This is a genomic window from Pseudoalteromonas sp. SG44-1 (genome assembly GCF_014164315.1).
GTDB lineage: Bacteria > Pseudomonadota > Gammaproteobacteria > Enterobacterales > Alteromonadaceae > Pseudoalteromonas > Pseudoalteromonas rhizosphaerae.
This window is the reverse complement of record NZ_JACJEW010000018.1, coordinates 1-57671: the sequence shown is the minus strand read 5'-3', so window position 1 is coordinate 57671 and position 57671 is coordinate 1. Positions and strand designations below refer to the sequence as shown.

Sequence of the window (57671 nt, the reverse complement as noted above, 5' to 3'; positions counted from 1 at the left end):
AGCATTGGGGTGAACAGAGACAAAGGTTTCGCAAACACGCGATAGTTCTTCTACATATTGGCGCAATAAATCTGGACCTAGCGCGCAGTTCAAGCCAATTGAAATTGGCTTTATATGACGAATAGAATTATAAAATGCTTCGGTGGTTTGCCCTGACAGCGTACGGCCCGAGGCATCGGTTATGGTGCCAGAGATCATCACAGGCAACTTGCGCCCTGCTTGTTCAAACGCTTCTTCAACCGCGAATGAAGCCGCTTTTGCATTAAGCGTATCAAAAATTGTTTCTATCAAAATTAAATCAACACCACCTTCCATTAAAGCAAGGGTTGATTCAACATACGCGGTGACTAACTTATCAAACGTGACATTGCGATAACCGGGGTCGTTCACATCCGGTGAGATTGAACAGGTTTTTGAGGTTGGCCCTAAAACACCCGCAACATAGCGTGGTTTTGCTGGATTTTTAGCAGTAAACTCATCACAAATACTGCGTGCTAATTTAGCTGACTCTAAGTTTACTTCACGGCTGATGCTGGCCATATCGTAATCTTCCATCGAAATTGTAGTCGAATTAAAGGTGTTGGTTTCGATAATATCGGCACCTGCACTTAAAAAGCCACGATGAATATCAGCAATAATTTTTGGTTGTGTGATGCTTAATAAATCATTATTACCTTTAATTAGCACATGCCAGTCTTTAAAGCGCTCGCCACGGTAATCGTGTTCTTCTAATTTGTGTTCTTGGATCATGGTACCCATAGCACCATCAAGAATTAAAATACGCTGTTTTAACGCTTCAATTAACACGGCGCTTTTGTTTTCTAAATTATTCGGCATAGTTGTTAGTCCTTACGGCTTGGCTAACTAAATTAATATCATAGGGTGTGGTTTGGTACACATAATAATTTAACCAATTCGAAAACAGTAAAAAGGCATGGCTTTGCCAAGTTTTCGACGGTTCGTTATCTGGGTTGTTCTCTGGAAAGTAATTTTCAGGCAATGGCGCATCAGGGCCTTTTTCTAAATCGCGCTGATATTCGCCTTTTAAAGTGTCTGCATCATACTCAGGATGCCCGGTAATATACACTTGGCTGCCGGATTTATTTTTTATTAAGTAAGCGCCTACTTGCTCTGAACCTGCCAGCACCACTAAGTCATCACAAGCGTTAATTTTTTCAATATCAATATGACCATACCGCGAGTGAGGCACTACAAAGGTATCGTCAAAACCACGCGTTAAGGCTCCATGTTCAAAGTAACACTTATGGGTAAACACGCCACAGAGCTTATTTTCTTTTAGTTCACGCTTTAGATTATAATGATGAAATAAACCCGCGTGAGCCGCCCAACACGAAAATAATGTTGAGGTTACATGCTGCTCCGCCCAATCTAAAATTACTTTTAGTTCATCCCAGTAGGCTACATCGTCATATTCTAAATGTGCCAATGGTGCGCCGGTAATGAGTAATGCATCGTAATTGTTGTCTTTCACTTCAGAGAAATAACGGTAAAAAGTGTCTAAATGCTGCTCTGAATTGCTACTGCTGCGATGAGTGTCTAAACGTAGTAGCTCTACATTCACTTGTAAGGGTGAATTAGCGAGCAAACGAATAAATTGCACCTCGGTTTCTACCTTATTAGGCATTAAGTTTAAAATCGCCAAGCGCATCGGACGGATCTCTTGGGTTTTAGCGCGGCTTTTTGGCATTACGAATACGTTTTCTTGACGTAACTTCGCAATTGCGGGCAATTCATCTTTAACGGTAATAGGCATACTCATCTCCAAGGCATAATTAACCAATGGCTAATTATGAACGGATAGCTGGAAATTTCAACCTCTAGATGTTTAGATGTCCAAATGAATTTATTTTAGCTATTCTTTTGCATTCTAAAAACCGCTCGCCATAATGCGCCTGTTGATTTTATTTTAAGGTGGTAAACGTGATTGATTGGCTAGGCTTTGGAGAACTTTTTGCTATATTAGCAGCTATTGTTTGGGCGCTTTCGACCATTTTATATAAAGGTTTTAGCCATCACTTAACGCCTATGCAGCTAAACATCAGTAAAGGCGTGTTAGCAAGTGCCATGATGTTAGCTACTATTGCGATTACTCAAGACGCTGCACTACCACATCATCTGACAAGCTGGCTTTGGCTAATTGCTGGCGGGGTGATTGGGATTGCGATTGGCGATAGCGCCTATTTTACTGCGCTGCGAAATATTGGCCCTGCTCGCACGTTAGTTATTGAGTCCCTTGCTCCAGCCCTTGTGGGGGTTTTTAATATCCTGCTATTAAATCATTATTTATCGCCATTTGCATGGTGCGGTATTGTACTTACAACCATTGGCGTAGTAATAGCAATCAAGCCTGAAAAAACATTGCCACAGGTTGATCATCAACATTATCGCAAAGGTGTTTTATGTGCCCTTGCAGCTGCTATCTGCCAAGCGCTCGGTATGGTGATGTCTAAAGGCGCACTCAATAATGAGCATATGAGTAGCTTATGGGCGGCATTAATTAGATTAGCAGCCGGTACGATGACTGTGGCCTTAGTTGTTGCAGTGTTTAAAAGCAGTGAATTTAAACAAGCACTAACTCTAAGGGGAATTAGCGGCAAACAATGGTTTTTTGCGGCTGTGTTTTTAGGCACTTTCCTTGGTTTATGGCTTCAACTTGGCGCAGTTAAATATACCGATCCAGCCATTGCACAAACGATTTTCGCAACCGCGCCATTAATTGTAATGAGCATTGGTTTTATAAAGCGCGAGCCCGTTACCAATAAAATGTTAATAGGCGGCTTGCTTGCTTTAATCGGTGTAGGAGTATTGCTCGCGAATTAGCACATTGTTATTTGGTTGATTCGTTGACTGTTTCACCTGTGAGCCACTACAATACAACATTGAAATTTTTATTATTATTTGAAGGCTCCTTCCATGGTTTTACCTGATAAGTTTATTTTCTCGATGAGTCGAGTATCTAAGGTTGTGCCACCTAAGCGCACTATCTTAAAAGATATTTCTTTGCATTTTTTCCCGGGCGCAAAAATTGGTGTCCTTGGTTTAAACGGTTCTGGTAAATCAACGTTGCTACGTATTATGGCCGGCCTTGATCAAGAGTTTGAAGGTGAGGCATATCCTCAACCGGGCACTAAAATTGGTTACTTACCGCAAGAGCCTATTCTAGATGAAAGCAAAACGGTTCGTGAAACTGTGGAAGAAGCAGTCAGCGAAGTTAAAAACGCGCTTAACCGTCTTGATGAAGTATATAACGAATACGCGATGGAAGATGCTGACTTTGACGCACTAGCCAAAGAGCAAGGTGAGCTTGAAGCAATTATTCAAGCCCACGATGGTCATAACATCGACAACGTATTAGAGCGCGCCGCAGATGCCCTGCGCTTACCTGAGTGGGATGCTAAAATTGAATTCTTGTCAGGTGGTGAGCGTCGCCGAGTGGCTATCTGCCGCTTATTGCTTGAAAAACCAGATATGCTTATCCTCGATGAGCCGACTAACCACTTAGATGCAGAATCTGTAGCATGGCTTGAGCGCTTCTTGCATGATTACGAAGGCACTGTTGTGGCGGTAACCCATGACCGTTACTTCCTCGATAATGTAGCTGGCTGGATCTTAGAGCTTGACCGTGGTGAAGGTATTCCATGGGAAGGTAATTATTCTTCTTGGCTTGAGCAAAAAGATGCGCGCCTGCAGCAAGAGCAAAAGTCTGAAAAAGCCCGTCAAAAATCAATTGCACAAGAACTTGAGTGGGTACGTTCAAACCAAAAAGGTCGTCAAGCTAAGTCAAAAGCGCGTATGTCGCAATTTACTGAAATGCAGCAGTCTGATTACCAAAAACGTAATGAAACCAACGAGCTATTTATTCCACCTGGACCACGTTTAGGTGATCAAGTTATTGAAGTTAAAAACTTGAAGAAAAGCTTTGGCGATCGCGTGTTAATTGATGATCTAAGCTTTACTGTGCCTAAAGGCGCAATTGTTGGCATTATCGGTGCCAATGGCGCAGGTAAATCAACGCTGTTTAAAATGCTCAGCGGTGAAGACAAACAAGACAGCGGTGAAATTAACCTAGGTGAAACGGTTGAACTGGCAACCGTTGATCAGTTCCGTGGCAATATGGATGACAGCAATACTGTTTTCCAAGAAATTTCAAACGGCCAAGACGTACTAAAAATTGGTAACTTTGAATTCCAAAGCCGTGCCTATGTTAGTCGCTTTAACTTCAAAGGTAACGATCAGCAAAAATTTGTTAAGGACTTGTCAGGTGGTGAACGCAACCGCTTACACTTAGCTAAGTTATTAAAAGCCGGTGGCAACGTTATCCTGCTGGATGAGCCAACCAATGATTTGGACGTTGAAACATTACGTGCCCTTGAGAACGCTATTTTAGAATTCCCAGGCTGCGTTATGTGTATCTCGCATGACCGTTGGTTCTTAGACCGTATCGCAACACATATTCTTGATTACCGTGACGAAGGCCAAATTAACTTCTTCGATGGTAACTACACTGAATATGAAGAATGGCTTAAAAAGACCTTAGGCACTGCGGCTACGCAACCTAAGCGTATTAAGTACAAAAAGATAGGTTAAGTTCTAGGTTCTAAACATTTTTTAAGCCCCACATTTATGTGGGGCTTTTTTTATTAACCTGGAATATAGATCAGAGATTCACGATCCAGAGTTCAGCTTATACCAATCGTGTTAAGTTACTGACCATTTATAGCGACAGATAAATGGAGTGATAACAAGACATAAATTTTTACATGTAGTTGTTCTACATGAAAAATTTATAACGCAGTTAGCGCTTTATTTAGCTCGCTAGAATGGTTAAATATTTAAGTCGATTGGTATTAATTACACATACTGACTAAAAAACAGGCTACACTTAATCCTAATACTCCTAATACTCCTAATACTCCTAATACTCCTAAAAGGAATAGTGATGGAAAACCGCCGACATTACACGCGCATTTTATTTTCAACTCCCGCGCATTTAACCAATAATACCCATAGTTACCCCTGCCAGTTGCTCGATATATCATTAAATGGCGCTCTGGTTAGTCGCAATAATGACTTTAACTTTACAAAAAACAGTAGTGCTATTCTTGCCTTTAAACTCCCGCAAAGTGAAGTAATCATCGCGATGACTGTCACTATTTGCCATATCGAACAACAACATATAGGTTTAAAATGTACCCATATTGATATAGATAGTATTACCCATTTAAAGCGTTTAATTGAGTTAAACCTCGCTGACGATACACTACTGCACCGTGAACTTGAGAGTTTGATCCACAGTGCGTAAAGCAAGTAACTGGATTGAAATTGCCCTGTAGGTTACCCTAGAGAAAATTCGCAACGCAATCTGACTATGGCTCTTAATCAACACTTACCGCTGGTTTATCACCCTAACTATTCGTTTAACTTTGACCCTAACCATCGTTTTGTAATGAGTAAATTTGCCCATTTATACCAACAAGTAAAAGCACTTGGTTTGGCGAATAGCAACCTAATCACACCTCAACTTGGCAGCCCTGAGGCGCTTGAATTGGTACATTGTGATAATTACATTCAAGATTTATGGCATAACCGCTTAGATGATAAAGCGATGCGTCGTATTGGGCTACCTTGGTCAGAACAATTAATGGCACGAACTTTTACCGCACCTCAAGGCACGTTGCAAACTGCGCGCTTAGCTCTTGAGCACGGCATTGCATGCCATTTAGCCGGCGGTACACACCACGCTCACAGCGATTTTGGCTCTGGCTATTGTATGGTCAACGACTTAGCCTTTACCGCACAAACGCTTATTCAGTCAGGCGAATTGACTAATGTATTAATTTTTGACTTAGACGTACATCAAGGCGATGGTACTGCGGCGATGTTACAACACCAACCTTATGCATATACCTGCTCAATTCATTGTGAAAAAAATTTTCCATTTCGCAAATCAGCCAGCGATCTCGACATTGGTTTAGCTAATAATATGCAAGATGATGAATATTTAGGGGTTGTTGATGATACCTTGCGCTTTTTACTCAGAGAACTTAACCCTGATTTAGTGCTGTATGATGCCGGAGTTGATATTTGGCAACAAGATGGCTTAGGTAAGCTTGATGTTAGCTGGCAAGGCATTGAAAAACGTGATCACTTAGTGTTTAAGCGCTGTATTGAGCACAATACGCCAGTGGCAAGCGTGATTGGCGGAGGTTATGACAGAGATCACTTGCGCCTTGCAAAACGCCACGCAATTGTTATAGAGCAAGCTGCGCTGTTTTAAAAGCAGAGTATAAAACTGCTAAAACAGTATTTTTGACTACACTTTAAATTCATACCTTTATTGAGTTCATTATGCGACTGTTGTTTATTTTGTTACTTGCATTTATGTCGAGTATTGCCAACGCCGAAGAAGAAGCTGTAAAAGAAGAGCTTCCGCCGATTAACCCAGCTTACAATGCAGAGCATGCTATGGTGCTCGTTAATCAAGGCTCGCGTATTTTTGCAGTTAACTTACCAACTTATAAATTACCTCACGATGTGCAAGTTGTTTATCAAATTGAAAACCCAGATGTCGCTTTTTTAAGCCTGGTACGTGATGCAGAGCTTATTACTATCAAACCACAACCGTTTAATATTCAACGCCTAATGCGCGGCGAAGAACTAACAATTACGGCAGATGTGTATGCCGGACACTACCAGCGCGATGGCAGTTTGGTTTATCAACATAGACCTATTGTAATGAGTAAATTACTTTATGCGCGGGAATTAACTGATTTGAACGAATCATCGCAGTGGCAAGAATACGACATGATCACCCTCAAAAATAATGAGCGAATTTATATCCATAAAATAACCCAAGCACCGAGTTTTAATCACCTTATTTATGCAGATTTAACCAATGCCTGTTTACAAAAATTTCGCACATCAAAACGCGTCCCAAATGCTAGCGAATTAACCTATAAATTTGCCAACTGTGGTACCTTAAAGCCGCTCTATTTTGATGTTGAAGGTTTGCAGTAAAAAATTATTTACTCGAAAATAGTTGCATAGTTATAAACTTTAACCCTTGCTGCATCTTCTCGCTCGATTGTCCTGCAAAACCAAGCCGAGCATAGCTATAGTTTATGGGTTTTAAGCTACGTACTGAGTTGGTAAAGTAAAACTCGGCTTGGGTTTGTAAATATATACCTTGCTTTGCTAACTGCGCTTTTAAGTGCTGAGTGTCTTTATTAAAGTTGACCCACATCGCCATACCGCCGTCGGGCTTTTTATATTCTATAGGATGCCCAAGTGCTTGTAGCTCTATTAAATAGGCATCCATCGCTTCATAGCGCTGTTTATACAGTTTGGTCATACGCTTTAAATGGCGTTCAAAGCCACCTTCTTTCATCCAGTGCGCCACAGCTAATTGCATGATCACATCGTTCTTATGGTTAATCAGCTGCTTCCACGCAGTTAATTGCGCTAATACTTCAGGCGCTGCGCAGATATAACCGATACGTGCGGCTGAAAACATAATCTTTGAAAACGTCGATAGATAAATAACAATGCCCGCAGGGTCATCGGCGGCCATGGGTTGTAATGGCTGACAGCGATAATGAAATTCATGGTCGTAGTCATCTTCGATGATCATCACGTTATGGGCATAACACAGTTGATAAATTTGCAAGCGCCGCGTTGGCGATAAGGTCACGGTAGTTGGATATTGGTGCAGCGGCGTTAAGTACAGCATTTTAATTGGATAACATTCTAGCTGGGCTTTTAAATCATCAACACATAAGCCTTCATCGTCTTGTTTTATATCAACTAATTGCGCGCCACAAGCAGCAAATGCTTGCCTTGCTGGCGGATAACCTAACGTTTCGACTGCGACAAAATCATCTTTTTTTATAAACGCTTTTGCGATTAAGAACAGTGCTTCTTGCGAGCCATTGCAGATCAATACGTCGCTTACGTTTAAATTACGCGCTTTGTATAAGTAATCACAAATATGAGCTTTTAATTGCTCGTTACCACTGACCTGCCCATAATGCAGTTGATTGATATCTAAGTGATTACACACATGGCTGACGGAGCGTTTAAATTCTTTTTGTGGGAAACTGGCAAGATCAGGCAAGCCACCAGCAAAGTTATATTTATATGCAGTTAAATCCATTCCAGCAGCGGGCACAGCCAATGTTTTAGCAAATTGATAAGGTTTTGCTTTCAGTATTGGAGTACTTGAGGTACTAACACTACTTTGAATGGGCAATGACTTGGTGATCCGATAACCTGAGCGCTGCCGAGATTCAAGCCAGCCTTCCGCTACTAATAATTGCAATGCATTCATCACTGTATGGCGATTGAGCTGATAAGTGTTTGCCATGACACGCGCCGAGCTGAGTTTTACCCCTGGCGCAAGCTTGCCTTGCATTATGGCACTGCGTATCGCGCTGGCTAGTTGCAAATATTTGGCAGGCTCTGACTCATCAAATTCAATAACTAACGGCTGCATTACGACTCCAAAAACACTCTAAACTGGTCTAGTTAAAAATCTAAAACTGGTTGTTTATTACTGACCAAAGTAGCGTACCTTTGTTATTCATAAATAGCAAAATATGGGGCTTATCATGTTTACAAAACACATTCATCAAACCAATAAGCTGGCTTTAGAGCCACTGACACAAAACCACCTAGAGGGGCTATATCAAGCAGGCCAAGATCCACAAATATGGCGTTGGGTTTTAATGAATTACACCCAAACCCGTGCAACTCTCGATGATTGGTTTATCAATACAGCGCAGTTTAATGCCGAACAACAAATAGTCTACGCCATAGTTGATAAAGTAAGTAAGCAGGTGCTTGGTACTACACGTTTATTTAGGTTAGATAAACAAAATCGCAGCGCCGAGATTGGCCACACATTTATTGCTAAAAAGTGGCAACGTAGTTTTGTAAATACCCACGCTAAATACTTGCTACTGCAATATGCGTTCGAAGAATTAGGCTTAGTGCGTATTGCTTTTAATACCCATGAACAAAACCAAAAATCGCGTAATGCTATAGCACGCCTTGGCGCCCGCTTTGAAGGCATTAGTTATAAAGACAGGTTACTTGCCGATGGCTCATACCGAAACACCGCTCAGTTCAGTATTATAGACGAGCAATGGCCGACAATAAAATCTCAGTTAGAAGGAAAACTATAATGTACCCAGCGGCCCATTTTCAACAACATGATAGTAAGCAATTACAACAGTTAGTAAATAACTATCCACTGGCGACCATTTTAATGCCTAATACACAAAACCAACTCAATGATATATGCCGCGTGCCATTATTATATGACCCAGCTCGCGAAGTTTTTATCGGCCATGTGGCCAAATATAACCCCCTGTCATCATTTGATGGTCAATCAGTGAAGCTATTATTTAGTGGCGATGATTGCTATTTATCGCCCGCTTACGCACACAATAAAACCCTACCTAGTTGGCTTTATTCGAGTGTTTATGTGACAGCTAAAGTGCGTATTGTTAAAGACCAACAGCACAAAGAACAGATCATGCAACGACTAACCGATCACTTTGAGCAACACTTTACTGAGCACGCTACAGATAAATGGCAAATTAATGAGGTACCCGTACAGCAGCGCAAGGCAATGTATCAACAATTAAGTTTTATTGAATTTATTACCATTCATTGGCAGGGCAATTTTAAACTTAGTCAAAACAAGCCAGCTGAAATACGTGCAGCCATAAAGCAAAGTTTAATGTTAGCGGGGAAACTCAGTATTGCTGAGTTAATCAATTAGCGGTGCTATAAAAATGAAAAAAGGCTCCTCGGAGATCTTAGAGCCTTTGGTTAACTTTGAAATAAACTCGGTTAATTTATACCCAAACCACCTCAAGATGCGAGTTTCAGTTGGAATTAAAAAGCGATTTAGGCAAGGCATTGATTGCAAGTAATAGTGGTTCTATTGTTAAAATCAATAACGCAGTATAAATCGCTTTTAAACCAACCCGTTGGGCGTTTCACAGGCACTTACTCTCATCGTTGTTACTTCTTAAAAGGGACTGCCATTCTTGCAAAGTAACGCCTTGATATTAAGCACCTGTGAAACGCTGAATTCTGCATCTAGAGGCAGTTTGGGTATATAGCAAGTAATTGTGGTGTAAGACTTTGGTAATCAACTGCCATAGCAATGCTCAAAGCAGTAATATTAAGGATTGAAAACGCAAACACTTGCCGCGCCCAACCACTAATATCAATGTTACGTCGATAACCTCTTAGCGCCATTAACAACCACCAAAAGCTAGTGGTGCAAGCAACGGCTAAAAACGCCATACCGGTATAACCGCCAATGGTTAATAACATCACTACTAACGCATATATGGCAATATACAAAACAATATGGTGCTTTGCTTTATCAATACCGTGCGCTACTGGCAGCACTGGAATACGTGCGGCTTGGTAGTCTTTATAGCGAAAAATAGCAATCGCGTATGAATGTGGCATTTGCCATAAACTAAACATTACCAATAAAATCAATGCACCAATATCAAACTGTGCCGTCACGGCGCAATAACCAACGACTGGCGGTACAGCACCAGATAAGCTGCCTACAAATGTGCCATATACTGAGCGACGCTTCATATATAAGCTATAAACACCCACGTAAATAACATAACCAAACACAGCAAAAAACACTGCAATCCAGTTAGTAAAAATCACTAGTAGAGCAAAACCTAATACGCCAAGTGCTGTACCATGTAGCAAAGCAGTCTTGGCAGACATTTCGCCCGTTACAGTTACCCGTGTTCGCGTGCGCGCCATGCGAATATCAATATCACGGTCGATCACATTATTGATCACGCAACCTGAGGCTACCACCAGCGATAAGCCAACTAATGTAGCAAGCATTAGCCAGCCATCAATATCACCACGCGAGGCGAGTAAAAACCCACCCGCAACCGAGATCAAATTACCCATGATAATACCGGGCTTAGTGACCTTTAAATAACGACGAAACATCTGCAGTTCCCCTATTCTTTGCTTTACGAAAACGTACTAGCTGGGGCTAGTACATCATCATGGCGTTCGATTCGTAGATGATCCATACAGACAGGCCAACCACCATGACGATGATCAGCGCACTGAAGATAAACGATAACGAACTGGCTTTACCGTCTTCGGTGGTAAAGTTCAGGTGCAAGAAGTATTTTAAATGCACCCAAATTTGCACAATGGCCATTACGACAACACAGGCAAATGTGGTTGGTTTTGACAATGTACCGCTCATCACCGCCCAAAATGGAATGGCCGTTAGAATGATTGATAAAACAAAACCTATTAAATAGTCTTTAACACTGCCATGTGAAGCATCACTATGGCTTTGTGTATGTAGCTCATTTAATACATGTGATTCACTGTGGCTCATTACATCACTCCCATTAAGTAAACAACGGTAAATACGCAGATCCATACCACATCTAAAAAGTGCCAAAACAAACTTAAGCAACTTAAACGTGTAACGGTTGCTGGGTTTAAACCACGACGTGACACTTCGAACATCATCGTCGCCATCCAAATCAGACCAGCGGTTACGTGCATACCGTGTAAGCCTACTAAAGAGAAGAACGAGGTTAAAAATGCGCTGCGCTGCGGGCCATTACCATGGGCAATTAAATGATGAAATTCATAAATTTCCATACCAATAAACACAGCACCAAAAGCAAAAGTAATTGCCAGCCACGTTAATGTAGCGGCCTTCTTTTGCGCATGAGCTGAGATCATCGCAAAACCAAAAGTGATACTACTTAGTAGCAATGCAGCAGTTTCAACCGCTACAAAGTCCAGTTCAAAAATATCTTTGCCAGATACGCCACCCGCTGTATTCATATAAAGCACAGCGTAGGTTGCAAAAAATGAGGCAAACAATAAGCAGTCGGTCATTAAGTAAAGCCAAAAACCAAATACCGTATCGCCACCAGTATCATGATGCTCGTGAGCATGGGCATCATGATTGATGATATTTATATCTGCAGAGGTAGCACTCATGCGCTGAACTCCTTACCTTGGTTAAATGTTGTTGCACTTTTATTATGTGCACTTTCAATTTCAAGAATTTCTTCTGGTTGCACGTAGTAATCAACATCACTGGTGTAACAGCGCTTAAAGAATACCGTGATGCCAGCAATAACACCGACAATTGCCAACCACCAAATATGCCAAATCATGGCAAAACAGAATGTGGTAAAACACGCACTCATCATCACCCCTGCCGAAGTATTTTTTGGCATATGAATAGGCGCATAGCTTGCTTGTTGTTGATACGCTTGGCCTTTTTCTTTCATATCAGTCCAAGTATCGATATCGTGTACATGCGGTATAGTAGCGAAGTTATAGTATTGTGGTGGTGACGATGTTGACCACTCAAGTGTGTGTCCATTCCACGGATCGCCGGTTGTATCTTTTAATGCTTCGCGATTTTTAAAGCTCACAATAAGCTGTACAACTTGGAACAAAATACCAAACATAATGATCACCGCACCGACAAAGGCAATGTACAACCAGATATTCCAATCTGGGTTATTGGTGTGGTTTAAGCGACGTGTCATACCTAAGAAACCAAGTACGTATAACGGCATAAATGCAACAAAGAAACCAATTAACCAACACCAGAAAGACGCCTTGCCCCAACCTTCGTGAAGTTTAAAGCCCATTGCTTTAGGGAACCAAAATGCAAAACCAGCCAAGTATCCAAATACCGCACCACCGATGATGGTGTTATGAAAATGTGCAATCAGGAATAGACTGTTGTGTAATACATAATCAGCACCAGGGATTGCTAGTAGTACCCCTGTCATCCCGCCGATGGTAAAGGTCACCATAAAGCCAAGTGTCCAAAGTACAGGAACTGTGATGCGTAAACGACCACGATAAATAGTAAATAACCAGTTAAACAGTTTCACTCCGGTGGGCACCGCAATGACCATGGTCATTACGCCAAAGAAGGCATTAACATTAGCACTGGACCCCATAGTGAAGAAATGGTGTAACCAAACAATAAAACCTAAGATAGAAATTGCACCGCTGGCATAAACCATAGATTTATAACCAAATAAACGTTTACCGGTAAAAGTGGAAATAATTTCTGAGAAAATACCAAACGCAGGTAAAATCAATATATATACTTCAGGGTGACCCCAAGCCCAGAACAGGTTGATGTACATCATGGCGTTACCGCCAGCTTCATTAGTAAAGAAGTGGAAATCTAAATAACGGTCTAGCGTTAACATAGTCAACACCGCAGTTAAGATTGGGAATGACGCAGCAATTAAGATATTTGCCCATGTACATGTCCAGGTAAAAATTGGCATTTGCATTAAACGCATACCAGGGGCACGCATTTTAAACACTGTTACTAAAAAGTTTACTGCCGTTAATAGTGTACCAATACCTGATATTTGCAGTGCCCAAATATAATAATCGACCCCGACTCCAGGGCTAAAAGACATCTCCGATAGCGGCGGATAAGCCACCCAACCAGTTTTTGCAAATTCACCACAGAACAATGAAATATTAATTAATATTGCACCACCGGCAGTAAGCCAAAAACTTAAATTATTTAAAAACGGAAATGCTACATCGCGCGCACCAATTTGCAGTGGCAATACAATGTTCATCAGACCAATCATAAATGGCATCGCCATAAAGATGATCATGATCACCCCATGCGCGGTGAATATTTGGTCATAATGCTCTGGCGGTAAATAGCCTGTAGCACCACCTGTAGCAAGCGCCAATTGTGCCCGCATCATAATGGCATCAGAGAAACCACGAAACAGCATGATCAAGGCAAGGATAATGTACATCACGCCTAAGCGTTTATGATCGATTGAGGTGATCCAGTCGTGCCATAGCACCCCCCATTTTTTATATTTTGTGACTAAAGCTGCAATCAATGCCCCTGCAATCACTACTACCGCCATTGTCACCATCAAAATAGGTTCATGAAACGGAATGGCATCTAACGATAATTTTCCAAATAACGACATAATTATTCCTCGCCCTCGCTGTGCATTGTGTGATTTTCATGACCGCTGTGCTCAGGCATTGCACTGTGCATTTTGTTCATATCACCATGTGCTTGCATATATTTCATAATGATGGTGTGGAACAAGCCATCATCAACATCAGCAAAATAAGTCACTGGGTTGTTTTCACTCGGTAATGCCAGTGCATCATAATTCGCTTTAGTGAGCGTATTAGCTTGGCTTTTCACCTTGTTTACCCACGTATCAAAGTCAGCTTGCGTTGGCGTAGCTATGGCATTAAATTTCATACCAGTAAAACCTGCGCCGCTGTAGTTAGCAGAAAAGCCTTTAAACGTACCCGGTTCATTAGCAATCAAATGCAACTTAGTTTCCATGCCCGCCATCGAGTAGATTTGGCTACCTAGTTGTGGGATGAAAAATGAGTTCATGGTACTTTCTGAGGTGATTTTATATTCCACCGGTACATTGGCTGGAAATACCAATTCATTAACCGTAGCAATACCTTGCTCAGGATAAATAAACAGCCATTTCCAATTCAGTGATACCACTTCAACTGTTAAGTGTTTGCCTTTACCTTCAAGCGGTTTATAAGGGTCAAGCTGTTGCGTTGATTGCCAAGTAATGACACCCAGTACAATCACTATCACAATAGGAATGGCCCAGACTGCGGCTTCAATTTTTCCTGAGTGTGCCCATTTTGGCGCATAAATTTGCTGCTCTTGGCCATCACGATATTTCCACGCAAAGTACAAGGTCATCACAATCACAGGAATAACCACAATTAACATCAGCACAGTGGCAATGATGATCAGATTTTTTTCATCTATCCCAACTTGCCCTTTTGGATCAAGCACACCGCCTTTACAGCCAGTCAGTGCGAGCACAGTTGTGCCCAGAGCAATATTACAGAGGTTTCGAATTAACAAAGGACTATCCTACAACCTAAAATTTGATATGTGCTGCCCCTACAACTCTAAATAAAAGCGTAAAAACAACGGTTTGAATATTCCTCAGGTAACTTTTTAGCGCCATAAAAAATACTAAGCATCAAAAAAGCAATAAAGGAATTTGAGGGTGTTGGTTGAATCGCAGGTACACTGCGGCTAAGCGTTATTACAGCGGACAGAATCAGCAGAATAGTTAAAAGCCAAACTATCTATAACGAGTAGCGTTCAACCATTAACAAGAGGTGGAGCACGACAACCATGAGCGCTGTGTACTACTAAAGATGTTTTTGTTTGACGAAAAGCAAAGGCTGCTTTGCGTAAAATAACCCCAGCACGACGCGCTGGGAAAAAGTGAAAAATCAACCAACATAAACCAATGAGTAACTGGCACGACACAACTGGATATGCCAAAAAGCCCAATACATTAATTAAAGATGACTCATATACAGCCCCTTCAGTTAATAAGCTTTTTAGCTCTGTCGCATCTTCAATACTACCATTTACCAGCATGGCTGAATTAATTAATAAAATAACTAATACAGAAAATAGCTCTCGTCCGGCAAAAAGTGCACGCGCACGCAACTGCCATCTACTAAGCGTAGAGTGCGTTTTTGCTGGCGGACAATTTTGCGAATTCAAACGTATATGGCCTTATTGGTTATATATTACGAAGTAAAGCGACTGGCTTTACGCTATTTTCCACTTCGTTGTTATGATCTTCATCAATAAAGTTTCAGTAATTACTGAAATTTCGGGAGGATTATAACAAAGTCAACACAAGCTACAAGTATAAAACAACATAGCGGGCTAACTTTTTATTAATATGTTGAATTACAGCTATAAAAAAAGCGCCATACTGGCGCTTTAAAAATAACTTAAATGATAATTGGCGGCTTTTAGAAAATAAAAAGCAACTCAAGCTAAGTTATCCCCTAACTTGAGTCGTCTTTTTGACAACATCTTCACACACAATTATAAAGATTCGTTTAATAGCGTATTCGCTATTGAATTTGGTATTGGCTGCTTCGCCATCTAACTGCATGTCGGTTAAAATAAAAAGCAACTCAAGCCAAGTTATCCCCTAACTTGAGTCGTCTTTTTGACAACATCTTCACACACAATTATAAAGATTCGGTTCTAATATTTTTCAATACGTATTGTAGATTCACTGATGAACAATAAGTTCATTTAATCGCGTGGCAGTAAATAAAAGCAGTTCAAGCTCAGGTTAACTAAACTTGAACTGTCTTTTTGACAACATCTTCACACACAATTATAAAGATTCAGTTTTAGCGTTGTTCAATAAACACTGTAATTCAGTGACAAACTTTCAGTTAGTCTAATCATGTGGCAGTAAAATAAAAACAGTTCAAGCCCAGTTTGTACTAAACTTGAACCGCCTTTGACAACATCTTCACACACAATTATAAAGATTCTTTGTAAGCGGCTTGTTCATTTCGCTTCCTTGAAACTAAATTTAGTGTAATAGCTCAAAGCTTACAACTGATAAAAATAAATCTGATAGATGAAAAAAATTAACCCATAGACTTTAGTCTAAATTTTAGCCCTAAAATCAACTTAAATGTTCACAAAAAACTTTATCAAAAGATATTATTTTATAATAAACAATCAATTGAAAATAAAGCCCGTAAAGCATCACAGTTATGAGAAATGATTTCACTTAAAGTGAAGATAATTTTGGACCGATCCATATTAATATTATATTCTTAAAAAAATGCAAAATAAGAATAACAGGATGTTAATATGATTCGCAAAACCATACTAGTTAGCTTACTTAGTTACTCATTTAGCTTAACTGCCGCACCAATCGCAATGCACCAAATTAAAGGATTAAACAAAGCAGCGATTACACACGCTGATCTTGCTCCTTTACTAGATACGTTAGCTGCTCACCCCAGCATAGAGCGAAAAAATTTAGGTCAATCATTCTTAGGTAAATCAATTGATGCATTTTATATTGGCTCGGGACCAATCAAAGTTATGATGTGGAGCCAAATGCATGGTGATGAAAATACGGCAAGTGCCGCATTAACGGATTTTTTAAGCTATGCAATCGAAACAAAAAATGATGCATGGCGAGAAAATTGGCAAAACAAACTATCACTAATGATCATTCCTATGGTCAATCCCGATGGCGCACAGCTGCAAACCCGTTTTAATGCGCAAGGAATAGATTTAAACCGCGATGCTAAAGCACTACGAACACCTGAGGGTCAGTTGTTAATGGCTGCAGCTAAGGTATTTAAGCCCGAATTTGGCTTCAACCTGCACGATCAAAACGCTTATTATGGCGCAGGAGAACAAGGTCTGCCTGCAACTATCTCAGTATTAGCCCCAGCGTATAATACGCAACGTGAAATCAACAACAGCCGTAGTAATGCTATGAAGCTCATTGCACAACTAAGTAAACTCGTAGAACAAACAATACCGGGGCATTTAGCTAAATATAACGACAGTTACTCTTATCGTAGTTTTGGTGATACATTTTCAGAAATGGGGATCAGCACAATTTTAATAGAATCAGGTGCCTACCCCGCAGATCCCAACCGTCAAGTAGCACGCAAAATGAATCGTATGTTGTACGTTCAAATGATTGACGAATTGGTATCTGGTAACTGGCAACAACAAGAAATCGCCACTTACCAAGCAATTCCATTTAATGCTAAAGATGCATGGGTTGATTTACTGATCGATGATGTAAAAATAAATACTGAAAAAGGCGGCTACCATATTGATATATCAATAAATAACAAAAACCAACAGGGCCATATTAAAGAGCTGGGGGATATTAGCAGTATTCGTCAAGGTTTTACTCAGCTTGACGCCAGCAAATTATCGTATGATAGCGGCAAAGGCTTCATCGTCAGTGAAATGAAAACTCTCACCAACAAACAATATAAAGCACTGCTTAAACAAGGTTATAGCTGTTTTAATGGGGATTTAGCAAAACTAACCAACAACAGTGATTGGCCCATATCATCATGTAATAAGCACAGTGCAATACCAAAGCGTGGAGCTAAAGCACACTTTTTACTACGCAACGATAAACACATCGAATACGCCGTATTAGGTAGTCAACTTATAAAACTTTAAATTTAAGTACGTTAGCCCTGTTCTCAGGGCTTGTTATTTTTTGCGATCTTTTTTGGCTATATTTTTACGTAGATAATAACGATACCAACCTAGCCAAGCCAACCCTAAACTTGCCAACGAGGCGATGATCCATAGCACTTTAAGGCTTAGCCCACCTACACTGCCATTATGCAGTGGATGTAGCCAGTTTTTGATTTGGTTACTTGTTCCTTGCTGCCTAAGATCGAAGACCTTCACTACCTCACCTGAGCGCGGATTAATATCAATATAACTGTTTGGAAAACGTGTCGATTTATCATCACTTACCTGCATGCGCAGTCGATAATAGCCTTGGTTTACGCTGGGAGTTTCTATCCATGCAAGTCGCGCTTTAGGCAGTTGTGTTTGTGCTATTTTCACAGCCTGAGTAACACTAATTTGCGGGTTTGAAAAAGTTAACTGTGGTGCTGGTCTTGCGGCACTTTCGACTTCACCCAGTGCCCAGCCAAGCAAGCCATTGGTCTCTTTGGGCAAGGCTAGCATCGCACCGGTACTAGTAAGAATAAACAAGGGTAACAACATCACTAAACCGATTGTTTTATGCCAATCGTACATGTGTCCTAATAAAGCAGCGCGGCGCTTAAAACGCAATTGCCTCAACCAAAAACCTGACTTAGGCCACCACGCAACTAAACCTGTGAGTAATAAGAGCGCGCTGCCAATTCCAAGGTAACCGACAATAATTGTCCCTGTACTGCCAAGTAGTAAAGTAAAGTGCAAGTTATACAGCCAAGTTACTAGGTAATCGCCCCAAAATGACTGTCTGAGCAAGGTGCTGCCATCAGATGACAACCACACCATCATAGGTGCAAAATCCTGCCCTTGAGTCTCTTGAGGGTTATAATAGCGCGCCGGAATGAATTGTTGTTCAGGGGTCACTTCAAACCGCCACGGTCCCAGCTTATCTGGATACTGCATGCGTAATGTTTTTAATGCAGTGTTGTAATCACACGGTTGCTGCGCTGCATTCGCTAATTCCGGATGCAACCAGGTATCTATTTGCGGATAATAAACAAGTGCAGCTCCTGACAAGCAAAGGATCACAAAAAACATGCCAAGGCTTAACCCCAACCATAGATGAAGTCGCCTTGCCAACTTACGCCACGCGAGTAACTGCTTACTCATTAATACTTAAACTTAATTGCAGCAGATACAGCACGACCTTGTGCTGGGCTATGCAGAGTTTGCGAGCCATCCCACCATACATATTCATAATACTCATCAGTTAAGTTATCAACTTGCGCGCTTAACATCAGTGCCGAATTAACGTCATAACTTGCTTTAAGCCCAAGTTGAGTAAAGTCACCATATCGTCCTTGGCTATTACTTGGTGTTAATTCGTAATCAGATTGCGTACGCAGTGTTGCAGCCAAATTTAATTGGGTTGTTAATTGATAATCAATGCCTGCTGTGAATAAACGATTAGGAATACATCATATTATACAGTCCATACGAGCTTCACTGGGTGTGACATATTGTCGCAGTGGTCGATTACTTGACACATTTTAGCCGTAAGTGGGCATTAAAAAGCGCCTGTTATTAAAGAGGCGCTTTTTAATGTATATTTGATAGCTATCAAGAGCTTATAATATTTGGTTTTCTTTCCAAACTTGCTCTTTTGCCATACGCTTTTTGCGTTTGTCGCATGGGTCATCACAATCACAGGCTTTATCAATGCCTACAGAGCCTAAACCACCACAGCTGCTGGCCATAGATTTCTTTTGCACTATCATGCCCACAGCCATCGCTGCGACAATTAAAAGCAGTAAACCAAACGTAAGAAGAAAAAGTGACATTGCTTAGCCCCTATTGATCAGCAATAAAATAATGCTTGATGATAATCACCAAGCTGTTGCTATTATAAACTGATTTAAACCGCGCTACAAATAGGGTTTAAATGCAGGGCTCGAATAAGTCACTAAGCCATCTTTTGATTTGCCGATCAGATAAACCGGTAAATCATTTTTTTCAGCATAGGCTTTGGCTTTATCCATCCCCATCACAGTCAGTGCTGTTGCAAGGCCGTCAGCTGTCATCGCTGATGGATGCAATACAGTAACCGATACTAGATCATGACGACTTGGCATACCGGTTGCTGGATCAATTAAATGGCTATAGGTAATACCATCCATCTCATAGTAAATGCGATAATCACCCGATGTCGCAATGCCGTTATTACCCGGCGCTAATACACGGTGCACTTTACGCACACCAGGCTCAGCATCCGGTTGCTCAATAGCGATACGCCAATCTTGATCATTCGGTTTTTTACCTGATACACGTAACTCACCACCAATCTCAACCATATAATCAGTTAAGTCATGGCTTTCTAATAATTCAGCTACTTTATCTATCCCATACCCCTTTGCAGTAGAAGAAAATGATAATTCTAAACCCGCGACTGTTTTCGCTAGGCCTTGCTCAGTCAGTATTAGTTTATCAACCCCAATTTGTGCAACCATGGCTGCGAGCTCTTCATCTGTTGGACGTTTTGTTGGTTTTTTATCAGGACCAAAACCCCATAAATCAATCAGTGGTCCCATGGTCACATCAAGAGTCTTAGTAGACTCTCCTAAGCGGATGGACTCGCTTACAACTGCTCTAAAATCACGGCTAATAGGCATAACTTGACCTGCGGGAAGACGATTAAAAGTGTTGATTTCAGAATCATCAATATAAGTCGACATTGATTGATTTATATCTTTGAGCAACAGAGTTACTTCTGGTAATAAATTTAATGAATCCAGCTTTTGTTGCTTGGCGAAGACCTTAATATGGTAAGTAGTACCCATAGTTTTACCTTCAAGGTATAACTCTTGGGGCTCATCATTTTGGCCACAGCCACTAATGAGTAAAGTGAGGGTAAGAAAAAAGATGGCAATCATGCCTTGTCGGTGAAAAACTCTATTCATAGCAGCCTACTTAAGTAATGGAAATAAAAAAGCCCCGTAACATATATTGCTACGAGGCTGATATTCTAACCAAAACTAAACTGTTTTGATACGGGTGTTAGCCACCGAAATCATCTAGTAAGATATTTTCGTCTTCAACACCTAAGTCTTTCAACATAGTGATAACAGCGGCGTTCATCATTGGAGGACCACACATGTAGAACTCACAATCTTCTGGCGCTTCGTGATCTTTAAGATAGTTCTCAAATAACACGTTATGGATAAAGCCAGTATAGCCTTCCCAGTTATCTTCTGGTTGTGGATCTGAAAGCGCGGTATGCCATACGAAGTTATCATTTTCAGCCGCTAGGCCGTCAAAATCTTCAACATAGAACATTTCACGCTTAGAACGTGCACCATACCAGAAACTCATCTTACGCTTAGAGTTCAAACGCTTAAGTTGGTCAAAGATGTGTGAACGCATAGGTGCCATACCAGCACCACCACCTACAAATACCATTTCAGCATCAGTATCTTTTGCAAAGAACTCACCAAATGGACCAGAGATAGTTACTTTATCACCTTCTTTAAGTGACCAAATGTACGATGACATTTTACCACAAGGTAAGCTTAAATCTCTTGGCGGCGGCGCAGCGATACGCACGTTAAGCATGATGATGCCTTCTTCTTCTGGGTAGTTAGCCATTGAGTAAGCACGAATTGTTTCTTCGTCTACTTTTGACTCCAGCTTGAAGAAACCAAAATGGTTCCAATCGCCACGATACTCTTCTGGTACATCGAAATCAGCATATTTAACGTGATGCGCAGGGGCTTCAATCTGAATATAACCACCGGCACGAAACGGTACTGACTCGCCATCAGGGATCTGTAGTTTAAGTTCTTTAATGAAGGTTGCTTTGTTATCGTTAGAGATAACTTCACAATCCCATTTTTTAACACCGAAAATTGACTCTTCAAGTTCAATTTCCATATCGTTTTTAACATTTACCTGACACGCTAAACGACAGCCTTCACGGGCTTCACCTTTAGAGATGTGATCAAGTTCTGTTGGTAAGATATCGCCGCCACCAGAATGAATGTGTACACGACACTGACCACAAGAGCCACCGCCACCACATGCAGATGATACGAAAATACCTGACTCAGATAACGCGCCTAAAAGCTTGGTACCTGCAGATGTTGTAATGGCTTTGTCTGGATCGCCATTTACGCCAATGATGATGTCACCGCTTGCAACTAACTGAGATTTAGCACCAATGATGACTAAAACTAGCAGTACAACGATAGCGATGAAAACACCAACGCCTAAGAAAATCTCATAACTCATGATTTATCCTCGCTACCTATTAAAGTGAAATGCCAGAGAATGACATAAAGCCAAGACCCATCAAGCCAACAGTGATAAAGGTAATACCTAAACCACGTAAGCCGTCTGGCACGTCTGAATATTTCATTTTCTCACGGATACCAGCAAGCAAAGTAATTGCTAGCGCCCAACCCACACCAGAACCGATACCATAAACCACTGATTCAGTGAAGTTATAGTTACGTTCAACCATGAAAGATACCGCACCAAAGATTGCACAGTTAACTGTGATCAATGGTAGGAAGATACCTAACGCGTTATAAAGTGCTGGGAAGAACTTATCTAATGCCATTTCAAGAATTTGTACAAGTGCCGCAATAACACCGATAAACGTCAAGAAACGTAAAAAGCTAAGATCCGCGTCAGGATAACCAAGCCACTCAAGTGCACCAGGTGCAAGAACCGCATGATAAACCAAGTTGTTAACTGGTACTGAGATACCCAATACCACGATAACTGCCACACCTAGACCGATAGACGTTGTAACTTTCTTTGATACTGCAAGGAAAGTACACATACCTAGGAAGAAGGCCAAAGCTAAGTTTTCAATGAAAACTGCTTTTACGAATAAACTAATATAATGTTCCACAGTCTGCCCCTTACCCTTTCGCTTCTACTTGGTCTTTCTTATAAGTACGAAGTACCCAAATGAATAAACCAATGATGAAGAATGCACTAGGCGGTAAAATCAATAGACCCATAGGTTGATACCAACCACCATCTTGTACAAGAGGGATGATTTCAACACCAAATAATGACCCTTTACCAAATAGTTCACGAATAAAGCCAACAGTCAGTAACACTACTGAGTAACCTAAGCCATTACCGATACCATCAAGGAACGACATTACTGGCGGCGACTTCATTGCGTATGCTTCTGCACGACCCATTACGATACAGTTAGTAATGATTAGACCAACAAATACAGACAACTCTTTCGCCGTAGCGTAAGAGAAAGCTTGTAATACTTGGTCAACCACGATTACCAATGATGCAATAATGGTCATTTGCACGATAATACGTACAGATGACGGGATCTGGTTACGAATAATTGAGATAAAGAAGCTTGAGAACGCTGTTACCAAGGTCAATGCGATTGACATGATTAAAGCATTTTTTAAGCTCGACGTTACCGCAAGCGCAGAACAAATACCAAGTACTTGTAATGCGATTGGGTTATTTGCCAGTACCGGACCAAATAGGACCGACTTCATTTCTTTAGTATCAGCCATTATTTCAACGCTCCTTCACGTACTCTCGCAAGGAAAGGACCAAAGCCGTTTTCGCCAGTCCAAAAGTCAACTGTGTGATCAACACCATTTGAAGTTAAAGTTGCACCAGATAAACCATCAATTTGATGATCATTTTTAGCACCGCTTTTTACTACATCAATAGGTAGCTCTTTGCCACCCCATTTAGCAGTCCATTGTGGATTTTGAATTTCCCCACCTAGACCTGGTGTTTCACCGTGCTTATAAAAGTTAATATCTTTAATTGTCTCGCCATCGCTTTCAAGCGCTAAGAAACCATACATAATACCCCAAAGGCCATAACCTTGGATTGGTAAAATGATAGCATCTGTAGAACCGTCTGCTTTTTTCGAGATATATGCAGGAGACTCATGAGTCATACGCTGAATACCAGCGATATCCTTAATGCCCTCTGCTTTTAATGCAAAGCTAATTTTTTGATCAAACTTACTTTTTTCAAAGTCGAAAGCGTCAATTTTAGCCTGAACTGCTTCGCCAGCTTGAGACTCACCTGTTTCCATATTAACTAGGCGAGTTTCGATCTTAGCTTTAAAAGTTTCTGATACAGAACCAGACACATCAATGCCCGCAGCTGCCAAGATATTTTTTTGAATATCTTGCGTTTTGTTAGCTTGCTGTAAAGGGCGAAGCTGAACTGAAGCAAACGATACGATGATTGCACACACTAAACATAGTGCTACAACAACGCTTAGCGTTTTGCCGATTGATTCGTTATTACTAGACATTACGTGCCAACCTCCGCTTGATATTAGCTTGCACTACGAAGTGATCGAACAATGGTGCAAATAAGTTAGCAAATAAGATTGCTAGCATCATACCCTCAGGGAATGCAGGGTTAATTACACGGATCATTACTACCATCACACCAATTAGTGCGCCATATGCGAACTTTGCTTTGTCAGTAAATGCTGCAGACACAGGGTCTGTCGCCATAAAGAACATACCAAAAGCAAAACCACCAAGTACAAAGTGCCAATGCCAAGGCATTGCAAATACTGGGTTAGTATCAGAACCAACAGCATTTAATAAGAATGCAGTTGCCACCATACCCAAGAATACACCTAGCACGATGCGCCATGAAGCAATACGTACGTAAATGAGGAATAAGCCACCAACTAGCAATGCAAGTGTCGATGTCTCACCTACTGAACCTTGAATGAAACCATAAAACGCATCCCACCAAAGAGCCATGTTGCTGTAATCAAGTGAACCAACAAACGCTTGACCTAGCATAGTTGCACCAGAGAATGAATCTACTGCGGTCCATACTGTGTCACCTGAAATTTGTGCAGGGTATGCGAAGAATAAAAACGCACGACCCGCTAATGCAGGGTTTAAGAAATTACGACCAGTACCACCAAAGATTTCTTTAGCGATTACTACACCGAATGTAATACCTAGTGCAACTTGCCATAAAGGAATGGTTGCAGGTAGGATAAGCGCGAATAACACAGACGTTACGAAGAAACCTTCGTTAATTTCATGCTTACGCACTGAAGCAAATATAACTTCCCAGAAACCACCTACAGCAAATGTAACTGCGTAAATAGGTAGGAAGAAACATGCGCCATAAAACATTTTAGCGCCCCAGCCGGATTCAGCAGTTAATTCACCACCAAATATCTGGAACAGGCCAACTTGCCAAGAATTTGCTAGTTCAAAACCTTGTGCTAATGCACCAGCGGCCTGATGACCGATATTGAACATACCAAAAAACATTGCAGGGAACGTCGCCATCCACACTAAAATCATCATGCGTTTTAGGTCGATGTTATCACGAACGTGTGTCGCGCCTTTATTTACGTGACCAGGGGTATAAAAAATAGTTGCAGCTGCTTCATACAGCGCATAAAACTTTTCATGTTTACCACCGGCTTCAAAATGCGGCTCGATATCTTCTAGAAATTTCTTTAAACCCATCTCTCTAGCCTTCCTTCTCGATCGTAGTCAAGCAATCGCGTAGGATTGAACCATACTCGTATTTGCCTGGACAAACGAAGCTACATAACGCTAAATCTTCTTCATCAAGTTCAAGCGCCCCTAATGAAATTGCACTATCCAAATCACGGGCAATTAAGTCACGTAATAAAGGCGTTGGCAAAATATCTAAAGGCATAACACGCTCATAGCTACCAAGTGGTACCATGGCACGTTTTGAACCACCTGTTGACGTTGTCATTTTAAATAAACGACTCGGTGTTAGGTGTGATAAGAAAGTACGTGTTACAGAGAATTTATCTGTGCCTGGAGCAATCCAACCAAACAACTCTTTTTCGCGACCTTCAAGTAATACCGATACTTGAATGTGGTAACGACCTAAGAATGCTTGAGGACCTTGTGAAGTAGCGCCCGCTAAAACAGAGCCAGAGATAACACGGTTATCGCCGTCTTCTAATTCGCCTGCAACTAAATCATCTAAAGCAGCACCCAGTTGAGTTTTCACTAAACGCGGGTTTTTAACACGCGGACCAGCAAGAGAAATCACACGGTCTGTGCTAATTTCACCAGTTAGGAATAAGTGACCAAAGGCAATAACGTCTTGGTAACCGATATGCCAAACTTGCTTGCTTACCGATACTGGATCTAAATGATGGATATGTGTGCCAACAAGGCCAGCCGGATGTACGCCACCAAACTCATGTACTTCTACTTGAGGAATTGATGAGCTAGGTACTTGGCTACCTGCTTGTTTACAAACAAATACCTTACCATCGGTCAGACGTGATACCACAGCTAAACCTGCTTCAAATGCTTGTACATTTTCAGCAATAATCACTGCAGGATCTGCAGCAAGAGGGTTAGTGTCGATAGCCGTCACAAAGATCGAACTAGGATTTGCATCCACAGCTGCTACTTTGCTGAATGGGCGAGCACGTAATGCTGTCCATTGACCTGACTGGATTAGTACTTCTTTGGCTTTTTCACGATCGAGACTCGAAAGTTGCTCAGTCGAGAAAGCGTCAAAGGTGATTTGCTCACTGCCGTTTATTTCAATAACGACAGATTGCAGCACACGTTTTGCACCACGATTAATTTCTTTTACTGTACCAGCAGCTGGAGCAGTAAATAATACACCTGGATTCTTTTTGTCTTCAAAAAGTACCTGGCCTTTTTTAACTTGGTCATCCACACGAACATGCATGGTTGGACGCATACCAATAAACTCTTCACCTAGCACAGCTACACGTTTGACGGTAGAACCATCATGAATAACTTGCTGAGGCGCGCCCTCTATGGGTAAGTCCAGACCTTTTTTTATGTTGATCATACGCACTTGCACTACATTAACGGAAAGAAACTGAAAAATCGTACCGACCACGTCGCTTTTCTTGATAACCCTAAGCCAAATTCAAGATAACGAAGAACCGCCTGTTTAAATTACAAAACAAGCAACGCAGTAAAATTCCTCACATATATTGCCCGAATTTTAACATCAATCAGGGTCACTATGCGAGTGTAATTATGAAATTTATACGACAGGAGCAGTTATTTAACCTATTAGCCGCATTTGAATAAAATTCAATATAGACCAAAGTGCTATTGCTTGCGAGGTGGGATGGAAATTAATCCGCTAAATAACGATAAAGTAAAATTTATCAATAAAAAAAGTCGCCATAGCGACTTTTCAAATAAACATGGCTGAATTAATCAATCATGTTAGCTATAGCGGCAACTGGATCGACATCTTGTTCATAATCAACAGCATCAATACCAAACCCAAATAAACGTAAAAACTCATTGTGGTAACCCACGTAATCAGTTAATTCGTCTATTGTTTCTGTGGTTACGCTGTCCCACACAGTTTGAATACGCGCTTGTACATCATCTTCCAGCTCTTTGTAGTTTTGGAATAAATGACCGCCGTCATCAAAGCGTGGTGAGTCTCCATAAAGGTTCTCAGTAAATAACGCGTGAATTTGCTCGATCGTGCCTTCATAGGTCCCATCCGCTTTCATTACTTTAAATAGCGCTGAAATATAAAGCGGCATAATAGGAATTGCAGAACTTGCTTGGGTGACCACTGCATTTAATGATGATACATAAGCTTCACCGTTTAATGCTTTAGTTGATTCTTTGATTGCTACGGTTGCGCGATCTAAATCTTCTTTCGCTTTACCAATAGTCGCGTGACCGTAAATTGGCCATGTTAGTTCTTTACCGATATAAGTATAAGCACTGGTTTTAAAGTTATCAGCTAGTACATCAGCCTCTTTTAATGCATCAATCCACATTTCCCAGTCTTCGCCGCCCATCACTTTAATAGTGTTATCAATATCATCTTGGTTTGCAGCTTCTACGGTAATAGCATCAATTTCACGTTTTGAGGTGTTTAAGTTTTTAGTCGTAACTGAGTTACCAATTGGCTTAAGCGTTGATGAGTAAACTTCGCCGGTATTTGGATCAGTTCGACGCGGCGATGCAAGGCTGTATATAACTAGGTCTACTTTGCCTAAATCCGCTTTAATTGTATCAATCGCTTTTTGTTTGATTTCGTTAGAGAACGCATCGCCATTAATATTTTTTGACCATAAACCTTCAGCGTCTGCGGCCGCTTGAAATGCAGCAGTATTATACCAACCTGCAGAACCGGTTTTACGCTCAGTACCTTCTTTTTCGAAGAAAACACCTAAAGTTTTAGCACCGCCACCAAATGCAGCAGTAATACGAGATGCAAGGCCATAGCCAGTTGAAGCACCGATAACTAATACATTTTTAGGGGCATTTTTTAATGCGCCTTGTTGTTTTACATAGTTAATTTGTTCTTGTACGTGCTCTGCACAACCTACTGGGTGGGCGTTAGTACAAATGAAACCGCGAATTTTAGGCTTAATGACCATTGATCATCCTATATTTATCTCAATAAAAATTAGCGCTAGTTTAAAGGCTAATTGTAAAAATACAGGTCTGATGAGTTTTGTGTACTCTCAGACCTTGCCGTTAATCTAATTTAGAGCCACCTAAACAAGTCGGTGAGTCAGCAACCTGACCACTTTGCTCTGTAAATTCATCAGGAGTAAAAGTATGGATAGCCAATGCATGAATATGATTCGCTAACTCATCTTTTAGCACTTCATTAATTTGACGATGGCGTTGCAATAAACGTTTACCGCTAAACTCTTCACTTACTACAATCACTTTAAAGTGTGAATCGCTACCACGACTATGCATATGGCTTTCGTTCACCACATTAAGGTGCTTACACGCAATCGCATCAGCTAACTTGCTTTCAATCTGTTGTTGCATTGACATAAAACACTCATATTTTACTGGTTATTTATGTGCTTACTATATCAAGGCCACTACTATAAAGGCCAACAAATATTCATTTTTGAAAAATTGTTCGAAAAGTTAAGTTGATTCGAGGGTGTGCCAAACGTGTTTGTTTAGGAAGCGCATGTAGATATTGTTGCTGGCTAAGTCCATTCATAACCAAGCAACTCCCGCTGTGTAACGTAAGCGAAGTGACTTCCTTGGTTACTTTATGTTTTATTTTAAATACTCGTTCAGCCCCTAATGAAATCGATACAATAATAGGCTCATGGCCAAGTTCTGCTTCATCATCGGCGTGCCAGCCCATGCAATCATTCCCATCACGGTATAAGTTAACCAATAAGGCATTAAATCCAACATCAAATTGTTTATTTAATCGTAGTCGCATGGCATCTAATACATCTGGCCATGGTTCAACATTTAATGTCGAACCAGAATAACCGTAACGCACACCAGCATCAGCAATAAAACATTGCATACGTGGAATGGGATTCGTTTTCCCAAACACGGTCGTTTTTGGTTGCTGCCAAGTCAGTGAGTCGCGTAAATAGTAGAATAAATCGAGACTTTTTTGCGCACTTAACGCTTTTGCTTGGTAGTAAAAGCCATTTGGTAACATATGGGGGTTGGCCTTTTGCCGTTGCATGTTAGAATTTACCTATCATTTGATTACTGATCACTAACTATTATGACCACGCAAGCACAGTTCGGCGATAAAACATTTACTCTTGAACGTTTTCCATTGGATCAAAAAAACCGTAGCTTACAAGCTTGGGATTCAGCAGACGAGTACCTAATTGACTATGTTACTGAACATTATCCTGATTGTCGCTCTTTGCTGATTTTAAATGATAGTTTTGGAGCCTTGTCTTGTTATTTCAGTAAACAACAATTAACGGTTTGTTCAGTAAACGATTCTTATATTAGCCACCAAGCGGCGGCTTACAACTTAGCAGAAAATAAAGTACCAACCACCGCATTTAGCCAGCTAGATAGCTTATCGGCTTTGCCTGAACACGTTGATTTAGTTATCTTAAAAGTGCCACGCACATTGGGCTTCTTGCAATATCAATTATCTGAGCTCAGCGAAGTACTTGCACCTGGCACTCCGGTTATTGGCGCAGCAAAAACCAAAGATGTACATAATTCAACAATTAAAGCATTCGAGCAATTTATTGGTGAAACTAAAACTAGTTTAGCAGTGAAAAAATCTCGCCTAATTATTAGCCAAGCGGAAGGTGGTTATAAAGCTGCTGATTTTCCTGTTAATTGGCCTCTTGAAGGCACTGATTTTACCATTAGTAATCACGCCAATGTGTTCTCGCGGGATTCTCTGGACATTGGTGCACGGTTCTTTTTTGACTTTTTACCACAAACCAATAAAGCAAAAAGTATTATTGATCTAGGTTGCGGTAATGGTGTGGTGGGTTTGATGACACTCGCACGCTGCCCTAACGCTGAAGTTACCTTTGTGGACGAATCATATATGGCGGTTGAATCAGCACGATTAACTGTAGAGCTCAATATGGAAGATAAGTTTGAGCAATGCCGCTTTATTGAAAATGATTGCTTAACGGGCTTTGAACGTGAAAGTGTCGATGTAGTGTTATGTAATCCGCCTTTTCACCAAGCACAAGCCGTGACAGATCACATTGCATGGCAAATGTTTAAACAAGCCAAAGACACATTAAAAAATGGCGGAGAATTACGTATTATTGGTAACCGCCACCTGGACTACCATGACAAACTAAAACGTATGTTTGGCAATTGTGAATTACTTGGTTCAAATAAAAAGTTTGTAGTATTAAGTGCCACTAAAAATAATGGAATGCTATAGCTATGATGAAATATGTTTTACCTTGTTGTGCTTTATTATCACTGTCGGCTTGCAGTAGTCAGCCTAATCAATTGATCTTAAATCCGCTCTATCAAGGTGGCAAATTAAGCTCAATTAATCAAAGTTTAAGTACCAGTGTTATTGATCTTAGAGGTGACCCAGCAACATTAAAATTAATAACCTCAGACAAAACCCAAACAATTGCCAGCCAAGGCCTTACTGAATCAATTAAAAGTGCCCTTGATAGCGCTCTTAGCCGAAACGGTGCAAGCATTTCAAATCTTGCGACTACTCGTTTTGAAGTTGATATTCATACACTGCAAGCCGTAGTAACTGAAAAAATGATGTCGCATACCAGCAATGCAAAGATTGAATTAGGTGTGCGTGTTATTCGCAGCGATAGTAACTTCAGTAAAATTTACCGTGGTAATGCAAGCCTTGAAGGACCACTAGGTCACGATAGAGCAAAAATTGAAGGACAACTCAATAAGTTGACTGAGCAGTTAATTACCCGCATGGTATCAGATCCTGAATTACTCGCATTTTTAGAAGGTTAACCATGAAACGTCTATTTTTATTATTTATATTAGTGCAACTTAGCCAAACCGCAATGGCAGCGACCGAAGGACGCTTTGTGCAAAAAAACAATATGTTCCCACGAGTTGAAATAACCACCACAATGGGGAAAATTATAGTCGAGATGGATCGCTCAAAAGCCCCTATCACCGTCAATAATTTTTTAACTTACGTGATGGATGGCAGCTATAAAGGCACCGTATTTCATCGTGTTGAACGTGATGTAGAAAACGACCGAGACTTTGTCATTCAAGGTGGTGGTTACGATAGAAATTACGACGGCGTTTATGAAGGCGATCCAATCTTTAATGAAAGCGGTAACGGTTCAAAAAACGATATGTACAGTATCGCCATGGCCTATCAAGATCGTCAACCTCATTCTGGTACTCGTCAGTTTTTCTTTAACATGGACAATAACGACCACCTAAACCCAGGTAAAGACTGGGGCTTTGCCGTGTTCGGTATGGTAATGGAAGGCTACGAAACGCTTGATAAAATCATGCAAGTTGAAACGGGATTTAATGAAAAAATTGGTTATGACTTTGTACCAAAAACCCCGGTTGTTATTTTAAATATAACTGTATTAGAGCCAACCCCACTATAACAATAAAAATAGCGGCCAAACCGCTATTGCCAATGAAGGCGTTATGACTAAAAGCTTGTCGGTATCAGAATATTTTTCGTACTTTAAAGATAAACGACTTATAAATGTGTTTATTTTTGGTATGAGCAGCGGTTTTCCTTGGGTCCTCATAGGCTCCGTGATGTCTGCGTGGCTAAAAGATGAAGGCCTCAGTCGCAGCATGATTGGCTTATTTGGCATTGTATTTGGTGCTTACAGCATTAATTTTTTATGGTCACCCTTAGTCGATAGAATACAGCTGCCGTTGCTATATAACTGGCTAGGCCAGCGCCGTAGTTGGATACTATTTTGCCAATGCTTTATTTTGCTCGGAGTTATTTTACTGGCAGGATTAGATATCACCGCGCATTTAGCCATCGCAGCTGCGTTATGCTTATTAATTGCTATCGCCTCAGCGACTCAAGATATTGCTATTGATGCTTTTCGTATCGATACCCTCAGTGAAAACGAAAGCCATAAAGCAACCGCCGCAGCAGCGATGGCTACTTCTGGTTGGTGGAGCGGTTATGCTCTGCTAGGTGCTATTCCGTTTTATATGGCAGATATGCCAAGTATTGACTGGCCACAAGTGTATTACTTTTTAGCTATTGTGATGTTATTACTTATGAGTTGTGTATTTTGGGCAAAAGAACCTGAATCTAACCGCGAAGTTGTACATGCAGAACTAGAACGTATTTATCGGCAAAAGCTGGCGCTTGGTAAGCAAACACAATTAACTAAAGTTGCAGCATGGTTGGCTGTTACTGTACTTGATCCTTTTAAAACATTCTTCGCTCGTAATGGCGTGAAGACTGCACTTGCGCTGCTCGCTTTTATCTTTTTATTTAAAATTGGTGAAGCATTTCTGGCCCGTATGTCGATTGTGTTTTATAAAGAAGTCGGCTTTTCGAACACTCAAATAGCAAACTATTCAAAGCTCGGCACGGGGCTTATCACCATTGTGTTCGCATTTTTAGGCAGTATTTTTAATCACAAGTACGGCATCGTTAAAGGTTTGTTTATTAGCGGTGTGGCAATGGCTGCTTCTAACTTAATGTTTTCTTGGATCGCTCTCGCAGGCCCGCAAGAACACTTGTACGCAATGGCAATTGTCGTAGATGGCTTTACTCAAGCATGGTCATTAGTTGCTATGGTAGCATTTATATCTATGCTATGTGATCGCGCTTTTAGCGCAACACATTATGCTTTATTAGCGTCATTGGGGAATTTAGGACGAACCTTACTTTCAAGTTACAGTGGTGTGGTGATTGATGATTGGTTAGGTGGGAATTGGTCGTTATTTTTTATTTTGACTGCCTTGATGGTAATACCATCACTGATATTTTTATATCTTATTCGGCATAAATTGTATGAGTTAGAAAATAGTTACCACGGTAGGAATTAACAAGGGAAAGAAATCATTTCACATCAATGAGAGCGCTTCCCTGCGCTTACAAAAAGAAACTAAATATTAGTCTTCTTTTAATAAGCCTAAACCTTCATACGGGTCGACTTCTAATGCATCACAATAACGTAAAAATTCAATTACGTCTAAACGGCGCTCTTGGTTTTCAATTTTGCCAATAAATGAATGTGGTGTACCAAGTACTTGAGCAAGGCTACGCATTGTGTGACCTTTCTCGTGACGCTTAGTTTTAAGCCACTTTGTTAGTTTTGAGTTTTCTTCAGAAGAAACTGTTTTACCCATCATAAAAAACATCTCCTACTAGATGATTTAAAGTTAATTAATTAAGAGTGAAATTTGCCCGTCTCGCTCTTGGATACATTATATACTATTCAGACTCATGTGAAATAACTAATTTCAGCCGAGTACCCATTTAAGGAATCAGCTATTATAGATGAGCAGCTTTATTGTTAAAGTCACAACAAAACGCACGTTCTATAATTAGTTCCTTTTTAATGTAACAAATAATTAATTTAAATAAACCTTTTTTATGATTAATTATTTTTGACTTATAAATTAAATAGTTACATTATTAACTGTCCCTTTATTGTTAGGAGCAAGCGTTTATGTTCAGATTATTGTTTTTACTACCCATTATCCTCTGCTTAGTTTGGTACTTTTTTCTTAAATCAAATGGCGTACCGATCAAAAAAGGTAAGAAAGGCTTTATATATATTTTAGCGTTTTCTGCAATAGTGTTAGGTTTTTTTATTCTAATGCTCCAAGTCACTCACCCTACATAAATGAGTGACTTAAGCTAAAGTAAGCCAATTTGACGTTCACTTAGCATCTATAAACAAAAAATAAGCGCTAAAGTCAGCAAGGTTACAAAGCTCAGATCAGCAACAACAGCATCAGTTAATGAAATAATAGCTACGCAGTAATTTTAGATAAGAAGATTTTTTAGGTAATAAAAAAGCCGCTAGCTGCGGCTTTAATCAATTGCTTTAAACGCTGAAACTAGCGCCACACCCGCAGGTGGTAGTTGCATTGGGATTGGAAACAAAAAAGCGTGCGCCTTCAAGTCCTTCGGTGTAATCCACCTCACCATCAACTAAATATTGAATACTCATTGGGTCAACCACTAAGGTTACGCCATTTTTTACAATTTCTAAATCGCCTGGGTTTGCTTTTTCATCAAAAGTAAAACCATATTGGAAACCTGAACAACCTCCGCCTGTTACATAAACACGCAGTTTTAGATCTGGATTTTCTTCTTCGTCGATTAACTGTTTAACACGAACAGCAGCTGCATCGCTGAACTTAATGGGTAATTCTTCTGACATACCATAACCCTCTATACCTACATTGCTTTGATTATCTAATACCCGAGTGTTTTAATCAAGTATAGTAAACAACTACTAATTTCTTCTATAACTAGGTTGTCATCAGGAAAACCGATCCATCTTCAATAAGCTTGATCAAAAGTCACTTCTAGAGCTGACAATTTCACCTCGCATGTAATAGTGCTTTTTATCTAGCGCATCTGAATTTGTACTTTCATCATAATCAGTTACTGCAAAGCTCTCGACATCTGCATCATGGATGCGCTGAACACCATCAGACTGGCTATAATGATATACACCACTTTTATCCTTAATATAATTTCGCTCAATTCCCTCGAAAGAGTCAGGATCAAGCCCGTTTATTGCGCTGGTTTCATTTCCAGATAAATAATAAATATTACTTTTATCGCGAGCGAACTCATAGCTTGTAGTGAGTATTTCAAACGTCTGCAAGTCGGCCTCCGGTACAATAATATTTTCGCCATAAAAAATGTGGTTTTTATCTTTGGCATAACCGCTAAATAACGGTGTAAAAGAGTCGAAATCAACAGCTTTCAATATTTCATCATCATAGTAAACTGTATATTTCCCTTCTGTTTCTGAATAATTCCATTGTGGGAAGTCATCATCAAAATTTGAAAATGTTCGGGGATTTGCAGCTTCTATAATTTGATTTCTCAAGACCACTTGAGTGTCATTAAGCCAATATAATTTGTGACTGATTAATTGCCCTTTAATATTACGAGGGTCAACATCAGAAACCCGCTTCCCAAAATAATAAAAACTATGATTGTCGCTGGCATATAGTGACGTTGAATGTTCATTTTCATAGTCTTTGCTATCATAAGTAATGAAGCTATCAGGGTCTGCACCTGAAATCACTGTACCACTAAAATACACTGTATTATTAACAACAGCATAGCCACTATTTGGCACCCCTTTAATCATGTTAATAAACAAACTTGAATACCCAAAAACTACAAAAACAATGCAAACAACGACGGCACTTATTTTAGCTAATAAAAAACTGTTAATGCCTAAATAATTAATACCAAACAACCCAAATAAAATGAAGATGCCTACTGGGAAAAGCAAAAATAACATTACACTCAAAACTGCCGCTTTATTATCCACAGCTCCAGGAGCTGCAAGCATCATCGGTGACATCATCACCATTAAAGGCCAAGCCATTAATGCAAATGTAGTTATAATACTTAATAGTAGGTGCATAAAACCCTTCCAAAATTGAATATCCGTTTCTATGAGCTTGCAACTTACCCAAAGCCTTACTAAATATCAATTTGCTTTAAGTGAAATACCAGTAAAAATCTCAAGGACTTCCATTAACTATTTTGATAAACTGCCCGCTGAAATAGGTGGCGAGGAAATATGCATGTGGCTTGAAACGCTTAGGCGTCGCTTGGCAAAGCCAAAAACATCGGTGCAATTGTGCTTACTCGGCGTAAGTGCTGGACTCATTGCGGCGTTTTTGATCATTCTATTTCGCTTAACTATTCTATTTTTCCAAGGTTTATTCCTTGAAAATCCTGACGATTTTACTACCTTACCGCCTCTTGAGCGGGTTTTAATGCCTATTATTGCTGCCTTTTTAATTGCGCTATTTGCTGCTTTGACTGGTTTTAAACATTATCGATTAGGTATTCCCTTTGTTATTCACCGTATTAAACGCCATTACGGGCAAATGCCGTTATACAACACGGTAAATCAATTTGTCGGTGGTGCACTGGCATTGATCAGTGGTTTCTCGGTTGGCCGTGAAGGGCCATCTGTACATATGGGCGCAACCGGTGCAAGTTTGCTGGCCGATAAATTACATTTGCCTCATAACGCCATGCGGACACTCAGCGGTTGTGGAGTTGCAGCTGGTATTGCCGCATCATTTAATACACCACTTGCAGCTGTTATTTTTGTGATGGAAGTGGTGCTTAGGGAATACAAAGTACATATATTTGTGCCAATAATGCTCGCTGCAGTCACTGGTGCACTGGCGACGCAGTTTGTATTTGGTGACGCATCAGAATTAGCACTGATCACAGTGACGGCATTAAGTGGCTGGCACTATCCATTTTTAATCCTGTTTGGTATGGCTTTGGGCGCGGTTGCTTATGCTTTTAACCAAAATCTAATGTTGATCATTCGTACCTTCAAACCTTTGAGTATGTTTCCACGTTTATTGCTGGCAGGTCTGATTGCTGGCGGCATTGCTTATATGGTGCCACAAGCGATGGGTTCTGGTATGAGTGCAATAACTTTGGCCGTAGAAAGCCCTGATGATGTGCAACTATTAACCACTATTTTAATTGCTAAATTACTGGCGACATTATTTGCAATTGGCTTGGGGATTCCCGGCGGGATCATTGGCCCAGTGATTGGTTTAGGCGTACTGATGGGCACTTTAATGGCCTTTTTTGCACAATTTATTAGTCCCGGCGTTGATATCTCTGGTACTTATAGCGTCTTAGGCATGGCAGGCTTATTAGCAGCCACCTTACATGCTCCACTGGCTGCTTTAACTACGGTAATGGAGTTAACCTCAAGTCCTGAAATAATCGTGCCGGCCATGTTAGTTATCTCAGCGGCATACGTCACCGCATTACAAGTATTTGGCAATCGGTCGATATTTTTACAGCAGCTCGACTTTCAAGGTTTAGCCTATCATGTCTCCCCTGCCACCGAAGCACTGCAAAAAGTCGGGGTAATGGACGAGATGGATGAAAACTTCAAACTACTCTATTCAGATGATAAAGAACAAATAGAAAGCACCTTAAATGCTGTTGATAGCCAAACCCCGTTAATTGTTTATGATCCTGAAAATGGTTATCGCCTTGCAGAATATGATTTAAGTTTAATGTCAGATCAAAATATTTCGATCAACTACATCAGCTTGCAAGGGATCAGCAGTCAAGCTACTTTGGCCGATGTGTTTGATGTATTAAAAGATAAGCGCAGCGGAGCTGTGTATATTTATAACTTACTCGATAATCAACAAATTATGGGAATAATGCGCTGGGATCAGATCCGCCACATTCTTACCATACGTAATAGCTTACTGTAACTAACAATAAGAGAACATTATGAGCGCGCTACTGATCTACAAAGCCTTACATGTATTTTTTATGATTGCCTGGTTTGCTGGCATATTTTACTTACCCCGCCTCTTTGTTTATCACGCTATGAGCGAAGAAAAGTCCTGTAACTCCATGCTCAAAGTGATGGAGCGACGGTTACTGTATTTTGTGACGCCATTTGCAGTACTAACGGCGGTGTTTGGCGTGCTGACAATTGTTGAATATGGCCGCGACTGGTTTAAATACAGCATGTGGATGCACTACAAATTAGTATTAGTGATCGTGCTATACATTTACCATGGCTATTGTTTTAAATTACTGGCGGATTTTAAACACGACCGTAATACTCGCAGCCACCGCTTTTATCGTATTTTTAACGAACTACCGGTATTAGTGCTATTAGTCATCGTATTTTTAGCTATAACTAAACCCAGCTTGTAAAATTTGCTATATAACCAAACCACTTCAAGATGCAGAAACTCGCTTCTTGAGGTGGTTTGGGTATAATATTGCGCGATTGCGTGCCCATCGAAGATGGTTAATCGCGCCCCTTTTGAATGTGATAGGAACAGCCCCCATGTTAAGTTTCCAAGGTGAAAATATTCTTTCTGTCAATCAGCTCGATCGCGACTGTATTGAACGTATTTTTGCAGTAGCCAAAAAAATGGAGCCGTATGCTAAAAAGCAAAAACGCACCAATGTATTAGAAGGCGCAATCTTAGCAAACTTATTCTTTGAGCCAAGTACCCGTACCCGCGTAAGCTTTGGTACAGCCTTTAATTTATTAGGTGGTTTGGTTCGTGAAACAACGGGGATGCAAAGCTCTGCATTAGCCAAAGGCGAGTCTTTATACGATACCGCGCGCGTTATTTCAGCTTACGCCGATGCGGTCGCTATGCGCCATCCTGATGCAGGCTCAGTGGCTGAATTTGCTACTGGCTGCTCAGTGCCGGTGATCAATGGTGGCGATGGCCCTAACGAGCACCCAACTCAAGCATTACTTGATTTATTGACAATTGAGCGTGAACTACATCGCTTCGATCAAAAAATAGATGGTATGCATATCGCCCTTGTTGGTGATTTAAAATACGGTCGTACCGTGCATTCATTATCAAAATTATTATGTCATTATAAAGATATAAAATTTTCGATGGTGGCACCTGATGGCTTACAAATGCCTAGCTATATTCTTGATGCCGTCGATAATGCGGGCCATAAAATTGAAATCGTCGATAAAATGGAAGGTAACTTAGCCGCCGATATCGTCTATCAAACCCGTATCCAAGAAGAACGCTTCCCATCGCAAGAAGAAGCCAATAAATACCGTGGTGGTTTTAGAATTAGCCAATCAATTTATAACACCCACTGCAAACCAAACTCCGTGTTAATGCACCCATTACCACGCGATAGTCGTATAGAAGCCAATGAGCTTGATAACGATTTAAACCTTAATGACAATTTAGCTATTTTCCGCCAAGTACAAAATGGCGTGTTAATTCGCATGGCGCTGTTTGCATTGACACTCGATGTTGCCGATAAAGTAGAGCAATACGAAGTTGCTGTGCCTTGGTTTAGCCGTAAACGCGATAGTTAATTTTAACGTGACAACTAATAGGATTTTTTATGACAATTAGCCAAGATTTATTTGCCCGCGCACAACAATCGATTCCCGGTGGCGTTAACTCTCCAGTACGTGCATTTAATGGCGTTGGCGGCACACCGCTATTTATTACCAAAGCCCAAGGCCCATTTACATTTGATGCTGACGGCAACCGTTATATTGATTATGTTGGCTCATGGGGCCCGATGATCATGGGTCATAATCACCCAGCTATCAAACAAGCAGTGCTTGATGCGGTAGAAAATGGCCTAAGTTACGGTGCGCCAACAGAAGCTGAAATTCTAATGGCTGAAAAAGTAAAAGAGCTAGTACCATCAATCGAAAAAGTTCGTATGGTAAGTTCTGGCACAGAAGCGACCATGAGTGCAATTCGCCTTGCTCGCGGCTTTACTGGCCGCGATAAAATTTTAAAGTTTGAAGGCTGTTACCACGGACATGCTGATTCATTATTAGTGAAAGCTGGCTCTGGCGCATTGACTATGGGCGTACCAAACTCGCCAGGTATCCCTGAAGATTTTGCCAAGCATACATTAACTGTTTCGTTTAATAACCTTGATGAAGTAAAAGCTATTTTTGCCAAATACGCTGACGAAATCGCCTGTATTATCGTAGAGCCAGTTGCTGGTAACATGAACTGTATTCCACCAGTACCGGGCTTTTTAGAAGGCCTGCGTGCAGTATGTGATGAATATAAATCAGTGCTTATTTTTGATGAAGTAATGACCGGCTTTCGCGTAGCCCTAGGTGGTGCACAAGCCTATTACAACATCATTCCAGACTTAACCTGTTTAGGTAAAGTGATTGGCGGCGGCATGCCAGTAGGCGCGTTCGGCGGTAAAACTGAGATCATGGATTACATCGCTCCTGTTGGCCCAGTTTACCAAGCAGGCACTTTATCAGGTAACCCAATTGCTATGGCTGCGGGTCTAAAATCGCTTGAGTTACTGTGCGTTGAAGGACTACATGCTGATCTTGAAGCAAAAAGTAAAGCAATCTGTGAAGGTTTTGAAGCCGCAGCAAAAGCTGCAGGCATCGCCCTAACAACTAACTATGCCGGTGGTATGTATGGTTTCTTCTTTACTGAACAAGAGAAAGTAACCACTTACCAACAAGCAACTCAGTGCGATTTAGAACGCTTTAAAAAGTTCTTTCACTTGATGCTTGAAGAAGGCGTGTATTTAGCACCATCAGCATTTGAAGCTGGTTTTGTTTGCTCTGAACACTCTGAGCAAGAAATTGCCGATACAATTGCAGCAGCAAAAAGAGCTTTTGCTAAGCTTTAAACTATTAAACATAGAAAAGCCCGCAAGGGCTTTTTTTATGTCTAAAATAAACACCTGCTCCAGTAATTACTTTACTGACAGCTTGACCTAAGTTCATAATATGCGATCAAGTGTTTAAAAATGGCATACCCCATGAAATAAATACTATCTTAAAAAGTGCAGAGTAACATATGAGAAATATTACAAACCAAAGACAAGTATTGCATAGCTTTTAAAGTAACAGTCTGGATCTATACTTGAAGCGAAAAGTGATTTAAAAGAAGTAAATCTCTTTGCAGAACAAGCATAAAACTCAGCGCAATCAATATTAATTAATGTCAAACAGCTCCAAGAAATGTCAGAAACATTCACCAAAACAATGAACTATTTAAAATCATAGCAAGATAATAGCTGCGAAAGTTATTGCTGCTTCATTCCCGTTGCTGATGCAGCAGACGTTCTTAAAAGTTCATCTGCTCGCTCTTTTTCTCTTTTTCGTTGCGCTGCAGTAGTGCAGCGTTTTCTTTTAAGCTTTGAACCTGCGATAGCTTCCATATCACACTTGTAACTGTTCGTACTTGCTATTTCTTGCTCTTTCGCACTTTGGCTATCTGCCTTATTTGGTGTGCTACCACAAGCTGCAATTAACGCTACTAAGATAAGTAAAATACTCGTTTTCATCTTTTTTCCCTAAAAGTTTTATTCCTACACGGTGTAGGTTTAAGGAACATATCTTTAAAGCGTAAACTAGTCAATACTCAATTTTGCAGTGCTAGTAGAATCAAATTAGTTTTAACACCTGCTTTGTTATGTATTTAAAACAACCTAAATATCGTAATCAAGAGCAGCTTAGTTACAGCTTGGCCTTGGCTCAAATTCACTGGCTCTAAGTGGCAGTTGAATTACTTTACCGCAGCCCGGTGGCGCTTGCTTACCCGTTAATTCATTAATAAAAGCCCAGCGAATTGAAGGCGGACGAGTATCTGCTATTGCCTCAGGGTTGAGCGGCTTAAGATAACGAATATACGTTTCTAATGCACCAACACTGCCCGTTAAGCCTGTACTTTTATTATCATCACGACCAAGCCAAGCAACGGTTACTGTATTTTGATCAAACCCTGCATACCAACTATCACGTAGATCATTACTGGTGCCCGTTTTACCAGCCAGCTGAATTGATGGGAAATGGGCATTTAAACGTTTAGCAGTGCCATCTTTAGTGACTCGCTTCATCGCGTATTTAGTCATATAAACAGCGGCTTTATCAAAACGCGGTTCAGAACTAACTTGGTGCTGATAAAGCACCCGCCCAACAGAGTCGGTTAATGCCGAAATAGATGTTAATTGACGGTATTCGCCATCAGCCGCCAACGTGGTATAAAGCTGTGCGACTTCAAAGCTCGACATTTCAACGGCACCAAGCAGTAATGATGGATAATGTGATATTTGCTCTTTAGCGCCGAGTTTATTAAGTGTATTCGCGACTTTATCAACCCCGACATCAAGTCCCAAGTTGACCGCAGGAATATTGATACTTTGACTAAACGCTTTATATAGTGGCAGCATACCGCGATATTGATGATCAAAATTCTCTGGTTGCCATACTTTGCCTTGCTCATTAGTCACTTGTACTGGCGAGTCATCTAACAAAGTAGCTAAGTTATAATGCGGTAAACCCAAAGCTGTCAAATACACAGCCGGTTTAACTAACGAGCCTATGTTGCGCTTAGTATCAAGTACGCGGTTAAAACCTAAAAAGCGCGGATCGCGTCCCGCAACTAAAGCAGATATACCGCCTTTCTCTACATTCACTGAGATCATCGCCGCTTCAAGCTGCTCTGTCGTGGCGCGTTTTTCAAGGTAAGGTAGGCTTTTTTCAATTGCCTCTTCCATTGCCGCTTGTTTTTGGAGATCAAAATAAGTGAATACACGCACGCCCGCATCGAGTACTTCTTGGTCCGGTAGTAATTTTTTCAGCTCACGATCCACCAGCTCTAAATAACCAGGATACGATTTAGGCAAGCTGTCTTTCATAGGTGCAATATCAATTGGCCGCTTTAATGCAGCACGGTATTCGCGGGTATCAATTAATTTATTATCAACCATCAAACGTAGCACTAAATCACGACGTTCCATAGTGCGTTCAGGATAACGGCGTGGATTATAATATGAAGGGCCTTTCACCATCGCAACGAGTAGTGCAATTTGATCGAATTCAAGCTCATCAACAGGCTTAGAGAAGTAAAACTCAGAAGCTAAGCCCATGCCATGCACACCTTGGTTATACGATTGACCAAGGTATACTTCGTTTAGATAAGCTTCTAAAATTTGATCTTTTGAATAGCGATAATCTAAAATTAACGCGATCAACGCTTCGTTAAATTTACGGACCAGCGTACGATCACGGGTTAAATAAATATTTTTTGCCAGCTGCTGGGTTAACGTACTACCGCCTTGAACTGTACGCCCTGCTTTAATATTGCTGTATAAAGCCCGCATAATCGAAAACACGGATACACCGTGGTGCTGATAAAAGTTCTGATCTTCAACCACTAGCAAAGTATCGGTAAGCATCGGCGGAAATTTATCCAACGGCACAAACTCTCGATCTTGTTTTGAATCATTGCCTATGCGCGCAATTTGTACTGGCTCTAATCGAGCATTGTTTAAACGCCTGCCAAACTTATCTTTAATACTCGCGAGTTTTTGTCCTGCAAAGCGTAACTCAATAACCTGTGCTTGCTCTAAGCCATCATAAAATTCAAATTCACGACGGAAGATTTTAATACTATCGCCCGCTTTTACATACTGACCAGTTCGACTTAACTGATTGACCGATGAATAGTTTAGCCTATCAAGCTCCCACACCACTTCTTGGCTAGATAAGAATTGTCCTGGGTAAAAACCCATTGCTCGTGCATAAACTTGTGCTGGTAATTGCCATTTATTGCCTTCAAATTGACGCGTAATTTTGGCGTCCAGATAAATTAAATATAAGCCCATCGCAACAATGCCAGCTAAGCTTAGTTTCCAAAAAATAGACCAGACTTTGCGACCAATTCCACGTTTTTTTATATTCGCTGCAGACGTATTTTTAGTCGAAGTTTTTTTCACCGACTTAGACGCTGTGCTTGGTGCTTTCTTTGCCGGGCGTTTTGATGGAGTTTTAGTGGAGCGGGAGTCTTTTTTATCAGCCATTGACGTTGCTATTTATTTCCAGAGTTTAATTTACAGGTGCGAGCTTAGCATATAGCCTAACACCTGCAAAATTAACCTTGACTGAAACTACTTGCCCCGAACTTTGGGCATTAAATTTTTTAACCTCAGTTGCGGTGGCTTCATTTTAGCGTGTACACAACCACAATGAGTGGATCATTGCCGGTATAAAAAATATAAAGCACAAGACAATATTAATAATCAAATCTTTACCCACACCCGCTTTCAAAAACACAGCAACAGGTGGTAAAAATATAGACAAAATAATCAGTAATAGTTTGTTATCCATGCTTAACCTTATTTGTAGTTGGACTAATTTTTAAGCATAGTTACTTATTGTGATTTTTGCTGTTTTAATAAACTTTAATTAAAAAAATTTAGCCTCTGCGTATATACAAAAAAAGCCCTAATCTAAATTAGGGCTTTGCTTTGAACACACAATGATTTTAAAACTTTTTACTTTTACTTAGTTACTGCGTACCGAAACAAACTCAGGGTAAGCATCAATACCACAATCGTGTTGATCCATGCCGTTTAGTTCTTCTTCTTCTGTTACCCGGATCCCCATGGTTTTCTTCAGTATTGTCCACACAATAAGTGAAGCAATAAATACAAAACCTAAGATACATACTAAGCCAATTAACTGGTTAACTATGGTTGCATCAGTATTTGATACTGGCACTAAGATAATACCCAAGATACCGCACACACCGTGCACTGAGATAGCACCTACAGGGTCATCAATTTTAACTTTGTCTAGTGCAACAATACTGAACACCACTAATGAACCACCTAAAATACCCAGTAAACAAGCAAGTAAAGGTGACGGTGATAATGGATCTGCGGTGATAACAACCAAGCCAGCAAGCGCACCATTAAGTACCATAGTTAAATCTGCTTTACCCCATAACACTTTACAAACAAACAGTGAAGCAATGGCACCGGTTGCCGCAGCAGCGTTAGTATTTAATAATATTTTACCAACTGCAGTCGCGTTTTCAGCATCAGAGATAAGTAGTTGTGAACCACCATTAAAGCCAAACCAACCCATCCATAAAATAAATGTACCTAATGTAGCCAATGGTAAATTAGAGCCTGGAATTGGATAAATTTCACCATTTTTACCATATTTACCTTTGCGAGCGCCGAGCATTAATACACCGGCAAGTGCTGCAGCAGCGCCTGTGCCGTGAACAATGGCTGAGCCTGCAAAATCAACAAAACCCATTTCAGATAAGAAACCGCCACCCCATGTCCAGTAACCTTCAACTGGGTAGATAAAACCAGTTAACACTACCGCAAAGGCTAGAAAAGCCCACAACTTCATGCGTTCAGCAACCGCACCCGATACAATCGACATAGCGGTTGCAACAAATACGACTTGAAAGAAGAAGTCAGATTCTAAAGAATGATTAGCATCAGCGGCTTGAGTGCCAATAAGCCCACCTAGAGATGGAATAAAGCCACCTTCAGCATTGTCTACATACATAATGTTGTAGCCAACAAGTAAGAACATGGTACATGCGATGGCATAGAGCGCCACGTTCTTAGTTAAAATTTCAGTGGTATTTTTTGAACGCACTAAGCCCGCTTCTAGCATGGCAAAACCTGCTGCCATCCACATCACTAAAATACCCGACATTAAAAAATAAAATGTATCTAACGAAAACTTGAGTTCTACGATCGTGTTTTCCATAAAGCCCCCTTAAATTGCTTCTTCATCTAATTCACCCGTACGGATACGGACAATTTGATCTAAGTCGTAAACGAAAATTTTGCCGTCGCCAATTTTGCCTGTTGCTGCAATTTTGGTAATGGCCTCAACGACCCGTTGACAATTTTCGGTACGAGTAGCAATTTCCAGTTTAATTTTAGGAATAAAATCAACCTGATATTCAGCTCCGCGATACAACTCTGTATGACCGCGTTGACGACCAAAACCTTTGACGTCAACAACTGTCATCCCCTCAATGCCTAAATCAGCTAGCGCTTCTCGCACATCATCTAATTTGAATGGCTTTATTATTGCACTAATCATTTTCATAGTGGCCCCCTTCGGACGCTTATTGTTATCCTGTTTGCTAAGACAATCCAACCTTTGTGCCACTATTTTTAACGTTTTAAAAACAACAAATTACATAATAAAAACAAATTAACCGCATAAAAAATGCACCATACAGGTGCATTTTTTTAACATCTTAACTGTACTGGTGCAGCAATCTAGTTTTGTCTGACGACACAGTCTCTACTTTGTTCTTTAGCTTGATACAAAGCTTTATCAGCTAAGCGCATGGCACTTGTTAACGTAACATTTTGAAATTTTGTTAAACCAATACTCACCGTAATTGCAAATGCATCACCATTGATCACAAAATCATACTCAGACAACCGCACTCTAAACGCTTCAAGTAACGGGTAAGCTTGATCTAAATCTACATCAGTTAATACAATGGCAAACTCTTCCCCCCCCACGCGTGCAACGGTAAAATCTTTAAACGAACTACGTAATAAATACGCCACTTGCTTTAATGCCTGATCTCCAGCTTCATGGCCAAATTTATCATTGATTGCTTTGAAAAAATCAATATCAAGTAATGCTAAACTATTGTTACGCGAGGTTTCTTTTAGCCGTTTTTCAGCAAATTGATAAAAATAACGGCGATTATAAAGGTTGGTTAAATCATCGCGAAAGGCACTTTCTTTAATATCTGCGATCAGTGACAGCTGCTCCATAGTCTGTAATACACGACAATGAAACTCTTCATTCATAAAGGGTTTGGTTAAAAAATCATTCGCGCCGAATTTAATAAACCGTGCTGATAAACCATGCTTACCCGCACCTGATAAGCCAATAATCGCTAAATCATCACGACCACGAAAATTTCGCACCGCTTTAACAAGCTCAAAACCATCCATTGTCGGCATCGCATAATCAGTTAGTAATAATTTAATCTCTGGATCATTTTTCAGTATTTTTAAAGCTTGCTCACCATCATGCGCATCTTGTACATCAAATAGCTGTTTTTCGAGCATTTGTTTCATTAATGAACGGCTTAAACGAGAATCATCAGCAATTAAGGCTTTGCAACCTTGGTTACGTAATAGCTGAGCGACTAATTTAACCGCATAATGATAAGAATCACGATTATCTTTTATTACATAATCGACTACCCCAAGCTCTAATATTTGCTGGCGTTTATATTCATCAATGGTAGATGTTAGTACTACGGTAGGGATCATTTGGTCTAAAGTATATTTAACAACTTCGCCATTCATCGCATCAGGCAGGGTTAAATCGACCAAAGCAAGCGTATACTGATGTTTTGCAATGAACTCTTTGGTCTCGGCAAGTGACCAAGCAAAATCGACAGCAACATCAAGATAATGAGCTGATAAGTGCCGCAAAACCTGCTGGACCACTTTACTATCTTCAACAACTAAAACTCTTTGCATATATCTTCTCTACACTTCAGGTGGACATTGCGAGGGTAAACTTTTTACGAGTAAAAACTAAAAGTCATAATAAGCAGTAATATACTTTATTATCAGCTTGAGCAAAATATATTGCTGAATATATACGCATAAAATAGAGTATTTACGTTACTGATAATATTTATGTCTAATGCTCACCGATTAATATCGTCGTCTAGTCTCATTCCCTTTGTTATTTACAAAAAAATTATCTTTAATAGGTTAACTATTGTTTAAAGGATCCACCATGAAGCTTATCAGTATCATTAGTGTCTCTGTGGCCATACTTACTTTGAGTGTAAGCACAGCCAGTTATGCAGAAAATCAACGTCGTATCGATGTCGATAGTAAAGTTGTCACCGAACATAAAGCGCGCATCAATGGCGAGCGTTTTTCATATACCGCAACCACAGGCACACAACCGGTATGGGATGACAAAGGCGATGCCGTTGCAACATTGCAATACACTTATTATGAACGCGATAAAGTTGACGATCGCACTAAACGCCCATTGTTAATTTCGTTTAATGGCGGACCTGGCTCTGCATCTGTATGGATGCACTTAGCCTATACTGGACCACGGGTATTAAAAATTGATGACGAAGGCTACCCTATTCAACCGTATGGTGTGAAAGACAACCCATACTCAGTGCTTGATGTTGCTGATATTGTTTACGTTAACCCAGTAAACACTGGCTACTCGCGTATTCTTGAAAACGATAAGGGTGAATTACCAAGTAAAGAAGCGCAAAAAAGCATGTTTTTTGGTGTCAATGCCGACATTAAATACCTAGCAGAATGGTTAAACACCTTTGTAAATCGCACTGAGCGCTGGCGCTCACCTAAATTTTTAATTGGTGAGAGCTACGGCACAACCCGCGTATCAGGGCTTGCCCATGAATTACAAAACAGTCAATGGATGTATATCAATGGTGTTGTGCTGGTTTCACCAACAGACATTGGTATTAAACGCGACGGTCCAATAAAAGCGGCTAACCGTCTACCTTACTTTGCTGCAACGGCTTGGTATCACAAAGCTTTAAGCCCAGCATTGCAAGCTAAAGATTTAGATGAATTACTGCCAGAAGTTGAAGACTTTACCGTTAACAAGCTAATTCCTGCACTTGCTAAAGGTGGCTTTATTAATGATCAAGAAAAACGCGCTATCATTAAACAAATGGCACTGTATGCCGGTGTATCTGAAAAGTTTGTTGCGCAAAACAACCTTGATATTCCTACCAACTTCTTTTGGAAAGAACTACTACGTGAGCGCGGTCAAACGTTAGGCCGTTTAGATTCGCGCTATTTAGGCATGGACAAGCGTGACGCTGGCGAATCTCCAGACTACTGGGCTGAGCTAACATCATGGTTGCATTCATTTACACCAGCCATTAATCACTACTTGCGTGAAGAGCTTAACTATAAAACTGACGTAAAATATAACCTGTTTGGTAATGTACACCCGTGGGATCGCAGCAATAATAATACCGGTGAAAATCTGCGTTTAGCAATGGCGCAAAACCCATACCTCAATGTGATGATCCAATCAGGCTACTATGATGGTGCCACTAACTACTTTGATGCTAAATACACTTTATGGCAACTAGATCCAAGTAGTAAAATGCGTGATCGCCTAAGCTTTAAAGGCTACCGCAGTGGCCACATGATGTATTTACGCCATGCAGATTTAGAAACATCAAATAACGATTTACGTGATTTTATTTTACAGTCACTACCAAAAGAAGGTGAAGCTGCGAAGTATTAAACAGCGCTTAAAACCACAGGATTAAAAAAGCCCGTTTTTACGGGCTTTTGTTTATCGATAATTCGGATATACTCAAACTATTGATTTTACGTTTTTGGAAAACACAGATGACTGAAAACTTCCGTGTTATGTATGCAGGTCTAGCTCAAGATATTGAGCGATCGAATGCGATTAAACAACTGGCTGTAAAGCTCAAAGCCCCTGAAAGTAAAGTAGCTGCATTTTTTGAAAACAACCCCCTATTTGCGCCTTGTGAAAAAGAAAAAGCACTCAAGCAAGCAAAGCTACTTGCCAGCGTAGGCATCAAAAGTAAACTGCAACCAATAACCAACAACACACCAGCGGTAAGTAGCAGCGATACAACCAACCAGCGAGATGAGCGTATTTTTAACGCCCTTGATTACATCACCAGTAGTTTAATTCGCATCGAAGAAAAACTCGACGACCTAGAGCAACGCTTACCAGCCACAACCCAACAACCAGATCCTGATGAAGGCGACGAGTGGCAAACTGACGACCTATTGCTAGATGAAGAGCTGACAACGCCGATCAAAAAACGCAGTAACATGCTGCTGTATTCACTTATAGCTATGGTTGTTGTCTTGCTTGTAGTACTAGGATTGTCGTTTGCATTCCCTGATTTATTCAGTTTTATGGATAATTAACAGATAAAGCAAAAATAAATATGAGCGAAAAAAGAGCACTGATCCGCCAAAAAATCCGTAAAGCACGTAATTCACTGTCAAAATTTGAGCAAGAAATTGCCGCAGAATCGCTTAAAGTGAATTTTACTCAACACTTAAAACAGCAAAAAACTATTAAAAACGCCCATATTGGCATTTATTTTAGCAATGACGCAGAGCTAGATACCTCATTGTTAATAAAAGACCTTTGGACTAAAAACCACACCCTTTACCTACCCGTTATTCACCCATTTAACGGCACTACTTTATACTTTCAGCGCTATGAAGAAAATTCACCCATGAGGGCAAATCGCTATGGTATCTTGGAGCCTAAGTTAAATTGTAGTCAGATATGCCCACTTGCTGAGCTTGATTATCTGCTAATGCCATTAGTTGCATTTGATGATAACGGTAACCGGTTAGGGATGGGGGGTGGCTTTTATGATAAAACTTTGGCGCGCTACGAAAAAGAAAACTGGCATAAACCACAACTGATTGGCCTTGCACATCAATGCCAACATGTTCCAAGTTTACCGGTTGAATCGTGGGATGTACCATTAAATTACATAATCACACCACAGAAAATCTACCATTGGTAAGCAATTTATTTATATACTAATGGCAATCCCTCTCACCTATTGAGCACATAATCATGACACAAGATGAATTAAAAAAAGCAGCTGCTTGGGCTGCACTCGAATTTGTAAAAAAAGACACCATTGTGGGTGTTGGCACAGGCTCAACTGTAAACCATTTTATTGATGCATTAGGCTCAGTAAAAGACACCATACGCGGTGTGGTATCAAGTTCTGACGCTTCAACCGAAAAACTAAAAGCACTCGGTCTTGAAGTATTTGAACTCAATGATGTTGATGCCCTTGACGTGTACGTTGATGGCGCAGATGAAATAAATGCGCTGAACGAAATGATCAAAGGCGGTGGCGCAGCACTAACCCGCGAAAAAATAGTCGCAGCTGTAGCAAAACAATTTGTATGTATTGTTGATGAAACAAAAATAGTGGACACCTTGGGTGAATTTCCACTGCCGGTAGAAGTTATTCCAATGGCACGCAGTTATGTTGCTCGTGAATTGCTTAAACTAGGCGGCGATCCAGTTTATCGCCATGGCGTGGTAACAGATAATGGTAACGTTATTTTAGACGTACATAACTTGTCGATCAGCCAAGCAAAAGATTTAGAGCTGACAATTAACCAAATTGTTGGCGTAGTAACCAACGGCTTATTTGCCCACCGTGGCGCAGATAAAGTGATTATCGGTACCAAAAATGGGCCGCAAATTAGATAAATAGGATGAGGATATGAGTAAGGTATCGTTAGCAAAAGACAAAATTAAAATTCTTTTGCTTGAAGGTGTACATCAAAGCGCTGTAGAAACGCTAAAACGTAACGGCTACAGCAATATCGATTATGTAAAAACCTCATTGCCTGAGGACGAACTAATTGAGCGCATTAAAGATGTGCATTTTGTAGGCCTTCGTTCTCGTACTCATATTTCTGAAGCTGTACTTGAAGCGGCAGAAAAACTGGTTGCCGTTGGTTGTTTTTGTATCGGCACTAACCAAGTTGATTTAAGTGCCGCACGCAAGCGCGGTATTGCAGTATTCAACGCACCGTTTTCTAATACCCGCTCTGTTGCTGAGTTAGTACTTGGTGAAATTTTACTATTGTTCCGTGGTATTCCAGAGCGTAATGCCATTGCTCACCGTGGCGGCTGGTTAAAAACCGCCAATGGCTCATTTGAAGCCCGTGGTAAAACTCTAGGTATTATTGGTTATGGCCACATTGGTACGCAGCTAGGTATCATGGCTGAAAATATCGGTATGAACGTTGAGTTTTACGATATTGAAGACAAGCTAACCCTAGGTAATGCCACACAAGTACATAACCTAACGCAGCTACTGCAACGCGCTGATGTTATTAGCTTACACGTACCTGAAACACCGCAGACTAAAAACCTGATTGGTAGCGCGGAAATTTCAGTGATGAAGCAAGGTTCAATTTTGATCAACGCCTCACGCGGCACTGTAGTTGATATTGACGCCCTAGCAGAAGCACTTCGTGATAAAAAAATCAGCGGCGCTGCCATCGACGTATTCCCAGTTGAGCCAAAATCAAACGATGAAGAATTTGTATCGCCACTACGCGAATTCGACAACGTAATTTTAACACCACACATTGGTGGTTCAACTCAAGAAGCGCAAGAAAACATTGGTATTGAAGTAGCGGGTAAACTAGCAAAATACTCAGATAACGGCTCAACTATTACTGCTGTTAATTTCCCTGAAGTATCACTGCCAGAGCTTGCTAACCGTAGCCGTTTATTACACGTACACCACAACCGCCCAGGTGTGTTAACCCAAATTAACCAAGCGTTTGCCCAGCACGGCATCAACATCGCCGCGCAATACTTGCAAACAGACGAAGCGATTGGTTATGTAGTAATAGACGTAGATACCGACCACTCTGAAATAGCACTAAAAGAACTAAGTGCAGTAGAAGGCACGATCAGAGCACGTATTCTTCACTAATATCAGTCAGCGGTCAAAAAATAAAAGCCGTGCTTGTTAAATCAAGCACGGCTTTTATTTGGATGAAGAATACTACGTTTTTTCAACCTTAGCCGATGAAATATTGCCAGTTTTATTGTCTGTATTAAACAAGCTTCACTTAAGTTACATCTTACTGTATTTGCTTTAACGGCTCACTCTTAAGTATATATTTCAACAACTCTGTCAAAAACTTCTCTATTACTAAATGCCTCAATAGAGGCGTTAGCTAGGGTTTTCCTCTACCAAAACCTTATTGAGAAACGACGCAAGTACGCTGCGCATTTCGTCTACCCAAGGATGAAACAACCAAAAGGTGTGCGGTGTATCGGGTATGGTATACACTTGTTGATGGACGTTGTTTTTAATTAGCTGCGCTACAAAAGCATCTCTGCCAACATGAAAACGGTCATGGGAAGAGTTAATAAATAACGTTGCTGGAGTATGTTTACTTAAATATTCTACCGGCGAAACCGCATGCCAACGTTTTGGCTCTTGTGCATAACGCCCACCTAACCAAAGCGCTGCATAAGAAATCTTTCCAGGTTTATCTTCAAACATCCTAACCGCTGTTGAGGTTAAATCAGCCACGCCGTCAATGTTCACGATTGCTTGCACTGCTTCGTAAGGCGATTTTGTATCGTGATTGGTACTCATAGCCCCGAATAACGTGGCCATATGAGCACCAGAAGACGCCCCTAACACCGCGATTTTTTTGGTATCTATCATATATAATTTATGATGTTGTTTTAGCCACTTAATCGCATCGTTGATATCTGCCATTGCAGCTGGATAGAGCGCCGTTTTAGAGGTTCTATATTCGACACTTACCGCCACAAAACCTTGGCCAGCTAACCAGCGTGCCGTTGGCGTTTGATGAGACTTGTTACCAGTCCTCCATCCGCCGCCATGGATCATTACGACCAACGGTTTCGCCTGCTCTGCTTTATTAGGATAAAATAAGTCAAGGTGCAGCGTTGAGCCATCCACCGTTTTGTAAGCTAAGTTGTAATGTTCGCTGATGGACTGTGCTGTTTGCTCGATATTTTCCGGTTTGTTGATCGGACTAATAAAAGGAAACTGTTTCTTGTTTTTTCGATACTCACTTTCAATGGTGTACTCAGCCATTTCACCACTGAGTGAATTGACCACCTCACGCGTAAATACCAGCTGTATTGCTTGTTGAATACGTGGAGATTGATACCATTCACCCAAGATATTTTCCCAAGTAAAAGATGCTGCTTTACTGTCATTTAGCTGTCTTCTATTCGTTGTTACAAACGCCCCCGGACCGGAAGAATTGTACTCAAAAAAGCGAGCATCTTCTGCTCGAAACACCTTTTTACCGCCGGTTCTGGCCGTCCCCCCCATTGGGTGCCACGCTTGTTGTTGAATATGCGCTCCCATCCAAGTATCTATAAATACTGTTTGTCCTATTGCATTAGGATCTGCATACCTTCCATCAGGGAAAGTAGTAGTTGGATGCCAAGGTCTTCCTAACCCCATACTATTGTCTTGCACTCCTTCCTCTGCGCTAAGTGCACAATCAATAAAAACCAGACCAAATGCTTGCTCAATATTAGTACTTGGTGCAGTAATAAAACCTATGGGTAACTGTTTGTTAGGTCTATTGCGGGTCACTATGTTCGACTTATAAAAAACGGCGGCTCCGCCCCCAAAAATAAAGTCAACATGACCACTTATAGTATTATTGAGAAATAAAGATCTCCCTGCTTTCGTGTAAAGAGTATCTTGATATCCACTGATTTTTACATGATTAAACAATGCTTTATCACTACCATAGTCGGTCAATACGGCCACGGCTTGTAAACCTGATACGCGTTTCGGATCATCTTTACTCATTGCATCGTAATATGGAAAATCAAAGCTATTTTCAATATGCAAGTTTTCAACACTAAAATTAGGCGATTTAATAGTTAACGTGGCTGAATTTGATGTTCCTAGATTACCACCATTTTCTGTTACTTTGCCTGAATAATCATCAAAATATAATCGAGTAGTATCAGCCCCTACACCTGATAACGTAATAAAAGGTTTGTTAATAACGAGTTTTTCATAATAGTCACCTGGGGCTATTTTAATGATATAGGGCTGAGATAAATTATTAGGTGCTTGCTCAATAGCTTGTGCAATGGTGGCAAAAGCGTGTTCATTGTTTTTATCAACAATTGCATCAACTCGTGGTGATACGAGTTCATTCGCAGATAAGCTTTGACACGTAAGTCCAAAGAAAAATAATAAGCCCAGAAAAGTACCGTTTACTGTTTTTAACCGACCATGTAACTGCATGTGAAGTTTTCCTTACATAGTAAAAATAGCATGTTTAAAGTAGGCCTGTGGCGAGTAAGTAAGATCATTGTTTACTAACTATATTTGGCTGCCAGCCACGCATCACGTTTTTAATGGTGTAGTCTTGCGCTTCGACTTGACTCAGTTGATGCGCCCAAGCCACTCGCTTACTACTATTGGCCCCCTGCCCTGAGTTATTAAACTCAGCATAAAAAACGGTTTCTTTTTTACTAACATCCCCCCAATTTTGCCAACCTTCAGGAGCAATATGCTGACCTAAATCAGAGTTAATGAACACAGTTTTAGCGTGGTGTCTCCAAGGACGGCCAAGATAAACTTTATCAACAGCAGCACTGGCAGTTAGCTTTACACGATTAAACACAAATCCAAATGCCTGATTTTTAGGGGTAGAAGCCGCTGTAATATAAGAGTTACTGAGTGACTTAACTTCACAGTCTTCGAACATTGCTGTGCCTTCACCAAAAATAAAGTCTGTGGTGCCTTCGATATAACAATCTTTGAAATACGAGCGAAACCCTTCGCCAGCTAGGTACAAGGAATCTTGATGGCCTTTGATAGCTACGTTATTTATGCTTACTCGATCAGCCTCGATATGCAAAGCAACAGCCTGCCCAACCGAGCCTGCACTATTAATAATAGTCAAATTTTGGGCGCTAAAGTCATTCCCTCGCACCATTAATGTATATGTGTGAAAGGTACTATTTCGACCTAAATTTATCTTATTAAAATGGTCGCCATAGGTAATAATTGTATTTTCTTTACTTTCACCTATTAGTTTTATTCGTGTATTCCATGAGTAAACTTCTACCTTTTCTGCATAAACGCCATTTTTAACGAAAATACTTATGTGATGCCAAGGGTAAGTTTTACTTGCATTGATTGCTGCCTGAATGGAAGTAAAATCGCCCGTACCATCTTTGGAGACTACCATGTTTGTGGCGTACTCTTGAGCCACTACCGCTCGCGTCCCAAATAATACAAGCAGCAATGTAATTAAAAGCACTAAAGGACTTGTTCTTTTGTTTAGTGTAATCACTGTCGTAACCACCCTTTTATTATTGATATCACAATCGCTCTCATCTTATGGGGACAATGACTGAACACCTGTAGCCATAACTTCTACATAGCAGTCACAGTTTGCAACATAGCTGATTTTCTGTGAGCGAAGTTAGCATGTAGCGCAATTCCAACTAATTGGACTGGTATTTATCCAAAAAATCTTCTTCAATACTTATTTCTAACAAACTATGCTACCGGTGGCAAATTTATTTAAATATCATTCCCTAAAAAAATCAGCGTGTTATTTTTTACAAAAGTAAAGCTCGCAGATCTAAAGATACATTATATTAACAAACCACTTGACCCAAACTACCACCGGTGGCAACCTAATTAAAATAAATTTTATTAGTGGTAACTTATGTAAACAAATTAACAGCATCTCTACTTTTTATTTAACGCGCTACTTTATCAAATAGTGCGCAATTTAATCTTTCTTTGTTCCAAGGGAGCAATAATGAAACTCACACACACATTTATAAAAAGCTTAATTGCTACTAACGTGCTTGCCGCCCTTACCGTAAGTTCATTCTTTAGTAACGCTCAAGAATCTCAACCAGCAGCATCTGAGGATGTTGAGGTCATTGAAGTAAAAGGCTTTCGTGGTTCTTTAATTAAAGCCTTAGAAGCCAAACGAGATGCAGCTAATACTCGTGAGTCAATTATGGCTGAAGATATTGGTAAGTTTCCAGACTTGAATGTGGCAGAAGCCATTCAGCGAGTTCCTGGAGTGGCAATATCGCGCGAAGGTGGTGAAGGTCGCAATATTGTTCTACGAGGTTTTAGCCCGGGTTTTACCCGAACTACGCTTAACGGTATGGAAGTACCCGCAGGAAGTGATGGTCTCGATTCTGGCGGCGTAACTGTTAACAATAGTCGAGCCTTTGACTTCCATGTATTTGCATCAGAGCTTTTCAACCGTATAGATATTCAAAAAACGCAAACAGCCTCGATTGAAGAAGGTGGTATTGCTGGTACAGTCGATATGTACTCTGCACGCCCTTTTTATAACCCCGGCTTCAATTCGACCCTGTCACTTAAAGGTGGCTATAATGATTTAACCAGTGAAGTTGACCCTAGGTTTGCTTTCTTAGCCAGTAATACATTTGCTGATAATACCTTTGGTACACTTTTTTCGGTTGCAGTATCAGATAGAAGTGTACGTCAAGAAGGCTTTGGCAGCATGCGCTGGGAGCCAACAAATCGAATTGGTAATGGCACATGGGGTGACACTTCTGGGCTGACGACCATCAACGGAACGCCTAGTAATTACTGTGGTGCTGAAGAAGCTATATCCTGTTTATGGGTACCTCGGTTACCGCGGGCTGATTTTTCGGGAATGAGCAAAAACGTATTGGGGTTACCGGTTCTTTGCAATATAAGCCTAATGACGACATGTTATTCACATTGGATATATTGCATTCTGAGTTAGAAAATGATCGCAGAAACTACAACTCTATGGAGTGGCTAGTTAATCGTGGTGCTCCGGGTGATTTCCAAGGTCAAAGCCCCGTTTCGTTTACGGTCGATGAGTCGGGTAAAGTCCTTGTTGCTGGCAGTTTTGAAAATGTCACCTCATGGTACGAAAGCCGATACCAGGTGTCCGATTCGATATTTGACCAGTATGTATTATCTGGCGATATTCAACTTAATGATCGCTGGTCGCTTGACCTTATGGCTGGTATGGCTAAAAACGACGCTGACAGAGAGGAAATTCGTTATTACTACCGGAGTTTTTCAAGTTAGTTGTCGCCTCAAGTTAAATTTTATGCCGCCCGCATTTCTTCTTTTTTCTCAGGATTTAAATTTACTTCCTTAATTATTGACCAATCGCGTGATTTTCCTGACCAACG

The 57671-nt window shown here is 40.6% G+C and carries 56 protein-coding genes (1 of these 56 running past the window's edge); 23 read left to right on the top strand and 33 right to left on the bottom strand.

What is annotated here, in order from left to right; translation table 11 throughout:
* Positions 1-837, bottom strand: partial view of a homocysteine S-methyltransferase family protein gene (locus tag H5187_RS10520; protein WP_182762687.1) — the 5' portion only. It extends 231 nt beyond the left edge of the window; only the first 837 of its 1068 coding nucleotides appear in the window; it begins with the start codon at positions 835-837; the stop codon falls past the left edge of the window.
* Positions 827-1774 (bottom strand): homoserine O-succinyltransferase, encoded by a 948-nt coding sequence (gene metA, locus H5187_RS10515; protein WP_149982020.1) that lies wholly within the window; start codon positions 1772-1774, stop codon positions 827-829. Before metA ends, H5187_RS10520 begins: the two co-directional genes overlap by 11 nt.
* A 167-nt stretch (positions 1775-1941) precedes the next feature.
* Here metA and H5187_RS25040 point away from each other — a divergent pair, with 167 nt between their 5' ends.
* From H5187_RS25040 to H5187_RS10490, 5 genes are all read left to right on the top strand, one after another.
* A complete protein-coding gene (locus tag H5187_RS25040; RefSeq protein ID WP_182719158.1) occupies positions 1942-2841 on the top strand; it encodes a DMT family transporter in 900 nt (299 codons plus the stop codon).
* 93 nt (positions 2842-2934) lie between these two features.
* The gene (ettA, locus tag H5187_RS10505; RefSeq protein WP_145241364.1) at positions 2935-4608 is read left to right on the top strand and encodes an energy-dependent translational throttle protein EttA; all 1674 of its coding nucleotides are present in this window, start codon (positions 2935-2937) and stop codon (positions 4606-4608) included.
* Between the two features lie 352 nt (positions 4609-4960).
* Entirely contained in the window at positions 4961-5323 is a 363-nt protein-coding gene (locus tag H5187_RS10500; protein ID WP_182734665.1) for a PilZ domain-containing protein, read from the top strand.
* A 66-nt stretch (positions 5324-5389) separates the two neighbouring features.
* The gene (locus H5187_RS10495; protein WP_182761745.1) at positions 5390-6298 is read left to right on the top strand and encodes a histone deacetylase; all 909 of its coding nucleotides are present in this window, start codon (positions 5390-5392) and stop codon (positions 6296-6298) included.
* A 71-nt stretch (positions 6299-6369) separates the two neighbouring features.
* Positions 6370-7038, top strand: coding sequence for a hypothetical protein (locus tag H5187_RS10490; protein ID WP_182797839.1), 669 nt, complete (start codon positions 6370-6372; stop codon positions 7036-7038).
* 4 nt (positions 7039-7042) lie between these two features.
* Here the strand turns inward: H5187_RS10490 and H5187_RS10485 are convergent, their stop codons facing one another.
* Entirely contained in the window at positions 7043-8512 is a 1470-nt protein-coding gene (locus H5187_RS10485; RefSeq protein ID WP_182797838.1) for a PLP-dependent aminotransferase family protein, read from the bottom strand.
* Between the two features lie 115 nt (positions 8513-8627).
* Here H5187_RS10485 and H5187_RS10480 point away from each other — a divergent pair, with 115 nt between their 5' ends.
* Together H5187_RS10480 and H5187_RS10475 are read left to right on the top strand one after the other, a co-directional pair.
* Positions 8628-9203 (top strand): GNAT family N-acetyltransferase, encoded by a 576-nt coding sequence (locus H5187_RS10480; protein ID WP_149982034.1) that lies wholly within the window; start codon positions 8628-8630, stop codon positions 9201-9203.
* Positions 9203-9805 (top strand): FMN-binding negative transcriptional regulator, encoded by a 603-nt coding sequence (locus H5187_RS10475; RefSeq protein ID WP_182719155.1) that lies wholly within the window; start codon positions 9203-9205, stop codon positions 9803-9805. The genes H5187_RS10480 and H5187_RS10475 overlap by 1 nt, the downstream gene beginning before the upstream one ends.
* A 323-nt stretch (positions 9806-10128) precedes the next feature.
* Here H5187_RS10475 and cyoE read toward each other — a convergent pair whose 3' ends face one another.
* The 6 genes from cyoE to H5187_RS10445 all read right to left on the bottom strand — a co-directional run bounded on the left by cyoE (position 10129) and on the right by H5187_RS10445 (position 15637).
* Positions 10129-11025: a heme o synthase gene (gene cyoE, locus H5187_RS10470; RefSeq protein ID WP_182797837.1), complete on the bottom strand. Its 897-nt coding sequence runs from the start codon at positions 11023-11025 to the stop codon at positions 10129-10131.
* A 46-nt stretch (positions 11026-11071) separates the two neighbouring features.
* Positions 11072-11431, bottom strand: coding sequence for a cytochrome o ubiquinol oxidase subunit IV (gene cyoD, locus H5187_RS10465; RefSeq protein WP_149982037.1), 360 nt, complete (start codon positions 11429-11431; stop codon positions 11072-11074).
* Positions 11431-12051 (bottom strand): cytochrome o ubiquinol oxidase subunit III, encoded by a 621-nt coding sequence (gene cyoC / locus H5187_RS10460; protein ID WP_145241348.1) that lies wholly within the window; start codon positions 12049-12051, stop codon positions 11431-11433. Before cyoC ends, cyoD begins: the two co-directional genes overlap by 1 nt.
* On the bottom strand, positions 12048-14051 hold the full coding sequence (cyoB, locus tag H5187_RS10455; protein ID WP_149982038.1) for a cytochrome o ubiquinol oxidase subunit I: 2004 nt from the start codon (positions 14049-14051) through the stop codon (positions 12048-12050). The genes cyoC and cyoB overlap by 4 nt, the downstream gene beginning before the upstream one ends.
* 2 nt (positions 14052-14053) lie before the next feature.
* Positions 14054-14977 carry a ubiquinol oxidase subunit II gene (gene cyoA, locus H5187_RS10450; protein WP_145241343.1) on the bottom strand — a complete coding sequence of 308 codons (924 nt, stop codon included), beginning with the start codon at positions 14975-14977 and terminating at the stop codon, positions 14054-14056.
* A gap of 246 nt (positions 14978-15223) precedes the next feature.
* Complete coding sequence (locus tag H5187_RS10445) at positions 15224-15637, bottom strand: hypothetical protein (RefSeq protein ID WP_145241341.1); 414 nt, start codon at positions 15635-15637, stop codon at positions 15224-15226.
* Between the two features lie 1125 nt (positions 15638-16762).
* Here H5187_RS10445 and H5187_RS10440 point away from each other — a divergent pair.
* Positions 16763-18112, top strand: a complete 1350-nt coding sequence (locus H5187_RS10440; RefSeq protein WP_182797836.1) for a M14 metallopeptidase family protein — start codon at positions 16763-16765, stop codon at positions 18110-18112.
* Positions 18113-18145: 33 nt separating this feature from the next.
* On the opposite strand, the gene H5187_RS10435 is transcribed toward H5187_RS10440, so the two are convergent.
* The 13 genes from H5187_RS10435 to H5187_RS10375 all read right to left on the bottom strand — a co-directional run bounded on the left by H5187_RS10435 (position 18146) and on the right by H5187_RS10375 (position 29617).
* On the bottom strand, positions 18146-19276 hold the full coding sequence (locus H5187_RS10435) for a PepSY domain-containing protein (RefSeq protein ID WP_182797835.1): 1131 nt from the start codon (positions 19274-19276) through the stop codon (positions 18146-18148).
* On the bottom strand, positions 19276-19524 hold the full coding sequence (locus H5187_RS10430; protein ID WP_182719113.1) for a TonB-dependent receptor: 249 nt from the start codon (positions 19522-19524) through the stop codon (positions 19276-19278). The genes H5187_RS10435 and H5187_RS10430 overlap by 1 nt, the downstream gene beginning before the upstream one ends.
* A gap of 210 nt (positions 19525-19734) precedes the next feature.
* The gene (nqrM, locus tag H5187_RS10425; RefSeq protein ID WP_149982042.1) at positions 19735-19947 is read right to left on the bottom strand and encodes a (Na+)-NQR maturation NqrM; all 213 of its coding nucleotides are present in this window, start codon (positions 19945-19947) and stop codon (positions 19735-19737) included.
* 84 nt (positions 19948-20031) lie between these two features.
* A complete protein-coding gene (locus H5187_RS10420) occupies positions 20032-21063 on the bottom strand; it encodes an FAD:protein FMN transferase (RefSeq protein ID WP_149982043.1) in 1032 nt (343 codons plus the stop codon).
* A 97-nt stretch (positions 21064-21160) separates the two neighbouring features.
* Positions 21161-22390: an NADH:ubiquinone reductase (Na(+)-transporting) subunit F gene (nqrF, locus tag H5187_RS10415; protein ID WP_145241329.1), complete on the bottom strand. Its 1230-nt coding sequence runs from the start codon at positions 22388-22390 to the stop codon at positions 21161-21163.
* 19 nt (positions 22391-22409) lie between these two features.
* A complete protein-coding gene (gene nqrE, locus H5187_RS10410) occupies positions 22410-23018 on the bottom strand; it encodes an NADH:ubiquinone reductase (Na(+)-transporting) subunit E (RefSeq protein ID WP_145241327.1) in 609 nt (202 codons plus the stop codon).
* Between the two features lie 10 nt (positions 23019-23028).
* On the bottom strand, positions 23029-23661 hold the full coding sequence (locus H5187_RS10405; protein WP_145241325.1) for an NADH:ubiquinone reductase (Na(+)-transporting) subunit D: 633 nt from the start codon (positions 23659-23661) through the stop codon (positions 23029-23031).
* Positions 23661-24425: a Na(+)-translocating NADH-quinone reductase subunit C gene (locus H5187_RS10400; RefSeq protein ID WP_182797834.1), complete on the bottom strand. Its 765-nt coding sequence runs from the start codon at positions 24423-24425 to the stop codon at positions 23661-23663. Before H5187_RS10400 ends, H5187_RS10405 begins: the two co-directional genes overlap by 1 nt.
* The gene (locus H5187_RS10395) at positions 24418-25620 is read right to left on the bottom strand and encodes an NADH:ubiquinone reductase (Na(+)-transporting) subunit B (RefSeq protein ID WP_145241321.1); all 1203 of its coding nucleotides are present in this window, start codon (positions 25618-25620) and stop codon (positions 24418-24420) included. Before H5187_RS10395 ends, H5187_RS10400 begins: the two co-directional genes overlap by 8 nt.
* 4 nt (positions 25621-25624) lie before the next feature.
* Positions 25625-26968 carry a Na(+)-translocating NADH-quinone reductase subunit A gene (locus H5187_RS10390; protein ID WP_182797833.1) on the bottom strand — a complete coding sequence of 448 codons (1344 nt, stop codon included), beginning with the start codon at positions 26966-26968 and terminating at the stop codon, positions 25625-25627.
* A 376-nt stretch (positions 26969-27344) separates the two neighbouring features.
* Complete coding sequence (gene fabV / locus H5187_RS10385) at positions 27345-28538, bottom strand: enoyl-ACP reductase FabV (protein WP_182740360.1); 1194 nt, start codon at positions 28536-28538, stop codon at positions 27345-27347.
* Between the two features lie 100 nt (positions 28539-28638).
* Positions 28639-28950: a BolA family transcriptional regulator gene (locus H5187_RS10380; protein ID WP_145241315.1), complete on the bottom strand. Its 312-nt coding sequence runs from the start codon at positions 28948-28950 to the stop codon at positions 28639-28641.
* 73 nt (positions 28951-29023) lie between these two features.
* A complete protein-coding gene (locus tag H5187_RS10375) occupies positions 29024-29617 on the bottom strand; it encodes an alpha-ketoglutarate-dependent dioxygenase AlkB (protein WP_182719114.1) in 594 nt (197 codons plus the stop codon).
* 42 nt (positions 29618-29659) lie between these two features.
* On the opposite strand from H5187_RS10375, the gene H5187_RS10370 reads away from it, so the two are divergent.
* The 4 genes from H5187_RS10370 to H5187_RS10355 are packed head-to-tail and all read left to right on the top strand — an operon-like array spanning position 29660 to position 33411.
* On the top strand, positions 29660-30808 hold the full coding sequence (locus H5187_RS10370) for a methyltransferase (RefSeq protein WP_182719115.1): 1149 nt from the start codon (positions 29660-29662) through the stop codon (positions 30806-30808).
* 2 nt (positions 30809-30810) lie between these two features.
* A complete protein-coding gene (locus tag H5187_RS10365) occupies positions 30811-31365 on the top strand; it encodes a YajG family lipoprotein (RefSeq protein ID WP_182731490.1) in 555 nt (184 codons plus the stop codon).
* A gap of 2 nt (positions 31366-31367) precedes the next feature.
* Positions 31368-31988: a peptidylprolyl isomerase gene (locus tag H5187_RS10360; protein ID WP_149982049.1), complete on the top strand. Its 621-nt coding sequence runs from the start codon at positions 31368-31370 to the stop codon at positions 31986-31988.
* A gap of 43 nt (positions 31989-32031) precedes the next feature.
* Complete coding sequence (locus H5187_RS10355) at positions 32032-33411, top strand: AmpG family muropeptide MFS transporter (RefSeq protein WP_182768067.1); 1380 nt, start codon at positions 32032-32034, stop codon at positions 33409-33411.
* A 66-nt stretch (positions 33412-33477) separates the two neighbouring features.
* Here the strand turns inward: H5187_RS10355 and H5187_RS10350 are convergent, their stop codons facing one another.
* From H5187_RS10350 to H5187_RS10340, 3 genes are all read right to left on the bottom strand, one after another.
* Positions 33478-33717 (bottom strand): helix-turn-helix domain-containing protein, encoded by a 240-nt coding sequence (locus H5187_RS10350; protein WP_016708680.1) that lies wholly within the window; start codon positions 33715-33717, stop codon positions 33478-33480.
* A gap of 701 nt (positions 33718-34418) precedes the next feature.
* Complete coding sequence (gene erpA / locus H5187_RS10345) at positions 34419-34757, bottom strand: iron-sulfur cluster insertion protein ErpA (protein WP_058560150.1); 339 nt, start codon at positions 34755-34757, stop codon at positions 34419-34421.
* 135 nt (positions 34758-34892) lie between these two features.
* Entirely contained in the window at positions 34893-35987 is a 1095-nt protein-coding gene (locus H5187_RS10340) for a DKNYY domain-containing protein (RefSeq protein ID WP_182794817.1), read from the bottom strand.
* Positions 35988-36150: 163 nt separating this feature from the next.
* On the opposite strand from H5187_RS10340, the gene H5187_RS10335 reads away from it, so the two are divergent.
* The 4 genes from H5187_RS10335 to hemL all read left to right on the top strand — a co-directional run bounded on the left by H5187_RS10335 (position 36151) and on the right by hemL (position 40750).
* Positions 36151-37833, top strand: coding sequence for a chloride channel protein (locus tag H5187_RS10335; RefSeq protein WP_145241292.1), 1683 nt, complete (start codon positions 36151-36153; stop codon positions 37831-37833).
* A 19-nt stretch (positions 37834-37852) separates the two neighbouring features.
* Positions 37853-38287 (top strand): CopD family protein, encoded by a 435-nt coding sequence (locus H5187_RS10330; protein WP_145241290.1) that lies wholly within the window; start codon positions 37853-37855, stop codon positions 38285-38287.
* Between the two features lie 136 nt (positions 38288-38423).
* Positions 38424-39440: an aspartate carbamoyltransferase gene (locus H5187_RS10325; protein WP_145241288.1), complete on the top strand. Its 1017-nt coding sequence runs from the start codon at positions 38424-38426 to the stop codon at positions 39438-39440.
* Positions 39441-39469: 29 nt separating this feature from the next.
* Positions 39470-40750, top strand: a complete 1281-nt coding sequence (gene hemL, locus H5187_RS10320) for a glutamate-1-semialdehyde 2,1-aminomutase (protein ID WP_149982051.1) — start codon at positions 39470-39472, stop codon at positions 40748-40750.
* A 399-nt stretch (positions 40751-41149) separates the two neighbouring features.
* Here hemL and H5187_RS10315 read toward each other — a convergent pair whose 3' ends face one another.
* The 6 genes from H5187_RS10315 to H5187_RS10290 all read right to left on the bottom strand — a co-directional run bounded on the left by H5187_RS10315 (position 41150) and on the right by H5187_RS10290 (position 47398).
* Positions 41150-41410, bottom strand: coding sequence for a hypothetical protein (locus H5187_RS10315; protein ID WP_182719120.1), 261 nt, complete (start codon positions 41408-41410; stop codon positions 41150-41152).
* Between the two features lie 168 nt (positions 41411-41578).
* Entirely contained in the window at positions 41579-43927 is a 2349-nt protein-coding gene (gene mrcB, locus H5187_RS10310; RefSeq protein WP_182719121.1) for a penicillin-binding protein 1B, read from the bottom strand.
* A 145-nt stretch (positions 43928-44072) separates the two neighbouring features.
* Entirely contained in the window at positions 44073-44234 is a 162-nt protein-coding gene (locus H5187_RS10305) for a YqaE/Pmp3 family membrane protein (protein ID WP_145241282.1), read from the bottom strand.
* Between the two features lie 177 nt (positions 44235-44411).
* A complete protein-coding gene (locus H5187_RS10300) occupies positions 44412-45641 on the bottom strand; it encodes an ammonium transporter (RefSeq protein ID WP_182797832.1) in 1230 nt (409 codons plus the stop codon).
* Between the two features lie 9 nt (positions 45642-45650).
* Positions 45651-45989 (bottom strand): P-II family nitrogen regulator, encoded by a 339-nt coding sequence (locus H5187_RS10295; RefSeq protein ID WP_182797831.1) that lies wholly within the window; start codon positions 45987-45989, stop codon positions 45651-45653.
* A 176-nt stretch (positions 45990-46165) separates the two neighbouring features.
* Positions 46166-47398 (bottom strand): diguanylate cyclase, encoded by a 1233-nt coding sequence (locus tag H5187_RS10290; RefSeq protein ID WP_182797830.1) that lies wholly within the window; start codon positions 47396-47398, stop codon positions 46166-46168.
* Between the two features lie 265 nt (positions 47399-47663).
* Between H5187_RS10290 and H5187_RS10285 the strand changes: the two genes are divergently transcribed.
* From H5187_RS10285 to serA, 5 genes are all read left to right on the top strand, one after another.
* Positions 47664-49181, top strand: a complete 1518-nt coding sequence (locus H5187_RS10285) for a S10 family peptidase (RefSeq protein ID WP_149982056.1) — start codon at positions 47664-47666, stop codon at positions 49179-49181.
* Between the two features lie 107 nt (positions 49182-49288).
* On the top strand, positions 49289-49846 hold the full coding sequence (locus H5187_RS10280) for a hypothetical protein (protein ID WP_182797829.1): 558 nt from the start codon (positions 49289-49291) through the stop codon (positions 49844-49846).
* A 20-nt stretch (positions 49847-49866) separates the two neighbouring features.
* Positions 49867-50463 (top strand): 5-formyltetrahydrofolate cyclo-ligase, encoded by a 597-nt coding sequence (locus tag H5187_RS10275; RefSeq protein ID WP_182719125.1) that lies wholly within the window; start codon positions 49867-49869, stop codon positions 50461-50463.
* Between the two features lie 53 nt (positions 50464-50516).
* Complete coding sequence (gene rpiA, locus H5187_RS10270) at positions 50517-51170, top strand: ribose-5-phosphate isomerase RpiA (RefSeq protein ID WP_145241270.1); 654 nt, start codon at positions 50517-50519, stop codon at positions 51168-51170.
* A 13-nt stretch (positions 51171-51183) separates the two neighbouring features.
* Positions 51184-52413 carry a phosphoglycerate dehydrogenase gene (gene serA / locus H5187_RS10265; RefSeq protein WP_145241268.1) on the top strand — a complete coding sequence of 410 codons (1230 nt, stop codon included), beginning with the start codon at positions 51184-51186 and terminating at the stop codon, positions 52411-52413.
* A gap of 243 nt (positions 52414-52656) precedes the next feature.
* Here serA and H5187_RS10260 read toward each other — a convergent pair whose 3' ends face one another.
* Together H5187_RS10260 and H5187_RS10255 are read right to left on the bottom strand one after the other, a co-directional pair.
* Positions 52657-54741 (bottom strand): pectinesterase family protein, encoded by a 2085-nt coding sequence (locus H5187_RS10260; protein WP_182794818.1) that lies wholly within the window; start codon positions 54739-54741, stop codon positions 52657-52659.
* Between the two features lie 64 nt (positions 54742-54805).
* A complete protein-coding gene (locus tag H5187_RS10255; protein ID WP_182785268.1) occupies positions 54806-55693 on the bottom strand; it encodes a pectinesterase family protein in 888 nt (295 codons plus the stop codon).
* Positions 55694-56275: 582 nt separating this feature from the next.
* Here H5187_RS10255 and H5187_RS10250 point away from each other — a divergent pair.
* Both H5187_RS10250 and H5187_RS24600 read left to right on the top strand, forming a co-directional pair.
* Positions 56276-57250 carry a TonB-dependent receptor plug domain-containing protein gene (locus H5187_RS10250; protein ID WP_259400379.1) on the top strand — a complete coding sequence of 325 codons (975 nt, stop codon included), beginning with the start codon at positions 56276-56278 and terminating at the stop codon, positions 57248-57250.
* Positions 57214-57564: a hypothetical protein gene (locus tag H5187_RS24600; RefSeq protein ID WP_259400380.1), complete on the top strand. Its 351-nt coding sequence runs from the start codon at positions 57214-57216 to the stop codon at positions 57562-57564. Before H5187_RS10250 ends, H5187_RS24600 begins: the two co-directional genes overlap by 37 nt.
* The last annotated feature ends 107 nt before the right edge of the window (positions 57565-57671 follow it).

Coding starts and splice junctions, on each gene's coding strand:
- metA (WP_149982020.1), bottom strand. CDS start 1,774: ATGCCTATTACCGTTAAAGATGAATTGCCCGCAATTGCGAAGTTACGT.
- ettA (WP_145241364.1), top strand. CDS start 2,935: ATGGTTTTACCTGATAAGTTTATTTTCTCGATGAGTCGAGTATCTAAG.
- H5187_RS10500 (WP_182734665.1), top strand. CDS start 4,961: ATGGAAAACCGCCGACATTACACGCGCATTTTATTTTCAACTCCCGCG.
- H5187_RS10495 (WP_182761745.1), top strand. CDS start 5,390: ATGGCTCTTAATCAACACTTACCGCTGGTTTATCACCCTAACTATTCG.
- H5187_RS10490 (WP_182797839.1), top strand. CDS start 6,370: ATGCGACTGTTGTTTATTTTGTTACTTGCATTTATGTCGAGTATTGCC.
- H5187_RS10485 (WP_182797838.1), bottom strand. CDS start 8,512: ATGCAGCCGTTAGTTATTGAATTTGATGAGTCAGAGCCTGCCAAATAT.
- H5187_RS10480 (WP_149982034.1), top strand. CDS start 8,628: ATGTTTACAAAACACATTCATCAAACCAATAAGCTGGCTTTAGAGCCA.
- H5187_RS10475 (WP_182719155.1), top strand. CDS start 9,203: ATGTACCCAGCGGCCCATTTTCAACAACATGATAGTAAGCAATTACAA.
- cyoE (WP_182797837.1), bottom strand. CDS start 11,025: ATGTTTCGTCGTTATTTAAAGGTCACTAAGCCCGGTATTATCATGGGT.
- cyoD (WP_149982037.1), bottom strand. CDS start 11,431: ATGAGCCACAGTGAATCACATGTATTAAATGAGCTACATACACAAAGC.
- cyoC (WP_145241348.1), bottom strand. CDS start 12,051: ATGAGTGCTACCTCTGCAGATATAAATATCATCAATCATGATGCCCAT.
- cyoB (WP_149982038.1), bottom strand. CDS start 14,051: ATGTCGTTATTTGGAAAATTATCGTTAGATGCCATTCCGTTTCATGAA.
- H5187_RS10440 (WP_182797836.1), top strand. CDS start 16,763: ATGATTCGCAAAACCATACTAGTTAGCTTACTTAGTTACTCATTTAGC.
- H5187_RS10435 (WP_182797835.1), bottom strand. CDS start 19,276: ATGAGTAAGCAGTTACTCGCGTGGCGTAAGTTGGCAAGGCGACTTCAT.
- nqrM (WP_149982042.1), bottom strand. CDS start 19,947: ATGTCACTTTTTCTTCTTACGTTTGGTTTACTGCTTTTAATTGTCGCA.
- H5187_RS10420 (WP_149982043.1), bottom strand. CDS start 21,063: ATGAATAGAGTTTTTCACCGACAAGGCATGATTGCCATCTTTTTTCTT.
- nqrF (WP_145241329.1), bottom strand. CDS start 22,390: ATGAGTTATGAGATTTTCTTAGGCGTTGGTGTTTTCATCGCTATCGTT.
- H5187_RS10405 (WP_145241325.1), bottom strand. CDS start 23,661: ATGGCTGATACTAAAGAAATGAAGTCGGTCCTATTTGGTCCGGTACTG.
- H5187_RS10400 (WP_182797834.1), bottom strand. CDS start 24,425: ATGTCTAGTAATAACGAATCAATCGGCAAAACGCTAAGCGTTGTTGTA.
- H5187_RS10395 (WP_145241321.1), bottom strand. CDS start 25,620: ATGGGTTTAAAGAAATTTCTAGAAGATATCGAGCCGCATTTTGAAGCC.
- H5187_RS10390 (WP_182797833.1), bottom strand. CDS start 26,968: ATGATCAACATAAAAAAAGGTCTGGACTTACCCATAGAGGGCGCGCCT.
- fabV (WP_182740360.1), bottom strand. CDS start 28,538: ATGGTCATTAAGCCTAAAATTCGCGGTTTCATTTGTACTAACGCCCAC.
- H5187_RS10380 (WP_145241315.1), bottom strand. CDS start 28,950: ATGTCAATGCAACAACAGATTGAAAGCAAGTTAGCTGATGCGATTGCG.
- H5187_RS10375 (WP_182719114.1), bottom strand. CDS start 29,617: ATGCAACGGCAAAAGGCCAACCCCCATATGTTACCAAATGGCTTTTAC.
- H5187_RS10370 (WP_182719115.1), top strand. CDS start 29,660: ATGACCACGCAAGCACAGTTCGGCGATAAAACATTTACTCTTGAACGT.
- H5187_RS10365 (WP_182731490.1), top strand. CDS start 30,811: ATGATGAAATATGTTTTACCTTGTTGTGCTTTATTATCACTGTCGGCT.
- H5187_RS10360 (WP_149982049.1), top strand. CDS start 31,368: ATGAAACGTCTATTTTTATTATTTATATTAGTGCAACTTAGCCAAACC.
- H5187_RS10355 (WP_182768067.1), top strand. CDS start 32,032: ATGACTAAAAGCTTGTCGGTATCAGAATATTTTTCGTACTTTAAAGAT.
- H5187_RS10350 (WP_016708680.1), bottom strand. CDS start 33,717: ATGATGGGTAAAACAGTTTCTTCTGAAGAAAACTCAAAACTAACAAAG.
- erpA (WP_058560150.1), bottom strand. CDS start 34,757: ATGTCAGAAGAATTACCCATTAAGTTCAGCGATGCAGCTGCTGTTCGT.
- H5187_RS10340 (WP_182794817.1), bottom strand. CDS start 35,987: ATGCACCTACTATTAAGTATTATAACTACATTTGCATTAATGGCTTGG.
- H5187_RS10335 (WP_145241292.1), top strand. CDS start 36,151: ATGTGGCTTGAAACGCTTAGGCGTCGCTTGGCAAAGCCAAAAACATCG.
- H5187_RS10330 (WP_145241290.1), top strand. CDS start 37,853: ATGAGCGCGCTACTGATCTACAAAGCCTTACATGTATTTTTTATGATT.
- H5187_RS10325 (WP_145241288.1), top strand. CDS start 38,424: ATGTTAAGTTTCCAAGGTGAAAATATTCTTTCTGTCAATCAGCTCGAT.
- hemL (WP_149982051.1), top strand. CDS start 39,470: ATGACAATTAGCCAAGATTTATTTGCCCGCGCACAACAATCGATTCCC.
- H5187_RS10315 (WP_182719120.1), bottom strand. CDS start 41,410: ATGAAAACGAGTATTTTACTTATCTTAGTAGCGTTAATTGCAGCTTGT.
- mrcB (WP_182719121.1), bottom strand. CDS start 43,927: ATGGCTGATAAAAAAGACTCCCGCTCCACTAAAACTCCATCAAAACGC.
- H5187_RS10305 (WP_145241282.1), bottom strand. CDS start 44,234: ATGGATAACAAACTATTACTGATTATTTTGTCTATATTTTTACCACCT.
- H5187_RS10300 (WP_182797832.1), bottom strand. CDS start 45,641: ATGGAAAACACGATCGTAGAACTCAAGTTTTCGTTAGATACATTTTAT.
- H5187_RS10295 (WP_182797831.1), bottom strand. CDS start 45,989: ATGAAAATGATTAGTGCAATAATAAAGCCATTCAAATTAGATGATGTG.
- H5187_RS10290 (WP_182797830.1), bottom strand. CDS start 47,398: ATGCAAAGAGTTTTAGTTGTTGAAGATAGTAAAGTGGTCCAGCAGGTT.
- H5187_RS10285 (WP_149982056.1), top strand. CDS start 47,664: ATGAAGCTTATCAGTATCATTAGTGTCTCTGTGGCCATACTTACTTTG.
- H5187_RS10280 (WP_182797829.1), top strand. CDS start 49,289: ATGACTGAAAACTTCCGTGTTATGTATGCAGGTCTAGCTCAAGATATT.
- H5187_RS10275 (WP_182719125.1), top strand. CDS start 49,867: ATGAGCGAAAAAAGAGCACTGATCCGCCAAAAAATCCGTAAAGCACGT.
- rpiA (WP_145241270.1), top strand. CDS start 50,517: ATGACACAAGATGAATTAAAAAAAGCAGCTGCTTGGGCTGCACTCGAA.
- serA (WP_145241268.1), top strand. CDS start 51,184: ATGAGTAAGGTATCGTTAGCAAAAGACAAAATTAAAATTCTTTTGCTT.
- H5187_RS10260 (WP_182794818.1), bottom strand. CDS start 54,741: ATGCAGTTACATGGTCGGTTAAAAACAGTAAACGGTACTTTTCTGGGC.
- H5187_RS10255 (WP_182785268.1), bottom strand. CDS start 55,693: ATGGTAGTCTCCAAAGATGGTACGGGCGATTTTACTTCCATTCAGGCA.
- H5187_RS10250 (WP_259400379.1), top strand. CDS start 56,276: ATGAAACTCACACACACATTTATAAAAAGCTTAATTGCTACTAACGTG.
- H5187_RS24600 (WP_259400380.1), top strand. CDS start 57,214: ATGTTATTCACATTGGATATATTGCATTCTGAGTTAGAAAATGATCGC.